The 49,105-nt window shown below is 68.4% G+C and carries 33 protein-coding genes; 18 read left to right on the plus strand and 15 right to left on the minus strand.

What is annotated here, in order from left to right; translation table 11 throughout:
* The 3 genes from ASC93_RS07885 to ASC93_RS07895 all read right to left on the minus strand — a co-directional run.
* Positions 1–1,829, minus strand: a 1,829-nt coding sequence (locus ASC93_RS07885; protein ID WP_056439882.1) for a DUF885 family protein, incomplete at its 3' end; no start/stop codon positions are given.
* Between the two features lie 80 nt (positions 1,830–1,909).
* Positions 1,910–3,043, minus strand: coding sequence for a branched-chain amino acid ABC transporter substrate-binding protein (locus tag ASC93_RS07890; protein WP_056439780.1), 1,134 nt, complete (start codon positions 3,041–3,043; stop codon positions 1,910–1,912).
* A 65-nt stretch (positions 3,044–3,108) separates the two neighbouring features.
* Complete coding sequence (locus tag ASC93_RS07895; protein WP_056439885.1) at positions 3,109–3,594, minus strand: Lrp/AsnC family transcriptional regulator; 486 nt, start codon at positions 3,592–3,594, stop codon at positions 3,109–3,111.
* Between the two features lie 152 nt (positions 3,595–3,746).
* Here ASC93_RS07895 and ASC93_RS07900 point away from each other — a divergent pair, with 152 nt between their 5' ends.
* The 3 genes from ASC93_RS07900 to ASC93_RS07910 all read left to right on the plus strand — a co-directional run bounded on the left by ASC93_RS07900 (position 3,747) and on the right by ASC93_RS07910 (position 16,260).
* A complete protein-coding gene (locus ASC93_RS07900; RefSeq protein WP_056439783.1) occupies positions 3,747–5,675 on the plus strand; it encodes an aminotransferase class V-fold PLP-dependent enzyme in 1,929 nt (642 codons plus the stop codon).
* Positions 5,676–5,837: 162 nt separating this feature from the next.
* Positions 5,838–14,549, plus strand: coding sequence for a glucoamylase family protein (locus ASC93_RS07905; RefSeq protein WP_229412641.1), 8,712 nt, complete (start codon positions 5,838–5,840; stop codon positions 14,547–14,549).
* A gap of 85 nt (positions 14,550–14,634) precedes the next feature.
* Positions 14,635–16,260 carry a CehA/McbA family metallohydrolase gene (locus tag ASC93_RS07910; RefSeq protein ID WP_162251821.1) on the plus strand — a complete coding sequence of 542 codons (1,626 nt, stop codon included), beginning with the start codon at positions 14,635–14,637 and terminating at the stop codon, positions 16,258–16,260.
* On the opposite strand, the gene ASC93_RS07915 is transcribed toward ASC93_RS07910, so the two are convergent.
* A complete protein-coding gene (locus ASC93_RS07915) occupies positions 16,257–16,847 on the minus strand; it encodes a TMEM165/GDT1 family protein (protein WP_056439786.1) in 591 nt (196 codons plus the stop codon). The two genes, ASC93_RS07910 and ASC93_RS07915, sit on opposite strands and share 4 nt — an antisense overlap.
* A 138-nt stretch (positions 16,848–16,985) precedes the next feature.
* On the opposite strand from ASC93_RS07915, the gene ASC93_RS07920 reads away from it, so the two are divergent.
* Positions 16,986–18,635 (plus strand): serine hydrolase, encoded by a 1,650-nt coding sequence (locus tag ASC93_RS07920; RefSeq protein ID WP_056439790.1) that lies wholly within the window; start codon positions 16,986–16,988, stop codon positions 18,633–18,635.
* Between the two features lie 119 nt (positions 18,636–18,754).
* Here ASC93_RS07920 and ASC93_RS07925 read toward each other — a convergent pair whose 3' ends face one another.
* Together ASC93_RS07925 and ASC93_RS07930 are read right to left on the minus strand one after the other, a co-directional pair.
* Complete coding sequence (locus ASC93_RS07925; RefSeq protein WP_056439793.1) at positions 18,755–19,672, minus strand: hypothetical protein; 918 nt, start codon at positions 19,670–19,672, stop codon at positions 18,755–18,757.
* On the minus strand, positions 19,672–21,213 hold the full coding sequence (locus ASC93_RS07930) for a S1C family serine protease (protein ID WP_056439800.1): 1,542 nt from the start codon (positions 21,211–21,213) through the stop codon (positions 19,672–19,674). The genes ASC93_RS07925 and ASC93_RS07930 overlap by 1 nt, the downstream gene beginning before the upstream one ends.
* Positions 21,214–21,573: 360 nt before the next feature.
* On the opposite strand from ASC93_RS07930, the gene ASC93_RS07935 reads away from it, so the two are divergent.
* The 9 genes from ASC93_RS07935 (at position 21,574) to ASC93_RS07975 (ending at position 32,957) form a co-directional block, all read left to right on the plus strand.
* Positions 21,574–23,211 carry a TldD/PmbA family protein gene (locus ASC93_RS07935; RefSeq protein WP_056439801.1) on the plus strand — a complete coding sequence of 546 codons (1,638 nt, stop codon included), beginning with the start codon at positions 21,574–21,576 and terminating at the stop codon, positions 23,209–23,211.
* 18 nt (positions 23,212–23,229) lie between these two features.
* Positions 23,230–24,567 (plus strand): TldD/PmbA family protein, encoded by a 1,338-nt coding sequence (locus ASC93_RS07940; protein WP_056439803.1) that lies wholly within the window; start codon positions 23,230–23,232, stop codon positions 24,565–24,567.
* 126 nt (positions 24,568–24,693) lie between these two features.
* Positions 24,694–25,314, plus strand: a complete 621-nt coding sequence (locus ASC93_RS07945) for a DUF4159 domain-containing protein (RefSeq protein ID WP_056439806.1) — start codon at positions 24,694–24,696, stop codon at positions 25,312–25,314.
* A 3-nt stretch (positions 25,315–25,317) separates the two neighbouring features.
* Entirely contained in the window at positions 25,318–26,313 is a 996-nt protein-coding gene (locus tag ASC93_RS07950; protein ID WP_056439809.1) for a MoxR family ATPase, read from the plus strand.
* A gap of 3 nt (positions 26,314–26,316) precedes the next feature.
* Entirely contained in the window at positions 26,317–27,204 is an 888-nt protein-coding gene (locus ASC93_RS07955) for a DUF58 domain-containing protein (RefSeq protein ID WP_056439812.1), read from the plus strand.
* Entirely contained in the window at positions 27,201–28,193 is a 993-nt protein-coding gene (locus ASC93_RS07960) for a BatA domain-containing protein (RefSeq protein ID WP_056439815.1), read from the plus strand. The genes ASC93_RS07955 and ASC93_RS07960 overlap by 4 nt, the downstream gene beginning before the upstream one ends.
* On the plus strand, positions 28,177–30,162 hold the full coding sequence (locus ASC93_RS07965; RefSeq protein WP_056439820.1) for a DUF4175 family protein: 1,986 nt from the start codon (positions 28,177–28,179) through the stop codon (positions 30,160–30,162). The genes ASC93_RS07960 and ASC93_RS07965 overlap by 17 nt, the downstream gene beginning before the upstream one ends.
* Complete coding sequence (locus ASC93_RS07970; RefSeq protein ID WP_056439824.1) at positions 30,159–31,628, plus strand: hypothetical protein; 1,470 nt, start codon at positions 30,159–30,161, stop codon at positions 31,626–31,628. Before ASC93_RS07965 ends, ASC93_RS07970 begins: the two co-directional genes overlap by 4 nt.
* Before the next feature lie 264 nt (positions 31,629–31,892).
* Entirely contained in the window at positions 31,893–32,957 is a 1,065-nt protein-coding gene (locus ASC93_RS07975) for an MBL fold metallo-hydrolase (protein ID WP_056439828.1), read from the plus strand.
* Here ASC93_RS07975 and ASC93_RS07980 read toward each other — a convergent pair.
* From ASC93_RS07980 to ASC93_RS08015, 8 genes are all read right to left on the minus strand, one after another.
* Complete coding sequence (locus ASC93_RS07980; RefSeq protein ID WP_056439831.1) at positions 32,917–33,687, minus strand: methyltransferase domain-containing protein; 771 nt, start codon at positions 33,685–33,687, stop codon at positions 32,917–32,919. The two genes, ASC93_RS07975 and ASC93_RS07980, sit on opposite strands and share 41 nt — an antisense overlap.
* The gene (locus ASC93_RS07985) at positions 33,687–34,055 is read right to left on the minus strand and encodes an energy transducer TonB (protein ID WP_082547850.1); all 369 of its coding nucleotides are present in this window, start codon (positions 34,053–34,055) and stop codon (positions 33,687–33,689) included. The genes ASC93_RS07980 and ASC93_RS07985 overlap by 1 nt, the downstream gene beginning before the upstream one ends.
* Before the next feature lie 101 nt (positions 34,056–34,156).
* Complete coding sequence (locus ASC93_RS07990) at positions 34,157–35,488, minus strand: PAS domain-containing sensor histidine kinase (RefSeq protein ID WP_056439840.1); 1,332 nt, start codon at positions 35,486–35,488, stop codon at positions 34,157–34,159.
* Complete coding sequence (locus ASC93_RS07995) at positions 35,485–36,819, minus strand: sigma-54 dependent transcriptional regulator (protein WP_056439843.1); 1,335 nt, start codon at positions 36,817–36,819, stop codon at positions 35,485–35,487. The genes ASC93_RS07990 and ASC93_RS07995 overlap by 4 nt, the downstream gene beginning before the upstream one ends.
* Before the next feature lie 24 nt (positions 36,820–36,843).
* Entirely contained in the window at positions 36,844–38,079 is a 1,236-nt protein-coding gene (locus ASC93_RS08000) for an ABC transporter permease (protein ID WP_056439846.1), read from the minus strand.
* Between the two features lie 22 nt (positions 38,080–38,101).
* Positions 38,102–39,412: an ABC transporter permease gene (locus ASC93_RS08005; RefSeq protein WP_056439849.1), complete on the minus strand. Its 1,311-nt coding sequence runs from the start codon at positions 39,410–39,412 to the stop codon at positions 38,102–38,104.
* A gap of 10 nt (positions 39,413–39,422) precedes the next feature.
* The gene (locus ASC93_RS08010; protein ID WP_056439852.1) at positions 39,423–40,139 is read right to left on the minus strand and encodes an ABC transporter ATP-binding protein; all 717 of its coding nucleotides are present in this window, start codon (positions 40,137–40,139) and stop codon (positions 39,423–39,425) included.
* 19 nt (positions 40,140–40,158) lie between these two features.
* Positions 40,159–41,427, minus strand: coding sequence for an efflux RND transporter periplasmic adaptor subunit (locus ASC93_RS08015; protein ID WP_056439857.1), 1,269 nt, complete (start codon positions 41,425–41,427; stop codon positions 40,159–40,161).
* A 209-nt stretch (positions 41,428–41,636) separates the two neighbouring features.
* Between ASC93_RS08015 and ASC93_RS08020 the strand changes: the two genes are divergently transcribed.
* Positions 41,637–43,241, plus strand: coding sequence for a hypothetical protein (locus ASC93_RS08020; RefSeq protein ID WP_229412642.1), 1,605 nt, complete (start codon positions 41,637–41,639; stop codon positions 43,239–43,241).
* A 96-nt stretch (positions 43,242–43,337) separates the two neighbouring features.
* Here ASC93_RS08020 and ASC93_RS08025 read toward each other — a convergent pair whose 3' ends face one another.
* Positions 43,338–45,206, minus strand: coding sequence for a phosphoethanolamine transferase (locus ASC93_RS08025; RefSeq protein WP_056439860.1), 1,869 nt, complete (start codon positions 45,204–45,206; stop codon positions 43,338–43,340).
* A gap of 381 nt (positions 45,207–45,587) precedes the next feature.
* Here ASC93_RS08025 and rpsL point away from each other — a divergent pair, with 381 nt between their 5' ends.
* The 4 genes from rpsL to ASC93_RS31935 all read left to right on the plus strand — a co-directional run.
* Positions 45,588–45,971, plus strand: a complete 384-nt coding sequence (gene rpsL / locus ASC93_RS08030; protein WP_005663517.1) for a 30S ribosomal protein S12 — start codon at positions 45,588–45,590, stop codon at positions 45,969–45,971.
* A gap of 126 nt (positions 45,972–46,097) precedes the next feature.
* Entirely contained in the window at positions 46,098–46,568 is a 471-nt protein-coding gene (gene rpsG, locus ASC93_RS08035) for a 30S ribosomal protein S7 (RefSeq protein ID WP_056439862.1), read from the plus strand.
* Positions 46,569–46,702: 134 nt separating this feature from the next.
* Complete coding sequence (gene fusA, locus ASC93_RS08040) at positions 46,703–48,808, plus strand: elongation factor G (protein ID WP_056439866.1); 2,106 nt, start codon at positions 46,703–46,705, stop codon at positions 48,806–48,808.
* A gap of 96 nt (positions 48,809–48,904) precedes the next feature.
* Positions 48,905–49,105, plus strand: a 201-nt coding sequence (locus ASC93_RS31935) for a GTP-binding protein (RefSeq protein WP_229412643.1), incomplete at its 3' end; no start/stop codon positions are given.

Raw genomic sequence — 49,105 nt, forward strand, 5'->3', positions numbered from 1 at the left:
CGATCCACCTTCTTCTCCAGCAGCGCCAGCGGCAGCGTGCCTTCGCCCAGCACGATCTCGTGGAATTTGGGGAGGCTGAATTTCGGCCCGAGTGCCTTCTCCGCGCGGGCACGCAATTCCTGGATCTTGAGTGCGCCGATCTTGTAGCCCAGCGCCTGCGCCGGCCACGCCATGTAGCGCTCGGTCGCGTTGCGTGCATCCGCTTCCGAATAGCCCAGCGTCTCGCGCATGTACTTGATCGACTGCTCGCGCGTCCAGCCCTTCGCGTGCATGCCGGTGTCGACGACGAGGCGCACGGCGCGCAGCATTTCGTCGTTCAGGTGGCCGAACCAGTCTTCCGGCTTGTCGTACAGGCCCATCTCCGTGCCCAGCGTCTCGGCGTACAGCGCCCAGCCTTCGGTAAAGGCGTTGTTGCCGCCGAACTTGCGGAAGTTCGGCAGGCCCAGCTCCTGCATCAGCGCGATGTGGAAGTGGTGGCCCGGCTGGCCTTCGTGCAGGAACAGCGTGACCATGCCGGTGCTGCCGTACTGCGTCGGATCGTTCACGACGGACCAGAACACGCCCGGACGCGAGCCGTCCGCGGCCGGCGGCGTGTAGTGGTCGGAGGCCGTCGCGCGCGACAGTTCCGGCTCCAGGCGCAGGTCGAGCGGCGTCTTGGGACGCAGCGAGAACAGCGCCGGCAGCTTGGTCTGCAGCTGCGCGTTCAGCTTGCGGTAGACGTCGATGATCTCGCCCTCGGTCTTGAACGGCTTGTACTTCGCCTGTTGCGACACCCACACCGGCAGGCCGGCCGCCGGACCGTTGTAGCCCATCTTCGGACCGATGCGCGCATATTCTCCCTGGATGCGCGCGACTTCCCGCAAGCCGATCTGGTGGATCTGTTCCGGTTGCAGGTCGGTCGTCGTCTGGCTGGCGACGCGCGCGAGATACCAGTCCATCCCCTGCGGCAGCGCGCTCCAGCCGGTGCTCGTGCGGCAGGCCGGCAGGTAATCGTGCTCGATGAAGTCGGCCAGGCGCTTCAGGGCCGGATTGAGCTTGCTATCGATGGTGCTGCGATAGCTCGCCGTCAGCGTCTTCTTGTCGGTGTCGGAGAAGGCCGCCGGGAAGTTCTTCACCGGCGTGTAATAGATGCTGTCCTCGGCCCTGGCGGCCACCAGCTGCTTGAACTGGGGCAGCGCGGCCTCCATGATCGCCTTCGGCTGCACGACGCCGCGCTTCATCCCTTCGCGCATGTTCGCGATGGCCTGGTCGATCCACGGACCGAGCTGGTTCAGGCGGCTCAGGTAGGCCCGGTAATCCTTCACGGTGGCCAGCGACTGCGCCTGCTGGCCGCTGCTGTAGTTCGCGAGCGTGACGGGCAGGGCGTCCATCTGGTTCAGCGGCAGCAGGTGCTCGGGGAACGGCTCGAAGCGCAGCGCGGTCTTCAGCTCATAGTCGAGGATGTCGTAGCTGGTCTGGTCGCGCTGGGCGAGGCCGTCGCGGCGGATCGTGTGCAGGCGTTTCAGGTAGCCCTTGTACAGCGCGAACTGGTGCGCGCGGTTCTTCGGCGCGATCGACATGCCGATCTGGTCGGCGAAGCGGTTGTCGCCGCTCTCGCCGGCGGAGACCGGATCGAAGCGGGCCTGCGCGTCCCAGTATTCGTCGGCCAGCTTGTTCAGCTTTTTCGATTCGGCGGTGGTGGCGGCGGTGGCGGCGTTTGCGGCGGCGTTCGTGGCGCCGGCCGTGGCCGTGGGCTTGGTCGCGTTGTCGGCGGCAGTTGCAACCGCGGCCGGCGCACAGGCGATGAGGCAGGCGGCGGCGATGGTGCCCAGGGTAAGGGTCTGTTTCATGTGTGTGCTCGAGGTGTAAAAAGAGGCGACGCCAAGGATACGCCTGGCGTCGCCGGAGGCCCAGTCTTTACGGGCGTTCTTTAATAATTGGCCAGCGGCGCGAGCTGGCCGCCCTTGAAGGTGTAGACCGTGACGGCCGTCTTCTTCAGGTTGCCGTTCGCATCGTAGCCGTAGGTGCCGGACACGCCGTCGTAGCTCATCGCGTGCAGTTGCTTGCCGACGGCGGCGGCGTCCGTCGTGTTCGCGGCCTGCATGGCGCGGGCGATGAACATCGTCTGGTCGTAGAACGCGGGCGCGTACACGTCCGGGTCGTGCTGGAAGCGCTGCTTGTAGCGGGTCTTGAACGCGGGGCCGCCGGCCTGCTTGTCGAGCATCGCGCCGGCCTGCGCGCACATCACGTTTTCCCCGACCGCGTCGCCGCCCAGCTTGGCCATCTCCGGGCTGCACAGGGTGTCGCCGCCCAGCAGGCGCACGTTCGCCATCCCGAGCTGCTTCATCTGGCGCGCCATCGGGGCGCCCTGCGGCGCATAGCCGCCGAAGAAGATGGCGTCGACCTTCTTCGCGCGGAACGCGGTGAGGATGGCGGAAAAGTCGCTCGCCTTGTCGTTGGTGAATTCGCGGCCGGCGACGGCAACGCCGGCGGCGCGCGCCTGCTTCGCGAATTCGTCGGCGATGCCCTGGCCGAACGCGGTGCGGTCGTCGATCACGCCGACCGTCTTGAGTTTCAGCGCCTTGGCGGCGTACGACGCCATCGACGCGCCCACCTGGGCATCGCTGGCGACGATGCGGAACACGTTCGGGTAGCGCGCCTGGGTGATCTTGGGGCTCGTGCCCACGGTCGACATCAGGATGCCGGCATCGTTGTAGACGCGCGCGGCGGGAATCGCCACGCCCGAGTTGTACGGGCCGAGCACGAACTTGACGCCGGCGTCGGCGAATTTCTGCGCGACGTTCACGCCCGCTTTCGGGTCGCCCTGGTCGTCTTCGGACAGCAGTTCGAATTTCAGGGTCTTGGCGCCCACCTTGAGCTTGTGCGCGTTGAGTTCCTCGACCGCGAGGCGCACGCCGTTCTCGTCATCCTTGCCGGCGAAGGCATTGGCGCCCGACAGCGGGCCGCTCACGCCGATGCGCACGACCTGGTCCTGGGCGAGCGCGGAGGTCCCGGTCGCCAGCAGGATCGCCGCCAGCGCCACGGTTTTCATCGTTGATGCCATTTGTATGTCTCCGTTGTTGTGCAACGGCCGCCATCATCGCACGATCGGCGTGGCGTGCAAACAGGTCAGGCGGGCAGCCCGTGCGAGATCAGTTCCAGCGGCAGCGCGGTGGTGCACTTGATCTGCTCCATCGAGAACGCGGAGGAGACGCCGGACAGCTGGGCCGTCCTGATCAGCTTTTTGTAGAAGCGGTCGTAGCCGTCGATGTCGGTGGTGACGACCTTGAGCAGGTAATCGACGTCGCCGCTCATGCGGTGGAATTCCAGGACCTCGGGCAGCGCGACGACGGCGGAGGCGAAGCGCTCCAGCCATTTTTCGTCGTGCTCGTTGGTGCGCACGCTGACGAACACGGTGACGGGCAGGCCGACCTTGTTCCGGTTGACGATGCTGACCCGGCTTTCGATGTATCCCTCTTCCTCCAGGCGCTTGACCCGTTTCCAGCACGGGGTGCTGGACAGCCCGACCTTCTCGCTCAAGCCGGAGATCGACAGGGTCGCGTCCGCCTGCAGGGCTGCCAAAATCGCGCAGTCGTATTTGTCGAGTGAATTCATCTTGTCCATGTCGCGGTATCTAGAATGTTCGTTCTTCAGCCCAGGAAAAAGAAAAGATTCTTTAGTACGTCATTTTCGGCACTAAACCGTAACATATTACTCAACAATCGCGCTCATGGCGCATTTATTTTTGGACTTTTAGCAATTATTTCATGGCCCCCGACATCTACCTCGACGCAAACGCCACTTCGCCGGTCCTGCCTTCCGCAATCGCCGCCGCCGTCGACGCGATGCAGGCCTCGTTCGGCAATCCGAGCAGCAGCCACGCCACCGGCCTGCGCGCCAAACGCATCCTCGACACGACCCGCGCGCGTGCGCGCCGCGTGCTCGGCGCCGGGCCGGGACGGGTGTTGTTCACCAGCGGCGCCACGGAAGGCATCCAGACCGCCGTGTTGTCCGCGCTCGTCGCCGTGCGCGAACGCCGCGCGGCCGGCGAGGCGTGCGGCGACCTGCTGGTCTACGGCACCACCGAGCACAAGGCCGTGTCGGAAAGCCTCGCGCACTGGAACCGCCTGCTCGGCACCGGCCTGACGCTGCAGCCGCTGCCCGTCGACGCCACGGGACGGCACCGCCTCGACGTCCTGCGCGACCTGGCGCCGCGCGCCGCCATGGTCTGCACGATGGCGGCCAACAACGAGACGGGCGCGATCTCGGACCTCGACGGCATCGCGCGCGTGCTGCGCGAGGGCGGATCGAAGGCCTACTGGATGGTCGATTGCGTGCAGGCGCTGGGCAAGCTGCCGCTCGCCCTGGCGGACACGCGCATCGATTACGCGCCGTTCTCCGGCCACAAGCTGCATGCGCCAAAGGGCATCGGCATCCTGTACGTGCGCGACGGCGCGCCCTACACGCCGCTGATGATCGGCGGCGGCCAGGAAGGCGGGCAGCGGTCCGGCACCGAGAACATGCCCGGCATCGCCGCCCTCGGCGCCGTGCTGGCCGCGCTGGAAGAGGGGACGACGTTCCGCGGCCACGCCGAACTGGCGGCCATGCGCGACCGGCTGGCGGCCGCCCTGCGCGACGCCTTTCCCGCCGTCGCGTTCAACGCGCCGTTCGAACACACCTTGCCGACCACGCTGAATTTCTCCGTGCCCGGCGTGTCCGGCAAGGACCTGCTCGACCTGTTCGACGCGGCCGGCGTGCGCGTCAGCGCGGGTTCGGCCTGTTCCGCCGCCAAATCCACGCCCAGTTATGTGCTGGACGCGATGGGCCTGCCCTTGTCGCGCAGCGGCGCGGCCGTGCGCCTGTCGATCGGGCCGCTCGCGGACGACGCCTTCATCGACGCCGCCTGCGCGCGCATCCGGCGCTGCGGCGAGGCGCTGCGCACGTCACCGCTCAGCGGCGGGAATCCCGGCATCATGCAGGTCAGCGGCGAAGGGCGGCACGGCTGGATCGTGTTCGATGCCGCCACGTGCGTCGTGCTCGATCCGCCGCGCGGGCAGGCGGAGCGCATCGCCGCGCTCGTGCGCGACGCGGGCCTGCGCATGCACACGTTCGACGACGCGGATTGCGCCGCCGTCGCGCTGGACGACGGCAGTCATGCGCCCTGCATTGCCATCGGCAGCGCCGTGCTGGCCCGACTGCCGGACGGCTACCTGCTGGGCGCCGCGGAGGCGGGCCGCCTGCCGCGCACGAACGTGCGCCACGTCTTCGGCACCGTCGACGCCGCGCGCCTGGCGCGCTTCGCGCAGGACGGCGCCGTGCAGTGCCACGACGCCGACGTCGACGGCCTGGCCTGCACCACGCTGGCCGCGCCGCGCGAATGCGCTGCCGGTGCGGCCTGGCAGCTGCATCCGGAAGCGCTGGACGGTTTCCTGCGCCGCCACGAAGACGCGCTGCTCGTCGACGTGCGCGAAGGCTTCGAGGCGGCGGCCGGCGCGATGGCGTTGCACGGCCGCGCGGCGCACAACGTGCCGCTGTCGCGACTGGCGGAACACGTGGCGGCGTGGTTGTCGGAACCGGCGCGTCCCGTCGTTTTCGTGTGCCGCAGCGGCAATCGCAGCGCGAAGGCGGCCCAGTGCCTGCGCCGGGCGGGACATGCGCAGGCGTGGACCCTCGTGGGCGGTCTCGCGCTGGCCTGAACATACCGATTGTCAACCTGTGTACGCTACCGCACAGTTTTCAGGCACATGATCTCTTAGCATGGCAAAAGCCGTGCGCCCTCGAGTCTTTTCGCTCTCACCCGAATGGTCGCGTCCCGCGTCAGCCGGCGGTCGGTTGCGCACGCCACCATGAGGTTCCTGTTGAAAGAAGAAAAAGCGCATCCGCCCGCAGCCCGCGGCCTCGCCAACGACGACGCACCGCTGCGCGCCGAACTGTTTTCCGCCGCCCAGATGGCCGTGCACGGCCGCCGCCTCGCCGCGCGCCATCAGCTGAGCAGCCAGCCGGGCAGCGACCGCCTGCTGGCGCGCCTGGCCGACAACGCCGGCGTCATCGCCGACGCCTGCGCCGGCCTCACCCTCGCCGCCAAGGCCGGCGTGCGCCTGGCGCCGGCGGCCGAATGGCTGCTCGATAATTACTACCTGATCGAGGAGCAGATCCGCCTCGCGCGCAGCCACCTGCCCAAGGACTACAGCCGCGAGCTGCCCTGCCTGCAGGATGCCGATGCGTGCGACAGCCCGCGCGTGTACCAGCTGGCGCTGGAGTTGATCGCGCATGGCGACGGCCGCCTGGAGCCGGAAAGCCTGGCGCGCTTCGTCGCCGCCTACCAGGAGGGGACGCCGCTGGCACTGGGCGAGTTGTGGGCGATCCCGATCATGCTGCGCCTCGCGCTGATCGACAACCTGCGCCGCATCGCCGCGCGCCAGGCCGACAGCCGGCGCCAGCGCGAACAGGCCAACCGCTGGGCCGACCGCATGACGGCCAAGGCCGACGAGCGCCCCGGTGACCTCATTCTCGTCGTGGCCGACATGGCGCGCGACGTGCAGCCGATGGGCTCCGGCTTCGTGGCCGAACTCACGCGCCGGCTGCAGGGCCGCAGCGGCCCGCTCACGCAGGCATTGCAATGGATCGCCACGCGTCTCGCCGACGAAGGCCGCACGATCGACCAGGCCGTGCAGGCCGACGTCACGCAGCAGGCCACCGACCAGGTCTCGGTCTCCAACACGATCGCCAGCCTGCGCCTGCTCGGCAGCACCGACTGGCGCGAATTCGTCGAGACGATGAGCGCCGTCGAGCAGGCGCTGCGCGGCGACCCGGCCGGCGTCTACGGCAGGATGGACTTCGCCACGCGCGACCATTATCGCCACGTGGTCGAACGCCTCGCGCGCGCCAGCGGCCGCAGCGAGACGGAGGTCGCGACCGAGGCCCTCGCGCTGGCGGCGGAACCGCGCACGGTCGGCGAGGGCGGCCTGGACGCGCGCCTGCGCCACGTCGGTTACTACCTGGCCGGCAACGGCTTGCCCCAACTGGAAGCGCGCCTGAACATGCGCCCCGGCCTCAAGGCCGCGCTGCGCCGCGCGGCGCGCGCGCGTCCGCTGCTGTCCTACCTGGGCGCCATCGGCGCGTTCACGGCGCTGTTCGCGGCGGCGGCCGTCGTGCATGCGCTGCAGGAGGGCGCCGGCCCCGGCCTGCTCGTCGCCATCGGGGTGCTGGGTGTGCTCGGCGCGAGCCAGCTGGCGCAGGCCCTCGTCAACCTGATGGCCACGCGGCTGGTGGCGCCGGCGCCGCTGCCGCGCATGGATTTCAGTGCCGGCATCCCGCCCGATGCGCGCGCCATCGTCGTCGTGCCGGCGCTGCTGTACAGCCGCGACAACGTGGCGGCGCTGGTCGACGCGCTCGAGGTGCGCTACCTGGCCAACCGCGATCCGCACTTGCGCTTCTGCCTCCTGACCGACCTGGTCGACGCGCCGCGGCAAGAGGTGTACGGCGACGCCGAACTGATCGAACAGGCGCGCGCCGCCATCGCCGCGTTGAACGCGAAGTACGACGAGGCGGGCCCGTTCCTGCTGCTGCACCGCCAGCGCGTGTGGAGCGAAGGCGAGGGCGCCTGGATCGGCCGCGAGCGCAAGCGCGGCAAGCTGGAAGACCTGAATACGTTCCTGTTGCGCGGCGAGCGCGCGCCGTTCGCCGTCATCGAGGGCCCGGTCGACGGCCTGGACGAGATCCGCTATGTGATCACGCTCGACGCCGACACCCAGCTGCCGCGCGACGCCGCGCGCGCCTTCGTCGCCGCGATGGCGCATCCGCTCAACCATCCCGTGTTCTCGGCCGACGGCCGGCGCGTGGTGGAAGGCTACGGCCTGCTGCAGCCGCGCGTGACGGCGGCGCTGCCGCCGGAGGATGCATCGCGCTACGAACGGCTGTGCGGCGGCGAGCCGGGCATCGATCCGTACACGCGCACCGTGTCCGACGTCTACCAGGACCTGTTCGGCGAAGGCTCGTTCACGGGCAAGGGCATCTACGACCTGGAAGCGTTCGAGCGCGTGCTGCGCGGACGCTTTCCGGACGACCGCGTGCTGTCGCACGACCTGCTGGAAGGCTGCTATGCGCGTTCCGGCCTGCTCAGCGACGCCGCGCTCGTGGAAGCCTGCCCGGCGCGCTACAGCGACGACGTCAGCCGGCGGCACCGCTGGATCCGCGGCGACTGGCAGCTGGCCGGCTGGCTGCGCGCGCGCGTGCCGCTGGCCGACGGCCGCACGGAACCCAATCCGCTGCCGCCGCTGGCGCGCTGGAAGCTGTTCGACAACCTGCGCCGCAGCCTCGTCGCGCCCACGCTGACCGTCGCGCTGCTGTTGTGCTGGACCCTGCTGGCGGCACCCGCGTTCTGGAGCGCGGCCGTGCTGGCCGTGTTCTTCCTGCCGTTCGCGCTGGGCGCCTTGATCGGCCTCGCCGACAAGCCGCACGACCTCCCGCTGGGCCAGCACCTGCTGAACTGGGCGCAGTCCACGCGCATCGGCCTGGGCCACGCGCTGCTGAACACGGCCTTCCTGCCGCACGAAGCCAGCTACGGCCTGGACGCGATCGCGCGCGCCGCGTGGCGCATGCGCGTGTCGAAACGGCGCCGGCTCGAGTGGCGGGCGTCGAGCCTGTCGCGCTCCAGCACCGACATGGAATCGAACTGGCAGAACATGTGGTTCGCGCCCGCATTCGCGGTCGGCGCCGCCGTCCTGCTCAGCTTTGCGAATCCGTTCGCACTGTTCGCCGCCGCGCCGCTGCTGTTGCTGTGGTTCCTGTCGCCGGTCGTGGCGTGGTGGGTCAGCCTGCCGGCCGCGCGTCCCGTGCCGCACCTCTCGGGCAGCCAGCGCCGCTTCCTGCGCGTGCTGGCGCGCCGCACCTGGGCGTTCTTCGAGGACCACGTCACGGCGCAGGACAACTGGCTCCCGCCGGACAATATGCAGGAACATCCGGCGCCGGTCGTCGCGCACCGCACGTCGCCGACGAATCTGGGGCTGGCGCTGCTGGCCAACGTCACGGCCTGGGACTTCGGCCACGCAGCGACGAGCGAACTGCTGGCGCGCACGCGCGCGACCCTGGGCACGATGGCCCGGCTGGAACGCCACCGCGGCCATTTCTACAACTGGTACGACACGCGGACGCTGGCGCCGCTGCCGCCGCAATACGTGTCGGCCGTCGACAGCGGCAACCTGGCCGGGCACCTGTTCACGCTCGCCGCCGGCCTGGAAGGCCTGGCCGACGAGCCCATCGCGTCCAGCCGCGCGCTGGACGGCATCCGCGACACGCTCGACGTCGTCGAGGAACATGCGACACCCGCGATGCCCGCCGTACGCGAGGCGATCGCCGCGCTGCGCCAGCAGCTGACGCCCGAGCGCTGCCGCAACGCGGGCACGCTGCCGGGTCTCGCCGAGTGCCTGCAGGCGCTGGCGCGCCAGGCCGAGGCGCTGTGCACCGTCGTGCCGCTCGACGCCGACCCGCAGTTGCGCGACTGGGCCGGCAAGCTGGCGGCGCAAACGGCCGCCGCCCGGGACGACCTGCTCCTGATGGCGCCGTGGATGCGCGTCGTGCAGGAATACGTGATCGATTCGACCCTCACGCGCATCCCGACCTTGCGCGAGCTGGCCAGCTTCGGCATGAAGGCGCCCGGCGACGACCTGGCGCCGGAAGAGCGCACGCGCCAGCTGCTGCTCGCGCGCCTCGTGGCGGAAGGCTGCGTCAACGCGCGGGCGCGCCTGCAGGAGATCGCGCAGCTGGTCCGCGACGCGCGCGCGTGCGCCGACATGGATTTCCGCTTCCTGTACAACGAAGACACGGGCCTGCTGGCGATCGGCTACCACGTCGCCGAGCGCCGGCTGGACGCCGGCAGCTACGACCTGCTCGCGTCGGAAGCGCGCCTGGCCAGCTTCGTCGGCATCGCGCAAGGCCAGTTCCCGCAGGAGCACTGGTTCGCGCTGGGCCGCCAGCTGTGCCTCGTGCACGGCCAGCAGTTGCTGCTGTCGTGGAGCGGATCGATGTTCGAATACCTGATGCCGCTCCTGGTGATGCCGACGTACCGCGATACGCTGCTCGACCAGACCTGTCGCGGCATCGTGCGCGCCCAGGCCGAGTATGGCCGCCGGCGCAACGTCCCGTGGGGCATCTCCGAGTCCGGCTACAACGCGGTGGACGCCGCGCTGAATTACCAGTACCGCGCGTTCGGCGTGCCCGGCACGGGTGCGAAACGCGGCCTCGGCGAAGACCTCGTCGTCGCGCCGTACGCCACGATGATGGCGCTGATGGTCGAGCCGGAACGTGCGTGCGCCAACCTGGAACGCATGGCGAAGCTGGGCTTCACGGGCCGCTACGGCTTCTACGAGGCCGTCGACTATACGCCGGCGCGCCTGCCGCACGGGCAGGCCTGCGCCATCGTGCGCTCGTTCATGGTGCACCACCAGGGCATGGGATTCCTCGCGCTGTCGTACCTGCTGCACGACCGGCCCATGCAGCGCCGCTTCGAGAGCGACCCGCAATTCCGGGCCACGCTGCTGCTGTTGCAGGAGCGCGTGCCGGCCGCGGGCGCGCATGCGTCCGCGCGCGCCGACGCCGAGGAACTGCGCCTGCCGACGCCGGACGCAGGCATGACGGCGCGCACCGTGGCGCGGCCCGATGCGGCGCCGCAGGAAGTGCAGTTGCTGTCCAACGGCCGCTACCACGTGATGGTGACGGCCGGCGGCGGCGGCTACAGCGTCTGGCGCGACCTGGCCGTCACGCGCTGGCGCGAAGACCCGACCGTCGACGACCGCGGCCACTTCTGCTACGTGCGCGACCTGGACGACGGCGCCGTGTGGTCGAACACGTGGCAGCCCACCCTGGCGCGGCCCGAACACTACGAGGCCGTGTTCTCCGAGGCCCGCGCGGAGTTCCGCCGGCGCGACCGCGGCATCGAGCTGCACACGGAGATCGTCGTCTCGCCCGAGGACGACATCGAGCTGCGCCGCCTGCGCATCGCCAACAAGACGGGGACGACCCGCACGATCGAGCTGACGAGCTATGCGGAGGTGGTGCTGGCGCCGGCCGCCGCCGACGCCGCGCATCCGGCGTTTTCCAAACTGTTCGTGCAGACGGAGATCCTGGCCGAGCGCGGCGCGATCCTGTGCGCGCGCCGCCCGCGCCACAAGGAAGAAGCCGTGCCGTGGCTGCTGAACCTGATGACGGTGCATGGCGAGAACGTGGACGCGTCGCTGCCCGAATTCGAAACGAGCCGCGCGGCGTTCATCGGCCGCGGCCGCGGCAATGCGCGTCCGGCCGCGCTGGAAGGACGCGCGCCGCTCGGCGGGTCGGCCGGCGCCGTGCTCGATCCGGCGGTGGCGATCCGCCGCGTCGTGCGCCTCGCCCCGCACCAGGAAGTGAGCGTCGATATCGTGCTGGGCGCGGCCGATACGCGCGAACAGGCGCTGCGCCTGATCGACAAATACCAGGACCGCCACCTGGCCGACCGCGTGTCCGAACTGGCGTGGACGCACGGCCAGGTGGTGCTGCGCCAGCTGAACGCGAGCGAGGCGGACGCCCAGCTGTATGCGCGCCTGGCCGGCAACGTGCTCCATCCGCAGGCCGCGTTGCGCGCCGACCCGGCCATCATCGCGCGCAACCAGCGCGGCCAGTCGGGCTTGTGGCCCTACGCGATCTCGGGCGACTACCCGATCGTGCTGCTGCACATGCGCGCCGCCGCCAACATCGAACTGGCGCGCCAGCTGGTCCAGGCGCACGCGTGGTGGCGGCTGAAAGGGCTCGTCGTCGACCTCGTGATCTGGTGCGAGGACGGCGAGTCGAAGACGGGCGGCTACCGCCAGGCGCTGCACGACCAGATCATGAGCCTGATCGCGTCCGGCCTCGACGCGCAGTCGATCGACCGGCCGGGCGGCGTGTTCGTGCGCATGCCCGACCAGATCCCGAACGAGGACCGCGTGCTGATGCAGGCCGTGGCGCGCGTGATCCTGTCCGACGAGCATGGCGGCCTGGCCGAACAGCTGCGCCGCGCGGCCGCGCGCAAGGTCGAGCTGCCGCCGGCGTTCGTGCCGGCCTTGCCCGCGCGGCAGCACGCGCCGGCCAGGCCGGCGGCGCCCGCGCTGGTGCTGGACAACGGCATCGGCGGCTTCAGCGAGGACGGGCGCGAATACGTCATCCGCACGGGTCCGGGCCGGCCCACGCCGGCGCCGTGGGCCAACGTGCTGGCCAGCCCCATGTTCGGCAGCGTCGTGTCGGAAAGCGGCCAGGCCTACAGCTGGAACCAGAACGCCCATGAATTCCGGTTGACGCCGTGGGACAACGATCCGGTGGCCGACCGCGGCGGCGAAGTGTTTTATGTGCGCGACGAACAGACCGGCGTGTTCTGGTCGCCGACCGCGCTGCCGGCGCCGTCGGGCGGCGAGTACGTCACGCGCCACGGCTTCGGCTACAGCGTGTTCGAGCACGCGGCGCACGGCATCCACAGCGAGCTGCTGACGTATGTGGCGCTGGACGCGCCGCTCAAGCATGTCGTCGTCAAGCTGCGCAACGACGATGCCGTCGCGCGCCGGCTGTCCGTGACCGGTTACGTGGAATGGGTGCTGGGCGACCTGCGTGCGAAATCGGCGCTGCACGTGGTGACGGAGCAGGACCCCGTCAGCGGCGCGCTGTTCGCCCGCAATGCCTACAACGCCGACTTCTCCGGCCGCGTCGCTTTCTTCCACCTCGATGCCGAGCACGTGGCCTTCACGTGCGACCGCGCCGAATTCATCGGCCGCGACCGCAGCCTGGCCGATCCGGCCGCGCTCGGACGCGCGACCCTGTCCGGCCGCGCGGGCGCCGCGCTCGATCCTTGCGCGGCGCTGCAGACCGTCGTCGAGCTGCAGCCGGGCGAGGAGCAGGAACTGGTGTTCATGCTCGGCGTCGGCGGCCGCCGCAACCTGGACGCTTCCGGCATGGTCCAGCGCCACAGCGGCGCGGCGACGGCCGCCGCCGACCTGGCGCGCGTGCGCGACTTCTGGGACGAGACGCTGGGTGCCGTGCGCATCGAGACGCCGGAACCGGAATTCGACGCGCTCGCCAATGGCTGGCTGATGTACCAGACGATCGCCTGCCGCATGTGGGCGCGCAGCGGCTATTACCAGTCGGGCGGCGCCTACGGCTTCCGCGACCAGCTGCAGGATGCGATGGCCACCGTGCACGCGCGCCCGGAACTGCTGCGCGACCACATCCTGCTGTTCGCCGGCCACCAGTTCGTCGAAGGCGATGTGCAGCACTGGTGGCATCCGCCGACCGGGCGCGGCGTACGCACGCGCTGCTCGGACGACTATCTGTGGCTGCCGCTCGCCGTGCATCGCTACGTCGGCGTCACCGGCGACGATTCGCTGCTGGACGAGGTCGCGCCGTTCATCGAAGGCCGCGCGCTCAAGCAGGACGAGGAATCGTGGTTCGACGTACCCGGCCAGTCGCGCGAGCAGGCCAGCATCTACGAACATTGCGTGCGCGCGCTGCGGCGCGCCCTCGCGTTCGGCCCGCACGGCCTGCCGCTGATCGGCACCTGCGACTGGAACGACGGCATGGACCGCGTCGGCAACGGCGGCCGCGGCGAGAGCGTCTGGCTCGGCTTCTTCCTGTACGACGTGCTGTGCCGCTTCGCCGACCTGGCCGACCGCCGCGGCGACTACGGTTTCTGCACCACCTGCCGCAGCGCGGCCCAGGTCCTCGCGCACAACATCGAGGACAACGCGTGGGATGGCGAATGGTATCGGCGCGCCTATTTCGACGACGGCACCCCGCTCGGCTCGCGCGACAACGACGAGTGCCGCATCGATTCGATCGCGCAGAGCTGGGCCGTGCTGTCCGGCGCCGCCGACCGCGGACGGGCGCGCATCGCGATGGATGCCGTCGATGCGCATCTCGTGCGGCGCGACGCGGCGCTGGTCCAGCTGCTCGATCCGCCGTTCGACCAGGGCCGGCTCGACCCGGGCTATATCCGCGGCTACGTGCCGGGCGTGCGCGAGAACGGCGGCCAGTACACGCACGCCGCGATCTGGACGGCGATGGCGTTCGCGCAGCTGGGCGACACGGAACGGGCGTGGGAACTGGCACGCATGATCAACCCGCTCAACCACGCGCGCACGGAGGCAGCCTGCGACGTGTATAAAGCCGAACCGTATGTGATGACGGCCGACGTGTATGCGGCCGCGCCGCACGTGGGACGGGGCGGCTGGAGCTGGTACACGGGGTCGGCCGGCTGGATGTACCGGCTGATCGTCGAATCCCTGCTGGGCGTGACGCGCGCGGGCGACACGCTGACGCTCGTGCCGCGCCTGCCCGCCGGCTGGGAGGGCTTCTGCCTGCACTATCGCTACCGCGGCAGCCACTACACGATCGCCGTGCGCCGCGCGGACGCGCCGCTGCTCCGGGTGGACGGCGTGGCGCAGCAGGGCAGCACGATCGCGCTGGCGGACGACGGCCGCACGCACGAGGTGGAACTGCACGTGACTTCCCGCCACGACGCGGCCGCCAGCGCGCCGCATGCGGGCAGGACGGCGTTCGAACAGATGCGGCCTTAAAATTTGTCAATAAATTAATATCTATCTGACAATTTTATGAGCCTTGGATCAAGGTGGAAATGCATGCAATTGCAAAAATTGCATCATGAAAACCTTAATCCCCACTCTTTCCCTGGTGCTGGCTGCGGCCGGCGTGTTCAACCCCGCGGCGGCCGCCACGCGCGAACACCGCGAATTCGAAGCGACCTTGCTGGCGCCGTACCGCGGCGACGCCGGCGCGCGCCCGGATGCGCGCGCGTTCGCGCTGTCGTTCGACTATCCCGGCCTGCGCGGGCGCGTCCCCGTGACGTGGCGTGTGGACCTCGTCGCGCCGTCCGGCCGCCGCGTCGCGCAGTGGCACGGGCACCTGGCGCTGACCGGCAGGCCGGTCGATGTGGTCGTGCGCTGGACCGGCAGCCTGGCCGGCCGCCGGCCCGCGCCCGGCATCTATCACGTGCGCCTGCATGCCGCCGCCGGGGGCGAGACGGCCGACCAGTCCTGGGACATCGCCGTGGGCACGCTGCCGGCACCGGCGCTGCCGGCCTTTGCGCCGCTGGCGACGGGACATGCGCGCATGATGGCCGCGCCGGCGCCGGGCGCGCTGCCGTACACGGTCTATTACGGCAACCTGCACAGCCAGACGCGCGACAGCGACGGCGGCGGCCCCGTCGCCACCTGCCACGGCGCGCAGGACCCGCAGACGGCGCCCTACGGCCCCGACGCCGCCTACCCGTACGCCCGCAACCACGGCCTGGACATCCTGATGGTCTCGGAGCACAACCACATGTACGACGGTTCGGACGGCACGAACCCGGACGCCGATCCCGTGAAAGCGAAGGCCATGTACCAGGCGGGCCTGAAAACGGCGCGCGACTACACCGGTGCGAATCCGGGCTTCCTGGCCTTGTACGGCATGGAGTGGGGCGTGATCGGCAACGGCGGCCACCTGAACATCTTCGACAGCGACGAGCTGCTCGGCTGGGAGAAGAACGCGAAGGGCGAGCTGATCGCCGACACGGAAACGGCCAAGAGCGACTACGCCGCGCTGTATGCGCTGATGCGCCAGCGCGGCCTGACGGGCCAGTTCAATCATCCGGCGTTGACGGGCCAGTTCGCCGTGAACGGCACGCCGCTTGCGTACACGGCGGACGGCGACGCCGTCATGGCCTTGTGCGAAGTGGTCAACAGCTCCGCATTCTCGGCCAGCGAGAACGAGGGAGAAACCCGGCGCAGCAATTTCGAACAGGCCTGCAACAAGCTGCTGGAAGCGGGCTACCACGTCGCGTTCAGCAGCAACCAGGACAACCACTGCGCCAACTGGGGCGCGTCGTACAGCAACCGCAGCGCCGTCCTGATCCCGAACGGCGTGCCGCTTGATCGCGCCAGCTTTCTCGACGCCGTGCGCGCGCGCCGCGTGTTCGCCACGATGGACAAGGATGCGCAGGTGGTCTTCACCGCGAACGGACACCTGATGGGCGAGCGCTTCGACAACACGGGAGCGCTGCGCCTGCAGGTGGCGTACGCCAGCGCGTCCGGCCGGCGGGCCGCGACGGTGGCGATCGTGGAAGGCGTCCCGGGCCGCAACGGCGACGTGAGCCAGCTGTCCGACAAGGCCGACGTCACGACCGTGCCGGCGCCCGGCGCGCATTTTTATTACGCGAAGGTCACGCAGGACGACGGCCGTGTGCTGTGGTCGGCGCCCGTGTGGATCACGCAGGCGGCGCAGCCTTAGAACCCGAGGTTGCGCCCCGCGCCGAGCAAGGTCGCGATGCCGAGTACCGCGAAGATGAGCGCGGCCAGGCCGTGCACGAGTTTCAGCGATCCCGGGTTGGCGTTGAGACGCGCGGCGATGCGGTCGCCGAAGTACACTGCCGGCACGTTCGCGATCATCATGCCGAGCGTCGTGCCGGCGACCACGGACACGGCGGCGCTGTAGCGCGCCGCCAGCGCGACGGTCGCGATCTGCGTCTTGTCGCCCATCTCGGCGACGAAGAACGCGATCGCGGTGGCGAGGAAGACGCCGAAGCGCGCCAGCGGGGGCTCGTCGTCATCGACTTCGTCCGGCACCATGATCCAGGCGGCCATGCCGAGGAAGGCGATGCCCAGCACCCAGCGCATGACGTCGGGGCCCAGCAGCCTGCCGACGAGGGCGCCGACGGCGGCCGCGAAGGCGTGGTTGGCGATCGTCGCGACGAGGATGCCGCCGACGATCGGCAACGGACGGCGGAAGCGCGCGGCGAGCAAAAAGGCCAGCAACTGCGTCTTGTCGCCGATTTCGGCGAGGGCGACGATACCGGTGGATACGAGGAAGGCGTCCATCTGGGAACCGCGGCGCAGCGCGGAAGGTCGAGCGGTGAAAGGCGGATCATAGCAGAGCCCCGGGCGAAAATGCTATCCTGCTCGGCGCTCCCGTCATCCGGGGTCAATCACCATTCGAGGAACCCAAGAGTGCAATCCATGAACCGCATCGCAGCAGCGATCCTGCTCGCTTTCTCCGGCGCCGCACTGGCGCAGGCGCCCGCCGTCCCCGCCGCCCCCGCCGCACCTCCCGCTTCCACCGCTTCCGCCGCCGCGTTCGACGCCGCCGCCGCCCTGAATGCGCACCTGGCGGACGACGTCGAACGCACCATGAAATCGTTCGACGTGCCCGGCATCGCGATCGCCGTCGTCAAGGACGGCAAGGTCGTGGCCACGCAAGGCTTCGGCGTGCGCAAGCTGGGCGCCCCCGGCAAGGTCGACGGCAAGACGCTGTTCGAGATCGCGTCGAACTCCAAGGCGTTCACGGCGGCCGCGCTGGCGATGCTCGTCGACGAAGGCAAGCTGGCGTGGGACGATCCGGTCACGAAGCACCTGCCGGACTTCCAGATGTACGACGCGTACGTCACGCACGAGATGACGGTGCGCGACCTGCTCACGCACCGCAGCGGCCTGGGTCTCGGCGCGGGCGACCTGCTGTGGTGGCCGACGACGAATTTCTCGACCGACGAAATCATCCACAAGCTGCGCTACATCCGCCCGGCCACGAGCTTCCGCAGCAGCTATGCGTACGACAACCTGCTGTACATCGTGGCCGGCAAGATCGTCGCGAGCAAGTCGGGCAAGACGTGGGGCGAGACGATCCACGAACGCATCCTCGCGCCGGTGGGCATGGCGTCGACGACGACGAGCCTTCTCGAGAACGCGGGCAATCCGGACGTGGCGAATGCCCACAGCAAGATCAACGACAGGATAGCGGCCGTGAAGGCGATGCCCGTGCCGAACGCGGTGGGCGCCGTCGGCATCAACACGAATGCCGAGGACATCGCGCGCTGGATGAACGTGCTGCTGGCCGGAGGCCGCGTCGGGATGGGCGCCGACGGCAAGGAAGTGCGGCTGTTCAGCGCGAAGCAGGCGCGCGAGATGTGGACGGCGCAGACGCCGATGCGCATCAGCGAACCCGATCCGAGGCTGGCCGGCACGCGCCCGAACTTCCTGGCCTACGGCCTCGGCTTCCAGCTGCGCGACTGGCAGGGCCGGCTCCTGGCCATGCACAGCGGTGCGCTGCAGGGCTTTTATTCGAAGGTGCTGCTGGTGCCGGAAGCGAAGATCGGCATCGCGATCCTGACCAATGCCGAAAGCGGCGGCGCGCTGAATGCGCTGCAGTACCAGCTGCTCGACCGCATGCTGAACCCGGCCGCCGGCACCGACTGGATCGGCGCGGTCAAGGCCGTCGAGGACGAGAAGCACGCGAAGGAACTGGCGCGCCTCGGCACGGCCGGCGCGGCGCGCGCGGCGAAGTCGCAACCGTCGCTGGCGCGCACGGCGTACGACGGCGACTACCAGGACCCGTGGTACGGCATCGCGACGATCAGGCACGTCGGCGGCAAACAGGTGTTGACGCTGTCGCGCACGCCCGACCTCACGGGCGAGCTGGAACACTACCAGCACGACACGTTCATCGTGCGCTGGAAGGAGCGCAACTTCAACGCGGACGCCTACGTGACGTTCGCGCTCAACCCGGACGGCAGCATCGAGCGCATGAAGATGCAGCCGATTTCCACCGAGACGGATTTCAGCTACGACTTCCAGGATTTGAACTTCACGCCGGTGAAGAAAAAATCCCCTTGATCCGTCGTTCCCGCGCAGGCGGGAACCTGATTTCGCGTGCGTGGCCGCGCAAAAACTTGGGCCCCTGCCTTCGCAGGGGCGACGGTATTGAAGCCGCGGGTCAGATTGAAAGCCGCACGTCAGATCGCCGGCACCGGCGAGAAGCCGGAAATCGCCCGGTACTTGCCGTTGCCGTAGCGGAGCACCTGGCGCTGGTCGATCGCGGCCGGCGGCCCAGCGAACGCCTCGGCGCGGCTGATCGCGCCCTGGTAGTGGACGGTCAGGTCGCCGGGCTGGTCGTGCGTGGCGTCGATCGTCCAGCTGCCCTCGATCGCGTAGCAGTCGTGCGGCTCCGGCCCGCCGCCATCGTCGTGCGCGGCCGGATCCTGCGCGTGCGGCTTGATGAGCGGCGCCAGGCGGCGCTGGCAATCCGCCGCGCTGTCGACGTTGATGCCGGACAGCGCCAGCTCCACGGCCGGTTCGCGCCGGATCATGTCGCGGCCCACTTCGTACACGGCGAGCCAGGTGCCGCAATAGCCTTGCCAGCAGCTGCCGTATTCGACGGCCAAGGCCGGGTGCCGCGCGGCCAGCGCGACTTCGCGCACCGCGGCGGCGCCGGAAAAACCGCGCAGCGCGAAGATGCCCTGGCGTGCGCTCACGCCCCAGGTGCCGCGGCGCTGCTCGAACTGGTAGGCCGCCAGCGCCATCGGCGTCGCATGGACGGCGGTGGAGTGCCCGTCGTCGCCGGCCGGCACGAGGCCCGCGACGAGCGTCACGTGCGTCGCGTCCGTGCGCAGCACCAGTTTCGGTTCGACGAGCACCCGGTTCGTGCCCGTGTTCCAGCCGGCGTAGATGCCATGCGCCATGCCGGGAAGGGGCGGCAGCGTGGCGCTGTGCACGCGCCCGGCCGCGCTGTCGCTCCAGCCGGGGAAGGCCAGCGCGGCCAGCTGGGCCGGCGTGGGCAGGGGCGACGCGCCCGCACCGAGACACAGGGCCGGCACGCAGGCCGCCACCACGACCGCGCGGACCGCGCTGCGCCAGGAAGTCGCGCGCCCCATCAGATCTTCTTGCCGTTCCAGACGGCCATCATGTCGGGCGAGCCCTGCGAACGGATGCCGTTGTCCTGCAGGATGCCTTCGGTCGCGTCGACCATCGCCTTGCGCGGCAAGACCATCGTCTCGCCGATGCGCTGGTCGAAGCGCAGCACGACCAGGTCGTCCTTGAGGTCGCGCAGCAGGGCGACCAGGTGGCGCAGGCTGTGCACGGGCACGCCGTTGACGGATTCCACGACGGAGCCGAAGCGGTTGCTGTAGCCGGCGACGACCTTGTGCGGGAAGAACGGCGAGCTGACGACGACGAGTTCCTCGTGCTGCGCGTCCGGCTCGTCGCCGCGGCGCGTGACGAGCGGGCTGGCGTTGAAGCCGTAGGCGTTCTGCAGATGGGCGTTGGCGGTGATGAAGGAGAGGTATTCGGCCGTGGCGCGCGAGAACACGATCGGGCCGTACACGAAGTACGACGGGTAGGTGCCTTCCAGCGGCGGGATCAGGAGGGGACGCGGGCCGCCGACGGGCACCTGCACCTGCATGGTCTTGCCGTCGCGGACGATGGTCAGCGGCACCTTGCCGTCCTTCGCGACCTGCTGCACGCGATACTGGAAGCGCACGCGCAGGTTCGGGCCCAGCTTGACCATGCCCTGGTCGTCGATCGGGTACTCGCCGATGCGCGTGATGACGTCCCATTCCTTCAGCGGATACGCGGCATCGCTGCGGTAGGGGCGGTGCACGACGACGCCGTCGACCGACTTGTCGAGCTTGAGGTATTGGCGCAGGACCGGATTTTCCAGGGTCTGGACGTCGTCCAGCAGCAGCGGCTTGCCGTCGTAGCGGCCGTCGGCCACGTCGCGCAGGAACAGTTCCACTTCCTCGTTGGGGATCACGTAGCCGATGTTCTGGGCGTTCGCCGCCACCGAGAACGCGAGGCCGACCATCTTGTCGCCGTCGATCACGGGGCCGCCGCTGTTGCCGGGGTTGATCGGCGCGTCGATCTGCACGCGCAGGCCCGCGCTGCCGTACCCGTAGTGGACGAATTCGACACGCGAGACGATGCCCTTGGTGACGGACAGCGACGTGCCGCCGAGCGGGTAGCCGTACGCCATCACGGCCTCGCGCACGTCCGGCAGCACGCTCGCGCGCTTGACCGGATGGTGCTTGTCGAAGAACGATTCGTCATCCAGCTTCAGCAGGGCCAGGTCCATGCCGCGCGCGATCGCAACGACGGTGGCGCCGACCTTGTCGCCGTCCTGGCTCGCCTGCACCTGCACCTGGCTCGCGTAGCCGACCACGTGGGCGTTGGTCAGGATGCGCTTGCCCTCGATGACGACGCCCGATCCGGTGATGTCCTGCGGCGTGGCCTTGGTCCAGGGCTTGAACGGGTCCGGACGACGCAGCGTGCTGAAGATCTTGACCACCGAGTTCTCGACGGTAGGGGAAACGGACGGCGCGGCGGTCGGCGGGGCGGTGGCCTGGCTGATTTCCTGGGCGTGGAGCGTGCAGCCGGCCAGCGCGAGCGCGGCGGCCGCGGCGAGGCGGACGATCTTCATGGATTCCCTATTCCGGTATGCGAAATGTGACATGCAAGCGTTGCCGTCGCAATATACACGGTGAGTAACTGTAAAAATGCACGAAATGTCACGCGTAACCATTCCGTAATGTTGGCCATGCATATATGCGGTGTCCGGTCGCCGCTCGCGGACACCGGCCGGACAGCCGCGGACACCGCGAACGGCCGCAACGCCGCCAAATCCGCGGCCTCGTCCATGGCATGAAGATTGCCTGTATAAAACGTCAACTTGCTGCTAAGGTGGCTGCGCTTTTCCTCGCACCGCAGCAGTCAAAAAGAACGAGCGGGCCGCCATCCGGTCCGCAGTCAAAAAAAATGTTGTGTGATTTCAGGAGACCCCATGGAACGCCGTACCTTCCTTAAAATCGGTGCCGGCACCGCCGGCGCCATGCTGGTGCCCGTGTTCGGCAACGCCATCGCGGCCGAGGAGATGTCGACCTCGATGTCCGTCGCGGCCAAGAAGGCGCTGGCCGACACCGCGCTGAATGCCGCCACCAAGGCAGGCGCGAGTTATTGCGACGTGCGCATCGGCCGCTATTTGAACCAGTACGTCGTCACCCGCGACCTGAACGTCGAGAACGTGACGAACACGGAATCGGCCGGCGTCGGCGTGCGCGTGGTGTGCAATGGCGCGTACGGCTTCGCCGCCACCAACGACATGACGCCGGACGGCATCGCGGGCGCCGCGCGCCAGGCGGTGGCGATCGCGAAGGCGAACGCCAGGCTGCAGTCGGAACCGGTACGGCTGGCACCCGTGAAGGGCGTGGGCGAGGTGGCGTGGGCGACCCCGGTCGTCCGGGACTGGCGCACGGTGCCCATCAAGGACAAGGCCGAACTGCTGATCGCGGCGAACAAGGCGGGCATGGACGCCGGCGCGAGCTTCATGCAGTCGATGCTGTTCCAGGTACACCAGCAGAAGTACTTCGCGTCCACCGACGGTTCGTATATCGACCAGGACATCCAGCGCCTGTGGGCGCCGTTCTCCGCGACGGCGGTCGACAAGGCCAGCGGCAAGTTCCGCTCGCGGAATGGCCTGTCGGCGCCGGTCGGCATGGGTTACGAATACCTGGACGCCAGGCCCGAACACAAGCTCAAGGCGGCCGGCGGCGTCGCCACGCTGTACACGAAGTCCTATGACATCATCGAGGACGCGCGCGCCGCGGGCCGCGACGCCAGGCGCAAGCTGGCGGCAAAGTCGGTCACGCCGGGCAAGTACGACCTGATGCTGTCGCCCGAACACCTGTACCTGACGATCCACGAATCCGTCGGCCACCCGACCGAACTCGATCGCGTGCTGGGCTACGAGGCCAATTACGCCGGCACGAGCTTCGCCACGCTCGATAAATGGGAATCGAAGAAGTTCAACTACGGTTCGCCGCACGTGAACATCGTCGCCGACAAGACGACCCCGGGCTCGCTGGGCAACGTCGGATACGACGACGAAGGCGTCCGGACCAAGCGCTGGGACCTCATCAGGGACGGCATCCTCGTCAGCTACCAGGCCACGCGCGACCAGGCGCACATCATCGGCAAGACGGAATCGGACGGCTGCTCGTACGCGGACAGCTGGAGCAACGTGCAGTTCCAGCGCATGCCGAACGTCTCGCTGCAGGCCGGCAGCAAGAAGCTCACGCCGGACGAGATGGTCAAGGACATCAAGAAGGGCATCTATATCGTGGGCGACGGCTCGTTCTCGATCGACCAGCAGCGCTACAACTTCCAGTTCGGCGGCCAGCTGTTCTACGAGATCAACAACGGCAAGATCGGCCACATGCTGGAAGACGTGGCGTACCAGTCGAACACGCAGGACTTCTGGAATGCCTGCACGGCGGTCTGCGATGAGCGCGACTGGCGCATGGGCGGCTCCTTCTTCGACGGCAAGGGCCAGCCTCCGCAGATCAGCATCGTGTCGCACGGTTCATCGACCGCGCGCTTCAACGGCATCAACGTCATCAACACCGCCCGCAAGATCGGCTAAGGCAGGAGACCCCATACCATGACCATCCTGACCCAGGAACAAACCAAGCACATTTGCGACCGCGTCCTGTCCTTCTCGAAGGCGGACGAATGCATCGTTACCGTCGACGGCAGCCGCAACGGCAACATCCGCTTCGCGCGCAACCAGGTCTCCACGGCCGGCCTGGCGGACGACACGAACATCGCCGTGACGGTCGCCTTCGGCAAACGCCAGGGCACCGCCACCATCAACGAGTTCGACGACAAGTCGCTGGAAAAAGTCGTGCGCCGCGCCGAGGACCTGGCGCGCCTGGCGCCGGAAAATCCGGAATTCATGCCGGCCGTCGGCAAGCAGGACTACAAGGCGTCGCAGACCTTCAACGCCAGGACGGCCGCCATCGATCCGGAATTCCGCGCCCAGACGGCCGCGTATGCGATCGAAGCCTGCAAGAAGAACAAGCTCGTCGCCGCCGGCTTTTTCTCGGACGTCACGTCGTTCTCCAGCGTGGCCAACTCGAACGGCGTGTTCGGCCACCAGGAACAGACGGGCCTCGATTTCACCTGCACCGTGCGCACCGAAGACGGCCGCGGCTCCGGCTGGGTCAAGCGCTCGGCCACGGACGCCAACAAGTTCGACGCGCGCGAAGCGGCCGACGTCGCGATCGAAAAGGCGCTGCGTTCGGTCGACGCCAAAGCGCTGGAACCGGGCCGCTACACCGTGATCCTGGAACCGGCCGCCACGTCCGAGCTGCTCGGCTACATGCTGTCCGCCTTCGACGCGCGCGAGACGGACGAAGGCCGCAGCTTCCTGTCGAAGAAGGGCGGCGCCTCGCGCCTGGGCGACAAGCTGTTCGACCAGCAGGTGAACATCTGGGCCGACCCGTGGAACCCGGACGTGCCCGTGCTGCCGTGGGACACCGGGAACCTGATCGCGCGCCGGCGCATGGACCTGATCAAGGACGGCAAGGTCAACGCCCTGAACTACTCGCAGTACTGGGCGAAGAAGAAGGGCGTGCAGCCGACGGCCGCACCGGGCAACATCATCATGGCCGGTACCGGCAAGTCGACGGCGGAGCTGATCGCGAATACCAAGAAGGGCGTGCTCGTGACGCGCACGTGGTACATCCGCTCCGTCGACCCGCAGACCGTGCTGCTGACGGGCCTCACGCGCGACGGCACGTTCTACATCGAGAACGGCAAGATCAAGTATCCGATCAAGAACTTCCGCTTCAACGAGAGCCCCGTCACGATGCTCAACAACATCGACGAGATCGGCAAGCCGGTCGTCATCGCGGGCGACGAGGTGCCGTTCCAGATGCTGATTCCGCCGATGAAGGTACGCGATTTCAACTTCACGTCGCTGTCGGACGCCGTTTGATCAGAACGGTACGTGTCGACGCAGGGTGGGCTCCCCGAGCCCACGTAACGCAAGACCACGTGTAATCGGAGCATCGAATGGAACGCCGTACCTTCTTCAACACGGGCCGCAGGATCGGCTGAGCGCATGGCGACGTACGATTTCTACTTCACGCGGCTGACCTACGAATCCGGCGATTGGGACGTGGACCAGCGCATGCCCAGCAACGTCCTGAACTCGCTCGTCGAGTACACGACCTTGCGGGTGGACACGGCCGAGCGCATCGTCGCGCTGTCGGACCCGAAGATGCTGGAAGCGCCGTTCTGCTACCTGGCCGGGCACAAGCTCGTGCAGTTCACGCCGGGCGAGCGGCGCAACTTCGAACGCTACGTGAAGGGCGGCGGCTTCGTGTTCGTGGACGACTGCAACCACGACATCGACGGCCTGTTCGCCAAATCGTTCGAGGCCGAGATGGCGCGCATCTTCGGCCCGAAGGCGCTGCATAAAGTCCCCAACGACCACCGCCTGTATTCCGCCTTTTTCCACTTCGACGGCCCGCCCAACACGGCCGTGGAGCTGAACGGCTGGGGCGACGATCTCGTGCACGAATACCTGCGCGCGATCGAGGTGAACGGCCGCATCGGGATGCTGTACTCGAACAAGGATTACGGCTGCGAGTGGGACTACGACTTCCGCAACAAGCGCTGGCTCGCGGTCGACAACACCCGTTTTGCAGTGAACATCATTCAATACGCATTGGGAGCATGAGCTGTGGCAGAAGCGGCATGGACTGAGAACGAGATCGCCGACCTGGTGGCGAAAGTGAACGCGCTCAAGGAGAGCATGGGCCGCGTGATCGTCGGCCAGCGCGACGTGATCGACCTGCTCGTGACGTGCCTGCTGGGCGGCGGCCATGCGCTCGTCGAGGGCGTGCCTGGCCTCGGCAAGACGCTGCTCGTGAAGTCGCTGGCGCAGGCGACGGACATGCAGTTCCGGCGCGTGCAGTTCACGCCCGACCTGATGCCGTCCGATATCGTCGGCACCGAGATCCTGGAAGAAGACCCGGCCACGCGCCAGCGCGTGTTCCGCTTCCAGCGCGGCCCCGTGTTCACGCAGGTGCTGCTCGCCGACGAGATCAACCGCGCGCCGCCCAAGACCCAGTCCGCGCTGCTGGAAGCGATGCAGGAGCGCAGCGTGACGTTCGCCGGCCAGACGCATCGCCTGCCGCAGCCGTTCTTCGTGCTGGCCACGCAGAACCCGATCGAGCAGGCCGGCACGTACCCGCTGCCGGAAGCGCAGCTCGACCGCTTCCTGCTGCGCATCGACGTCGGCTACCCGACCGAGGACGAAGAGATGATGATGGTCGGCGCGACGACGCACGCGGGCCTGGCCGACGCCGTCCCGGCGCTCGACGTGGACACCCTGCTGCGCCTGCAGCAGCTGGTGCGCGACATCGGGATCTCGGACGCCATGCTGCGCTACGCCACGCGCCTCGTACGCGCGACGCGGCCGGGCGACTCGCCCGTGGCGGCGATCCGCAAGCATATCGGCTGGGGCGCCGGCCCGCGCGCCGGCCAGGCCCTCGTGCTGGCGGCCAAGGCGCGCGCGCTGATGCGCGGCCGCCTCGCCGTCACGCGCGACGACGTCAAAGCCATGTTGCTGCCCGTGCTGGCGCACCGCGTGCTGCGTAATTTCGAGGCCGAGGCGGACGGCGTCGCCATCGCCGACATCCTCGCCGCCTTGTGCGCCGATGTCCAGGCAGGGTAAAACGTGCTGGCCGGTTCCGCGCTGATCGCGCACACGACGAACCTCGACCTCGTGGTACGCCATGTGCTGGCGGGGCTCGGGCACGGTATCCACGCGGGACGGGAGCGCGGCGCCGGCGTCGAGTTCTCGGAGTATCGTGCCTACGTGCCCGGCGACGAGTGGCGCCGCGTCGACTGGAAACTGCTGGCGCGTGCCGACCGGTACTTTGTGCGCGAGGCCGAGCGCGACAGCCACGTGGCCGTCTGGCTCGTGCTGGATGCGACGGCGTCGATGGCGGAGCCCAGCCGCGCCATCGACGGGCTGACGAAGCTGCAGTACGCGCGCGTGCTGCTGGCCTGCGTGGCCGCCGTCGCCCAGCGCCAGGGCGACGCGTTCGGCCTCGTCGTGTGCCACGGCGAGCGCGCCGACTTCCTGCCGGCCGCGCGCGGACCGCGCCAGCTGCAGCGCGTGCTGGCGCGCCTGAACGGCGTCGAGGCGGGCGGCGTGCTGCCCGGCGCCGACACCTTGCGCGCCAGCCTGCGCTTCGGCCGCGCGCCCGGCGTCGTGTGCGCCGCGAGCGATTTCCTCGACTGGCCGTCGGCGCTGTCGGACGCGCTGCTGCGCCTGCGCCGCATGCGCCACGACGTGCGCGCCCTGTGCCTGCACACGCAGGCCGAAGCGGATGCCGCGTTCGATCCGGCGCCGTCGTACCGCGACCCCGAGCACGGCGGCGCCGTCCACCGTTTCGACCGCGACGTCTACGCGCGCAATCGCGCCGGCCACTTCGACGCCGTGACGCGGGAGTGCCGCCGGCACGACGTGCCGCTGATCCAGGCGCGCATCGAGCAGGCGCCGGGTGAAGTCCTGCGTGCCTGGCTGCGCGCGCACGTGGCGGGAGTGCGGGCGGCATGATCCAGACGAGTTGGTGGTGGACGCTGCCGGTCGTGCTGCTGCCCATCCTGTGGCACCGCCGGAAGCGTGCGCAGACGAAAACGGCGCCGCTCGCCTCCGCGCGCTTCCTGCCGGACGCAAGGCCGCAACAGCAGCGCGTGTGGCGCTGGCACGACGTGGTCCTGTTGCTGCTGCGCTGCCTGCTGCTCGTGACCCTGATCGCGCTGCTGGCCGACCTCGTGCTGGCGTGGCGCGGCGACACGGTGCTCGTGGTGCCGGGCACGCCGTCCGCCGTCGTCGCGCGCGAGGCCGCCGCCTTCAAGGATGCGCCGCGTATCGACCTGCCCGACCGCGACTTCGCCGCGTGGCTGCATGCGCACGAGCGCGAATTCGCACCGCGCGCGCGGCTGCTCGTCGTGGGCGACGCCGTCATGCCGGCCGTGCTGCCGCGCTTCCGCCACGCCGTCCTGCTGCGCACTTCCTCGATGCAGGCACCGCCGGCCGAGCGGCACGTCGCGGTATTCAGCGAGCGTCCGGATGCGTGGCGCCGGCTGTTCGCGGCGGCGGAAGGATCGTGGCATGTCGTCGTCGATGCCGTGCCGGGGCCGCGCACGGACGTCATCGTCTGGGATCGTCCGGACGCGCCGCCCGCCGGCCTGCGTGCGCCGCTGTGGTGGGTAGCGGATGCGGACGCGTTTCCCGAACTGGCCGGGGCCGCGAACATCGACGGCATGCGCTGGGCCGACAGCCCGCGCGGCCGCCTGTGGCACGCGGACGGCTGGCCGCCGCGCGATCCGGACGGCGCGCGCGCCCTGTTCGCCGCGTGGCAGCGGCTGCACGTGGGGCCGCTGCCGTACACGGCGCCGGCGCAGGTGCTCGTTGCGGATGCCGCCGCGCCGGACGCAGGTTCGGCCAACGCGGCATCCGGCGCGCTGCGCCGCTGGCTGGGCCTCGCGCTCGTCGTGCTGTTTGCCCTGGAAAGGAGCGTGACCCATGCCCGGCGACCTTGACCTCGCGCGACGCCTGGCGCGTGCCGCCATGCTGCGCCGGGCCGCCTTGTGGACAGTGGGCGCCGTGCCGTGGCTGCTGCTGCGCGGCGGTCCCGGCCTGCTGGCCTGGTCCGCGTTCTGCGCCTGGGACGGACTGCACCTGCAGCGCCGTGTGGCGCACGGCTGGGCGAACTGGATCGACGGCGCGGTGCCGGAGATGGAAGACAGCGCCGCGCTGCTGGCGCAGGAACCGGCAGGGGCCGTCGCGCAACTGCAGCGGCGGCGCCTCATCGCCCGCATCGATGCCGCGCTGACGCCGCGCCGGCTGCGTGCCATCGCCGCGGAACGCATTTCCCTCGGCCTGCCGTGGCTGGGCGCGAACCTGTTACTGGCCGGGCTGGCGTGGAGCGCCGCGGTGCTGCCGCATGCGGCCGGCACGCAAGCCGCCGCGGTCCGCGCCGCCGGCAAGCACGCATCCGCGCCCGCGCCGCACGCGGGGCTGGTCGTCAAACTGGCGCCGCCGGCGTACACGGGCATGGCGCCGTCGTCGTCCGCCCCGCAGGATGTACAGGTGCCGGAACAGACGGCCGTCGAATGGTGCCTCGACGATCCGCGGGCGGCGGGCGAAACGATCGAACTCAGTGACGGCCAGACGCTGCACGCGGCCGGAGCATGCGCGCGCTGGACGGCGACGGAATCCATCTTCTGGCGCTGGCGCGGCACGCGCTATACGCTCAAGGTGATCCCGGACCAGCCACCGGAAATCGCCGTCACGCAGCCGAACGGGATGACGAAGGATCTGCCGCGCGATGCGCAGAACGCGGCCGTCGCGGTGACCGTCACCGACGACTACCGCGTCCGCCAGGCGACCCTGCACCTGACCCTGGCGCGCGGCAGCGGCGAGAACATCCGCTTCAGCGACCGCGAACTGCCGCTGCCCGCGTCGAGCGATCCGCGCCGGCGCAGCTGGAGCAGGAACTGGCTGCTGACGGAGCTCGGCATGGAGCCGGGCGACGAGCTGTATTTCTTTGTGCGCGCCGGCGACAACGCGGCCAAGCCGCACATGGTGCAGTCGCCCACGTACACGCTGCGCCTGCCCGCGCCGCCGTCGGCGCAGGACGACGAGACGACGGCGCTGCCCACGCTCGTCAAGCCGGAAAGCCTGCGCAGCCAGCGCCAGGTGATCATCGACACCGAGCAACTGGTGGCGGACCTGCGCGGCAAAAAGATGCGAGCGGACGAGGTGCGCGAGCGCAGCGAAGGCATCGCGTCCGACCAGGCCGCGCTGCGCCGTCGCTACGGCCAGTTCCTCGGCGAGGAGTCCACGCTGTTCGGCAAGGACGACGACCATGACGGGCACGGGGCACACGGCGGCAAGGTCGACGTGCTGCGCGAATTCGGCCATGCGCACGACCAGGCCGAGAACGCAACCCTGTTCGACGACGCGACGAAAAAGCTGCTGCGCCGCGCGCTGTCCGCGATGTGGGATGCGGAAAAGGCGCTGCGCGCCATCACGCCGAAGACGGCGCTGCCGCCCGAGTACAAGGCGCTGGACGCGATCAAGGAATTGCAGCAGGCGGAACGCATCTACCTGCATAAAACCGCGTTCGCCCCGCCGGCGATCAAGGAGGACAAGCGCATGAGCGGCGACATGGCGGGCAGCGCCAGCTACCAACGCGCCCAGTCCGAGGCCGGCGAAATCGTGCCGGAGAATGTGCGCGGCCTCGTGCAAGCGCTCGGCGGGGACGGTCCGCTGCCCGCGCTGTGGACGCGCACCGCGCACGACTGGGTACGCGCGCACATCGGCGGCGACGAGCAGCGGCTCGCGGCGCAGCGCGCGATCCAGGACGTGGCCGACGGCAAGCCGGCCGCGCGCGCCCCGTTGGCGGCGTGGCTGCGCGGCGGGGTGGCGGATGCGCCCGTGCTGCTGCAGGCGCGGCCCGTCGTCGAGACGCCGTTCGTGCAGGCGTTGAAGGGAGACGGTCGATGACGACTGCCGTTGCCGCTGCCGTCATCGGCCTGCTGGCCGCGCTGGCGTATGCCGCGCGCCGGCGCTGGATCGACGCCGCGCTGGCGCTGGCCGCCGGCGTGGCGCTGGCGGGCACCGTCGGCGAATTCACCGTGCCCGTCGATGCCGGCGTGCGCACGTTGCGCCTGTCCGGCGACGGCCTGCGCGCGGCCGAATGGGACGATCTGCCGGCCAGGCCGCTCGATTGGCAACGACCGGACACGCCGGCCATCGGCCTCGACTTCCCATCCACGCTCGCGCTGGGCCGCGTGTTCACGCTGACCGTGCACCGCTCGTGGGCGGCGCCCGGGCGCCTGCAACTGTCGATGGCGAACGGCCAGGTGCTCGCGGAAGCGAAGGACGCCGGCGACCTTTCCGTGCAATGGCTGCCGCCCGTGGCCGAACGGCTGGTGCTGAAGGCGCGCCTGCTGGACGCGGCCGGCAAGGTCGTCGACGAAGGTCCGGTGCCGTTCACGGTGACGGCGCCGGCGCCGCTGCGGGTGCGCGGCCGGTTCGGCGCGCCGTCGTTCGACCTGCGCGTGCTGGACGACCTGCTCGCGCACAGCCAGGCCGTCATCGACTGGCAGGTCGCGCTGGGCAAGGGTGTCGAACGTGCCGAGACGGCCCGTGCGGACATGGCGGCGCCGGACCTGGAAATCGTGGACGCGGCCTGGTTCGAACAGGCCGGCGCCGCCGCCCGCGGCGCGCTGCTGGCGCGCGTTGCGGATGGCACGCCGCTGCTCGTGCTGGGCGCGAACGCCCGTGACGCCGGGGTGTGGACGAACAGCCTGCACCTGCCGCTGGCGCCGCAGCCGGCCAACCGGACGCTCGGGACGGCGCTGCCGATGGCATCGGCCGGGCTGAATCCGGACGCGGAGCGCGCCGGCGACTGGTCCGGTGCGGACGGCCTGTGGACGCGCGACTGGAAGCACGGCCGCATCGCCTGGCTGGGCGTGGGCGACTGGCACCGCTACGCGATCGCGCAGCCGCGCCAGCTGGCGCTGTGGTGGCAGGGGATATTCGACCGCCTGCGCGTGCAGCGCCGCGCGGACGTCGCCTGGCTGGCGCCGGACGAGATGCCGTTGCCGCATCAGCGCCTGGCCGTGTGCGCGCGCGGTGTGAGCGGGGAGGTGACCGTGGCGGCGCTGAAGCAGACGCTGTCCTGGCAGCGCCGCCCGGAGCGGGTGGACGCGTCCTGCGTGGCCGTGTGGCCGGCGGCCAGCGGCTGGCTGCACCTGCGGGCGCATGCGAGCGAGGGGCAAATCTATGTGTACGCGCCGGGCGACTGGCCGCTGTGGCAGCGCAGCGAGCGCCGCACCGCGACCGCGCACTACGCGGCGCGCACGCCGGTGGCGCGCAAGGCGGGCGCGCGGCCGCTGCCCGTGTGGCCGTTCGGCGTCGCGTTCGCGCTGGCGATGCTCGGGCTGTGGTGGCGGGAGCGGCGCTAGGGCGATGTGACTGACGGCGCAGCGCCCCGCAATAAAGTCCTCCGTTCCGGCGACAAAGTCCGTCGTTTCCGCATTAACGCCCGTCGTTCCCGCGCAGGCGGGAACCCAATTTCAGCCAGCGCCGCCGTAACGCACATTAAACTTGGGCGCCCGCCTGCGCGGGGGCGACGTTCCGGTTGCGGGGAATCGATAAGTCCGGCCACCCCGGCACGTTTGTCCGGAACGTGCGATGATCGATCGTCGATCCAATGAACCGCCACCGCCATGTCCGAACTTCCTGCCGCCACCGCCGCGCCCCGTCTTCCCGATGGCCGTTTCCGCAACGTCGTGCCGCGCCGCCGGCAAGGCATCGGCGAGATGCTGTCCCTGATCTGGAAGCTCGCGACCGCGAAGCCGAAGACGGCGGTGCCGGACCAGGCGCTGCCCGTACGCACGCTGACGACGGCCGACATCGAGTCCGCGCCCGACGCGAGCCTGTGGCGCCTGGGCCATTCGACCATGCTGTTCAAGCTGGATGGCCGCTACTGGCTCACGGACCCCGTGTTTTCCGAGCGCGCGGCGCCGGTGCAATGGGCGGGGCCGAAGCGCTTCCACGCGCCGCCGATCGGCATCGAGGCGCTGCCGCGGCTCGCCGGCGTGATCCTGTCGCACGACCATTACGACCACCTGGACCACGACAGCATCGTGCGCTTGATACCCAGGACCGATCTGTTCGTCGCGCCGCTCGGCGTGGGCGACCGCATCGTCGGCTGGGGCGCCGACCGCGCGCAGGTGCGCCAGCTCGACTGGTGGCAGACGACGGAAGTCGACGGCATGCGCCTGACGGCCGCGCCGTCGCGGCATTTCTCGGGCCGGGGCCTGCGCGACGGCGACCGCACGTTGTGGGTGTCGTGGGTGATCGAGGCGGGCGGCCTGCGCCTGTTCTTCAGCGGCGACACGGGCTATCACGACGATTTCAGGACCATCGGCGAGCGCTTTGGCCCGTTCGACGTGACGTTCCTCGAGAACGGCGCGTACAACACGATGTGGCCGGAAGTGCACATGCTGCCGGAACAGACGCTGCAGGCCCACCTCGACCTGCGCGGGCGCTGGATGGTGCCGGTCCATAACGGCACCTTCGACCTGGCGCTGCATCCGTGGTACGAACCGTTCGAGCGTATCCGCGGCCTCGCGCGCGCGGCCGGCGTGCAGGTGGCGACGCCGATGATGGGCGAACGCCTGTCGCTGCTGCAGCCGCAGGAGGGCGGCGCGTGGTGGCACGAGGCGATGCCGGCGCCGGCGCCGGCGCTCAGCCCTGGTGATCGCGCATCCACTCCTTCAACCCGTTGACCCAGTTCTTGGCCGGCAGGTTGTAGCGCCGCTTGATGTCGCCGGCGCGCTCGTACAGCACGGCGAAATCGATCTGCGGCGCGTCCTTGAAGGCGATGACGACGATGTTGGCGTCGTGGACCTCGGGCAGCCAGACGACGGCGTCGAACGCGTCCTCCATCGCCTCCAGGTTCTTGTCGTAGTTGGAAAAATCGCCGAACACGTTGGCGGTCATGATGCCCCCGATCTTGAGGCAGGCGGCGCAGGCCGCGTAGAACTCGGGGGTGTCGAGCACGGGACCGCGCGCTTCCTCGTCGTACAGGTCGACCTGCAGCACGTCGACCGTGCCGTGGTTGGCCGGGTCCAGCACGAAGTCGAGGGCGTCCATCTCGCGCACGTCCAGGCGGTCGCCGTCGGGCGGCAGGCCGAAATGCTCGCGGCAGATGGCGATCACGTTCGGATTCAGTTCGACGGCCGTCACGCGCGCCTGCGCAAAGCGCTGGTGGCAGAACTTGGTCAGCGCGGCGCTGCCGAGGCCCAGCTGCACGATGCGGCGCGGGTCCGGCAGGAACAGCATCCACATCATCATCATCTGCACGTATTCGAGCTCGATCGCATCCGGCCGCGCCAGGCGCATCGCGCCCTGCACCCACGAGGTGCCGAGGTGCAGCGAGCGCACGCCCTCGAATTCGGTGATGGTGGCCGGCGGGTGGCCGGGCCGGGAAAAGCGGGGATCCCTGGCGTTCGACATTACGGCAGCGACCAGGCGTATTGGACGGGTTGCCACGCCGCGACCGTGTGGCCGTTCTTCAGCGCCGGCTTGAAGCGGCACAGCCGGAGCGCGGCTTCGGCGGCCTGGTCGAGGATGGCGTAACCGCTCGACTTGAGCAGGCGCGATTCGCGCACGGTGCCGTCGCTGCCGACGAGGAAGGCCATCATCGACACGCCGCTCATGCGCGCCTGCAGCGCCGCGGGCGGATAGACGGGAGGCGCGCAGTCCTGGCCCGGCTGCTGCTGTTGCGGCGGCTGCGGCTGCGCGGCGGCCGTGCGCGTGGCCGGGGACTGGACGCAGCCGGCCAGCGCCAGCGCGGTCATGCAAAACAAGGGAAGTCGCATCATCCTTCGAATACTCCAAAGTCGACGAAACCCGGAGTATCGCACGATCGTGCGCTTCGGCGGGAAATTGCCCAAAACCGGGCTCTGACCCCGAAGTGTCGACTTCAGGCGGGGAGGATCAGGGTGACGGCCAGGCCGCCGCCGTCGCGGTTGCCGAGCGTGATGCGGCCGCCGTGGGCTTCGGCGATTTCGCGCGCCAGCGCCAGGCCCAGGCCCGTGCCGCTGCGCTTGGTGGAGTAGAACGGGACCAGGGCGTTGGTCAGCACGGCGTCGTTCATGCCGCTGCCGCGATCGAGCACGTCGACGCGCACGACATCCTGCACCCGCCGCACATGCAGTTCGACGTCTTCCGGGCGCGAGCCGGATTCGTGGGCATTCTTGAGGAGGTTGAGCAGGGCCTGTTCCATCTGCGCGCGATCGATGCGGGCCGGTGATTCGGGCAGGTCGCCCTTGATCCGGAACTCGACCTGCTCCGCCAGCCCGGCGACGACGTCGGCCCAGGGAATGGTGTCGAGGCGGGGCGCCGGCAGCTTGGCGAAACGGGCATAGCCGAGAATGAAACTCTCCAGGTGGCGCGTGCGCTCGCCGATGGTTTGCAGGATCTGCGGCAGGCGCTCGGTCTGGCCGCGCCGCACGAGCTCCGTGCCGGAATGGGCGAGCGACGCGAGCGGGGCCAGCGAATTGTTCAATTCGTGGCTGATGACGCGGATGACTTTTTTCCAGGTCTGCACTTCCTGGCGCCGCAGTTCGGCCGTCAGCTGGCGCAGCAGCAGCAGTTCGTGGCGGCGGCCGTTCAGGCTGAAGTTGCGGCGCGCCAGGTGATACACCTCTTCCTCTTCGCCGTCGCCGGCCGTGAACAGGCCGTCGCCGCCGCGCGCCAGCGCTTCGACGAGCGCCGGCGTTTGCGCCAGCACCTCGTGCAGCGCGTGGCCTTCCAGCTTGTGGCCCGCGAACAGCAGCTGGCGCGCGGCCACGTTGGCGTAGACGATCACGCGCGCGTTGCGCTCGGACGCGCCGGGCGGTTCCGTCACGAGCAGCATGGCGACGGGCGTGTTCTGCACCATCGTGTCGAGCAGCAGTTCGCGCTGCACGAGGTCCAGGCGCTGTTCGCGCAGGACTTCGCCGAGCGCGTTGTGGGCGGCGATGAGGTCCGACAGTTCGTCGTTCTGCGGCCAGTGCAGGCTGAACGAAAAATCGCCGTCGCGGTAGCTGGCCACGGTCCCTTCGAGGGCGCGGAACAGCGACAGGATCGGTTGAATCTGCGAGCGCAGGGTGATGATCGAGATGGGGACGACGCACAGCAGGCAGATGCCCAGCACGGCCAGCGGCCGGCCCGGCAGCAGGTGGTCGAGCGCCAGCGCGATCAGGATCCCGACCGCCAGCAAGGTGGCGACGAGGGCCGACCAGCGCGTGACGAGGGACAGCCGGAATTTCATGCCGCGCGTGCGATACCCAGCCGTTCCATGCGCCGGTACAGCGCCTGGCGCGACAGCCCGAGTTCGGCGGCCGCCTGCGCGATCACGCCGCCGGCGCGCGCCAGCGCCTGGATGATGGCGTCGCGGTCCGGCTCCGCATCGGGCATGCCGCCCGCCGGCAGCGGCAGGCCGAGGTCGGCCGCCTTGATCGTGTCGCCCTGGGCCAGCAGGTTCGCGCGCGCCATCACGTTTTTCAGCTCGCGCACATTGCCCGGCCAGGCGTGGGCCAGCAGCGCGGCTTCCGCACCCGGGTGCAGGTTCTTGCCGCGCGCGAGAAAGCCGTGCGCCAGCGGCAGGATGTCGCCGGGGCGCGCGGCCAGCGCCGGCAGCTTCAGTTCGATGACGTTCAGGCGGTAGTACAGATCTTCGCGAAACGTGCCGGCGCGGATCATGGCACCCAGGTCGGCGTTCGTCGCGCTGATCACGCGCACCTGCACCTGGCGCTCGCGGTTGGAACCGAGGCGCTCGAAGCGGCCCGTCTCCAGCACGCGCAGGAGTTTCATCTGCCCGGCCAGCGGCAGGTTGCCGATTTCGTCGAGGAACAGCGTGCCGCCGTCGGCCGCCTCGAACTTGCCCTCGCGCGCCTTCGACGCGCCCGTGTACGCGCCCGCGTCGGCGCCGAACAGTTCCGCTTCGATCAGTTCGGAGGGCAGGGCGCCGCAGTTCAGCACGACGAACGGGCCGTCGCGGACCATCGAGTTGGCCTGGATGATCTCGGCGATGCGTTCCTTGCCGGTGCCGTTCGGCCCCGTGATCAGGATCGGCACGTCGGCGCGCGCCACCTGGCAGGCGAGGCTCAGCACGCGTTCCGTGGCCGGGTCGGCCCACACCAGGCCGCGCAGGTCGAAGTTCTGTTCCAGTTCGCGCCGCGCGCGGCGTTCGCGCTGCAGGCGCTGGCCCAGGGCGCGGTTGGCCTGTCCCAGCTCGATCAGGTTCGTCACGGTCGCCAGCAGGCGGTCGTCGTTCCACGGCTTGGACAGATAGTCGGCGGCGCCCGCCTTGATCAGGTCGACGGCCGCGTCCAGGTGCGTCCACGCCGTCAGCAGGATCACGGGCAGGTCCGGATGCCGCGCGCGGATCTCCCGGAACAGCGCCACGCCTTCCTCGCCCGACGTGGTGTCGGCCGTGAAGTTCATGTCCTGGATGACCAGGTCGACCGGCTCGCGCGCGAGAAGGGCGAGGCCCTCCTCGGGCGAGGCGGCACGCAGCGCGGCGATGTCGTGCAGCGAGAACAGGACGTCGAGCGCGATGCCGACGGCGGCGTTGTCATCGATGATCAATACGGTAGGCATGCCCGCTAGCATATCACTGCCGGGTCAGACGCTGCGGGTGGCCGTCGCCGGCGAAATGCCGGCCGCGCGCCACGCCGGGCCGTAGGCCGCCAGCACGCCCAGCAGCCAGAAGCCGAGGGCGCCGAACACGAGGTAGCCGGCCGGCAGGCGCGCCATCTCCAGCTTGCTCACGAGGAGCTGGTTCAACGCGAGACCCAGCGCGACGCCGCCGAACACACCGGCGCTCGTGATCATGAAGTTCTCCATGATGAAGTAGCGCAGGATGTCGGTCTTCTTCGCGCCCAGCGCGCGGCGCACGCCGATCTGCTTGCGGCGCTGCGTGACCCACAGGCTGGCCATGCCGACGATGCCGCTGGCCGTGATCAGGAGGAGCAGCACGCCCACCGTGATCAGCATCCACTGCAGCGCGACGTCGGCACGGTAGCGCTCCTTGCGGTCTTCGTCGGACGTCTTCATTTTCGTGATCATCGGCGTGGCCGACGACTTGCGCAGGGCTTCCTCGACTTCCTTCATCACGCGGTCGCGCTGGCCCGGCTCGGCGCGGATCGCGTACAGCTCGACCGGCCCACCGCCGTACAGGCGCGCCGGGCTGATGACGGAATACATGCCGGATTCGCCGACCTCGGCCTGGGTGCTCATCAGCGTCTCGACGACGCCGACCACCTGCGCCGGCTGGGCATCGGTGCCGGTGCCGAAGAACATCGTCTTGCCGACCGCGGACTGGCCCGGCCACATCTTCTCGGCCAGCGCCTTGGTGACGATGACCTGCGGCGGCGCCTCGGTGCTCGTGTCCTGGTTGACGTCAACGAGTTCCGCGGGCAGGAAGTCGCGGCCTTCGACCAGCTTCAGGCCATACGTCTTGACGAGCGAATCGCCCGAAAAATAGGTCGATGCGATGGCGCTGGCGCGGGTCTGGCGGCGGTCGACGGCCACGCTCGTGTTGCTGCCGCTGCGGCCCATCGGCATCTGGGTCGTGTGCGCGACCGAGGCCACGCCGGGCACGGCGCGCAGCAGCGCGGTCTCGCGCTTGATGGTGGCCAGCTGCTGCTCGGGCGTGTCGTTCGACAGGGTGCGCACCGAGATGTAGAACGTCGAATGTTCGTCGGCCAGGCCGGACGGACGCGCGGCGACGGCGCGGCGTTCGTTGACGATGTGGGCGGCGTTGGACAGGATCGCCAGGCTCAGTGCGACCTGCAGCGCGACGAGGATCGGGCCGGTCTTGTTGCGCAACAGCGCGGACACGATGGGACGGATTTCCATGGCGGTTCTCCTTATTGCGATCTTATTGCGACTTCAACTGGATGGCCGGCGTGACCTGGCAGGCGCGCCAGGTCGGCAGCAGGCCGGCGAGGATGGCGGCGCCGACCGACATCAGGAACGTGAGGATCAGCATCTGCCAATCCATGTGCGCCACCGCGGCCGTCTGCTTGCCCTGCATGGCGATGAGGGCCAGCGCGCCGAAGGCCAGCACGAGCCCGAGCAGGCCGCCGACGAGGCCCACGACGCCCGTCTCGATGAGGAACTGGCGGAAGATCTCGGCGCGCGAGGCGCCCAGCGCGCGCCGCACGCCGATCTCGGAGGCGCGCACGGAGAACTTCGCCAGCAGCAGGCCGACCGTGTTCACGAGGCACAGCACGAGGAAACCGAAGGCGAGCCAGGTCTGCAGCTTGCTGTCCTTGCCGACGACCTTCGTGTACTCCAGCCATTCCGGCACGTTGAACAGACGGTTCGGCGCATTGCGTTTCAGGCGCCCCAGCTTGCGCTGCTCGGCCGCGTAGTTGTCGAGCCACGTCTGCAGGTCGGCGCGGTCGCTTGCCGCCGCGGTCTCGAACCACGCCGTGATCCACGTGCATTCGGAGGTGAGGCGGGCGGCGAAACCCGCGCCCGAATTGCTCGAGCAGCTCATGTTGCCGTTGTGCGTGACCTCGTGGCGGATGGCGGTGGCGAGCGGGATGAAGAATTCCTCGCCGTCGCCGTAGCGCACCCCGCCGGCCAGGCGGTAGAAGCGCGGCAGCGCCATCCACTTGTCGGTCACGCCCACCACGGTGAACGGGGCGCCCAGCAAGGTGAGGCGCTTGCCCACCGGATCGGCGCTGCCATACAGTTTTTCGGCGATGTCGCGGCTGAGCACGACGACGTCGGCGCCGCGCGCATCGTCCTGTTCCGTCCAGGCCTGGCCGTGGATGAACGGCACGTCGAGCATGGCGAAGAAGTCGCGCGTGGGCGCGAGGCCCGTCATGTTGAACGGCGCGATGTCGGTACGCGGCGGCTGCACCGGCGCCTGCAGCCCGTACAGCGCCGTGCGGCGCACGCCCTGGCCGCTTTTCAGCATGTTCTGCGCGTCCTGGTACGTGATCTGGATGTCGATCGGTTCGTCGCCCGGCGTGTAGTCGTCGGCCTGGCCCGGGTCGAGCAGCGGCACGAACAGGCGGCTGCTCTTTTGCGGGATCGGGTCGCTCGACATCATGTGCAGGATCGTCAGCGTCGACACGCTGGCCGCGACGCCGACGGCCAGCGTGAGGATCATCAGCGCCGTGAGGGCGGGGTTGCGGCGCAGGCTGCGCACGCCAAGCCTGAAGTAATAGCCGAACATGGCGCGCTCCTTATGCGGTGACCGTCGTGGCCTGGCTGTCGACGAGCGTCGGGCCGCGGCGCACGAGGTCCGACACCTGGCCGTCGATGATGTGCACGTTGCGCGTGGTGCGCACGGCCAGTTCCGGATCGTGCGTGACCATCAGGATCGTCGTGCCGGCCGCGTTGATTTCTTCCAGCAGTTCCATCACGCCGCGCGCCATCTGGGTATCGAGGTTGCCGGTCGGTTCGTCCGCCAGCAGCAGCTTGGGCGAACCGGCCAGCGCGCGCGCGATCGCCACGCGCTGCTGCTGGCCGCCGGACAGCTCGGCCGGATAATGCTTCATGCGCGAAGCCAGGCCGACCTTGGCCAGCGCGTCCTCGATGCGTCTCTTGCGCTCGCTCGCGTTGAAGCCGCGGTAGCGCAGCGGGACGTCGACGTTGTCGAACAGGTTCAGGTCGGGGATCAGGTTAAAGCCCTGGAAGATGAAGCCCAGTTTTTCGTTGCGCAGGCGCGAGCGGGCGTTGTCGTCCAGGCCCTTCACGTTGACGCCGTCGAGGATGTATTCGCCCGCCGTGAATTCCTCGAGCAGGCCGGCGATGTTGAGGAAGCTCGTCTTGCCCGAGCCGGACGGGCCGGTGACGGTGACGAATTCGCCTTCCTTGACTTCGATCTCGAAGCCGCGCAGCGCGTGCGTCTCGATCATGTGGGTGCGATATACCTTGGAGAGATTGGTCATGCGCAGCATGGCGGGTCCTTTGGATTCGTTATTGATTGATCGAGATGCGTTGTGCGTTGTTGAACGTGTCGGTGCCGGCGACGACGACCTTGTCGCCCTGCTTCAGGCCGGAGAGGATTTCGACGGCCGAGATGCTCGTGGCGCCCATGCGGATCGGCGTGCGCGTGGCGATCCCGTCGCGCACGACGTAGGCATAGCGTCCGCCCTCGCTTTCGACGAACGGGCCGCGCGGCAGCGTCAAGACGTTCGGCTTTTCCTCGATGAGCAGGCGCGCCGTCACGCGCTGGCTCTGGCGCAGGCCCTTGGGCTGCGCGCCGTCGAAGCGCACGCGCGCCAGCACCATGCTCTTGACGACTTCCGGCGACAGCGCCGACAGCTTGCCCGTCGCGGTGCCGGAGGGCAGGGTGACCTCGGCGTTCATGCCCAGGCCCAGGTCGGCCGCATACGTCTCCGGCACCTCGACCTCGACTTCGAGTTTCGACAGGTCGACGAGCGTCATCAGCGGCGCGTTCGCCGCGACGACCATGCGGTCCTGCACGTTCAAGGTGCCGATGAAGCCGTCGACCGGCGCGCGCACCGTCAGTTCGTCGACGCGGCGCTGCGCCTCTTCCATCGACAGGCGCGCCCGTTCCAGGTCGTTCATCTTGGTCTTGAGCGCGAGCGCGACGTCCTCGCCTTCCAGCACGGACGCCTCCGCCGCGTGCCTGGCGCGGATCTGGGCCGACTGCAGCGCGTCCTTCGCCTTCTGGTAATCGATCTTGGCGATGACGCCCAACTGGCCCACGCTGTCGTAGCGTTCCAGCGTGCGCTGGGCGGACAGGCGGTCGATCTCGGCGGTGTCCGCGTCCTTCTGCGCCAGCAGCTTCTGCTTGCGCGACAGGATGCCCTGGCGCGCCACCTCGGCCTTCAGGCCCTCGTAGGCGGACGTCTCGCGTTTCAGCACGTCCGTGAGGTCGGGCGATTCCAGCACGGCCAGCACTTGCCCCTTTTTCACCGTGTCGCCGGCGGCGACCTTCAGGTTGACGGTGGACGGCGCCTTGGCGTACAGCGTCGGGCTGACGGCGGCGACGACGCGGCCGTTGACGGATGCGTCGCGCACGAGCGTGCCGCGCGTGACCTCGGCGATGCGCAGGCGCGATGCGCTGACGGACGCCTCGCTGCCGCGCCAGGTGGACACGAGGCCGGCGCACAGGGCGGCCACGATGACGGCGCTGCCGACCCAGAGCGCGCGGCGCTTCAGTTTGTAACCTGGCGGCGGGGCGATGGCGGCGTCTTGTTGTGATGTATCGCGGATCATGATGTGGACACGGGTTGTGGACAGTGTCGTATTTGCACGATCCGTGCCAGACACTAACCCGTTGATTTCATTGGGTGCGCGCCGGATACGGTGGCGTCCGCAGTTGTCCGCGCGCGGCCTGGCCGGACAGTGCGGACGGTCTTGATATTCTGGAAAGCGGCCACAGTTTCTTGCTAACAATGATACGGCGACGCCGTGGAAAGTCCTGCATGCCTCCTTTTTTGTCTCGTCTGTGTGACGCATTGCGTCCGCTGGTGTCGCGCGGCGCGCGGCTCATGGCGCCGCCCGAGCCCGACCCGGGCGACCAGCCGTTCACGCCGGACGAGGTGGCGGCGTTGCGCGCGGCCGTGCCGCCCGACGCCGCGGATACCATCGACGACGCGACCTGGCGCGACCTGCTGCTGCCGCGCTACATGGAGATGCTCGCGCCGGGCACGAGCATCTTCGGCCGCCAGGTGCTCGAGCGCGATCTGCGCGGCGGCGCGGACGACGCGGCGGTGGCGGCGCGGCGCGCACGCATCGAGGCGCTGCTGGACGATCCTGCGCAGCTGGACACCCTGCGGCACACACTGGCCTGCCTGCGCCATGCGGACATCGACGTGGCCATGCTGCTGTTCGCGGACGCGCAGCCGGCGCGTCCGCGCTGGGTCGGCGCGCTGCTCTGGTTGCCGGTGCTGCTGATGGCGTCGATCGCGGCCGCGCTGCTCGTGTCGCCGTGGGGCTGGGTCGGCGTCGGCGTCGCGATGTACGTCCTCGTCATGGTGCACATGCGCCACCAGGACCGCATCGGCCGCTGGACGCGCACGCTGCGCGCGCTGCAGGTGCTGTTGCGCGCCTGCTCGCTGCTGGACGGCAGCGGCAATGCGCTGGCCGCCCCGTTCACGGGCCGCGGCGCGCCCGCCGGGCGCCTGAGCCGATCGCTCGACCGCTCGCTGCTGGCCGCGTCCGGCGTGCCGGGCGCGCGCGACTACGCGGACTGGTTCGCGGCGGCCGACGTGCGCCATTACTACAGCACGCTTGGTCTCGTGTTCGGCCAACGCGATTTTCTGCGCGAATGCTACTTGCTGTGCGCCGGACTGGAAGCCGACGTCGCGCTGGCGCGCCACCTGCGCGAGCGCTGCACGTGGTGCTGGGCCACGCGGACGGGCGCACGCACGCTGGCGCTGGACGGCGGGGCGCATCCGCTGCTCGACGAGGCGCGGGGATTGTCGGTGGCATTGGAAGGCAAGGGCGCGTTCCTGTCGGGCCAGAACGGCGTCGGCAAGAGCACGTTCCTGCGCATGCTCGGCTTGAACCTCGTGGTCGCGCGCGCGTTCGGCTTTTGTTATGCGCGCAGCGCCGGCCTGCCGCCGCTGCCGGTAGTCGCCAGCATGCAGAACGAGGATTCGCTGCTCGGCGGCCGGAGTTTATATGTCGCCGAGCTGGCGCGTGCGCGGGCGCTGCTCGTGCGCGCGCGCGGCGAGCGATCCGTCCTCTGCCTCGTCGACGAAATCTTCCGCGGCACGAATCACGAGGAATCCGTATCGGCCGCGGCGGCCGTCGTCGACGAACTGGCCCGGCACGCGCTGGTGGTCGTCTCGTCGCACAACCTCGTGCTGGCCGCCGTGCTGGCGCATGCGCTGGCGCCGTGGCGCATCGTGCGCGGCGCCGACGGGTTGACGATGGAACCCGGCGTGCTGGATCGCACGAACGGCGTCGCGCTGCTGGCCGAGCATGGCTTCGACGCCGCCGTCCAGCGCAAGGCCGAACAGGTGGCGGCCTGGCTGGCGCGGCAGCGCCGCAGCGACGCGGGGGCCGAGTTGCTCGCCCCGTAGTCTGGGAGCATGGCCGGGGTCAGCACGGCCGGGGTCAGAGCCCGATTTTTGGAAATTGCTCAAAATCGGGCTCTGACCCCGGTTTGAGGGGGCGCATCAGTCGCGCGGAAGCGGCTTGCCCTTCGCGATCACTTCGTGGCAATCGCCCTTGATGGTGGCGTTGTCGTAGTCGGTCCAGCCATAGCTGTCGACGTAGCGCTTGTGCTGCTTGAACGCGGCGTTCACGAAGCTCCAGTCCAGATGTTCGTCCGGGTAGCGCACGTCGCCCAGGTCGAGCAGGGTGTGGAACATGTTTTCCGTCGCGAGCTTCGCCTTGCGGTGGCGGCGCAGTTGCGTGACCTTGTCCGGGAAGCGTTCCGCGTACGCGTCCGAATACCAGGCGAACGCGGGGACGTGGAATTCGTATTGCGTGTTGTGGCCGTGGAAGGCGAGGCGGCAGCTGCCGTCGTACAGGGTCTGGCCGTGGTCGGCCACGTACACCATGGCGGCCGGCTGGTTGGCGTCCTTCAGCGTGCCGATCACGTGGTCGAGGAACCAGTCCGTGTACAGGATCGAGCTGTCGTAGCTGTTGTTCAGCTGCTGCTTGATCCGGATGTCCGTGTACGCCGGCTTGTCGACGCCGTACAGCGACGGCAGCCATTTGTCGAACTGCTTGGGATAGCGGTGGCTGTAGTTCCAGTGGCTGCCCAGCGTGTGCAGCACGATCAGTTTTTTCGGCGCCGGGTCGGCCACGGCGTGTTTCAGCGGGCCGAACAGCACCTCGTCGTAATTCGAATTGTCCGTGAAGCCGCCCAGGTTCAGGAAGTCGATGACGTCCGCTTCCTTGGCGAACACGGACACGGGCGTGTCGAACTTGCCGAACGAGATCTGGTTCGACAGCCAGAACGTTTTATAGCCCGCTTCCTTGAAGGCGGTCAGGAAGGATTTTTCCGAGAACCCATCCTTGAGGCTTTGCGTGGCCGGCTTGCGCGAGATGATGACGGGCACCGACAGCCGCGTGGCGGACACCGACGTGATCACGTCGCGCAGCGGGACGAGGTTGGCTTCCTGCGACAGCAGCGGATTCGTGTCGCGGTCGTAGCCGTTGATGCTCCAGCGGTCGTAGCGCGACGACTCGCCGATCACCATCACGACGATCTGCGGCGCGTCGTTCGGCTCGGCCAGGTGGGCGTGGAAGTGGAAATTGGCGCTTCTCCGGTTGAGGTCCGCCAGATAGACCCGTTCCTTGTAAAAATCGACGCCGCGCGCGGCCAGCCCGAACGGCCAGGAATGGGAAAACGTGTCCAGGTCGAACGGCAACTGCATCCAGTGCGCCAGCGGCGGCAGTGAGGCGGGGCGGGGAATGCTGGATGGGTGCGGCGGGGCGGTCTCTTCGCTGGCGGCCTCGACGCTGTCGGACGGCACCGGCTGCGCCTTGACCAGCCGCACGCCGGCTGCGGCCGGGGCCGCGGCGCCCGCCAGCGGCGGGGCGACGCCGTATTTGAGGCCGTAGCCGAACACGGCGGCCACGAGCGCCAGCACGGCCAGCACGACGGGACGGGAGACGTCGGCCCAGTCGAGGTCGCGCGTGCGCCAGGCCGCGATCCAGCTCGTGACGAACCACGCGAGCACGCCGATGAACACGCCGATCAGCAGCCAGACCTTGTTGCCGAGGAATTCCATTGCCTCGGCCGGGCTCGTCTCTGTGATGATGCCGAGGTGGTGCGTGGAAATGCCCTGGCCGTAGAACGCATATAAATAAAGCTCGATGGGCAGGCCCAGGAAGGCGGGCAGCAGCAGCCAGTGGAAATAAGCGGGACGCTTGAATACGGACCACACCCCGAGCCAGGCCAGCAGTTCGAGGCCGGCCACCTGGCCCGGATGCGCGAGCGGCGTACCGTACAGTGGCGCCACGTAGGGCACGCAGGAGAGCAGCAGATAAGTGAGCGCGACGTACAGGTTGCGCGGGCGTAGCAGAAATGACATCGAAGCGTGCCTGGGCGGCAAGGGCAGGGGCGAAGTCCGCTATTATCCGTTTTTTGCTACAGGTAACGCTATTCCCTCTGCACAATGGATGAAATCCGGCGTACACTGGTTGTGTCGTTATCACGACAATCACTTCGGGTTTACACATTCTTCCGCCGCTGTCGCGGTGCCCGGTCAGCAAGTTTGTTGACCCGGCCCGGCTTCAGGTCTATACTCGCGAGTTCTCGAATTATTCTGCGCATGGTTTACGCATAACAGCCGCTCCCGCTGGTGAGTGGCTGTCGTCGCCTGTGCAGGCTGTGTCGGGACTCGGTTTCAGTCCCCGGGAAGCAAGAGCTCCCGGGTCATCAACGTAGCAGTAATTTTGTTGGATTTAGAACGATGCCAACCATCAATCAACTGATTCGCAAGCCGCGTGAAGCCGCGGTTGTGAAGAGCAAGTCGCCGGCACTGGAAAACTGCCCGCAAAAGCGCGGTGTCTGCACCCGTGTCTACACGACGACCCCGAAGAAGCCGAACTCGGCACTGCGTAAGGTCGCCAAAGTTCGCCTGACCAACGGTTTCGAAGTCATTTCGTACATCGGCGGTGAAGGCCACAACCTGCAGGAACACTCGGTCGTTCTGCTGCGCGGCGGTCGTGTGAAAGACTTGCCGGGTGTGCGTTACCACATGGTCCGCGGTGCACTGGATACCCAGGGCGTGAAAGACCGTAAGCAGGCCCGTTCGAAGTACGGTGCCAAGCGTGCCAAGGCTGCCAAGAAGTAATCTTCTTGCAATCCGGGTAAATTAATATTGAGTTAGTTGAGGCGGCCGGAAGGCCGAGTAAGTGAAGGGTCATGATGACCTTTCGCGAGTGCGCAAGCACTCAACTGAAGACAGGAAGGAATTGAAATGCCACGTCGTCGTGAAGTACCCAAGCGCGAAATTCTGCCGGATCCGAAATTCGGCAACATCGATCTCGCCAAGTTCGTCAACGTTCTGATGTTGTCCGGCAAGAAGTCGGTCGCAGAAAACATCATCTACGGTGCATTCGACTACATCCAGACCAAATCGGGCAAGGACCCGCTGGAAGTGTTCGCAACCGCGATCAACAACTGCAAGCCGATGGTCGAGGTGAAGTCCCGCCGCGTCGGTGGCGCCAACTACCAGGTGCCGGTTGAAGTGCGTCCGGTCCGCCGTATGGCCCTGTCTATGCGTTGGTTGCGCGAAGCCGCAAACAAGCGTAGCGAGAAATCCATGCAGCAGCGCTTGGGTGGCGAGCTGATGGAAGCAGCAGAAGGCCGCGGCGGCGCGATGAAGCGTCGTGACGAGGTGCACCGTATGGCTGAAGCGAACAAGGCGTTCTCGCACTTCCGCTTCTAAGCGAATGGCCTACTTCCTTGGGGGCAGAACGCCTCCGGGGTCGTGCGGCCATGCAGTATCAGTTGTTCAGGCCGAGCTCATTTTGATCACCAGAATGCTGCTCGGTTTTGTCCATTCAAAAGTTAGGAAAATTTATGGCACGCACTACCCCTATTGAGCGCTACCGTAACATCGGTATCTCCGCTCACATCGACGCCGGTAAGACCACGACCACCGAGCGCATCCTGTTCTACACCGGTGTGAACCACAAGATCGGTGAAGTGCACGACGGTGCAGCTACCATGGACTGGATGGAGCAAGAGCAAGAGCGCGGCATCACCATTACCTCGGCAGCGACGACCTGCTTCTGGAAGGGTATGGCCAACAACTTCGAGCCGCACCGCTTCAACATCATCGACACCCCGGGCCACGTCGACTTCACCATCGAGGTGGAGCGTTCGATGCGCGTCCTGGACGGCGCCTGCATGGTCTACTGCGCAGTCGGCGGCGTGCAGCCGCAGTCGGAAACCGTGTGGCGTCAGGCTAACAAATACAAGGTTCCGCGTCTGGCGTTCGTCAACAAGATGGACCGTACCGGTGCGAACTTCTTCAAGGTGTACGAGCAGATGCGCGCCCGCCTGAAGGCCAACCCGATCCCGCTGCAGATCCCGATCGGCGCCGAAGACAACTTCCTCGGCGTGGTCGACCTGGTCAAGATGCAGGCGATCTACTGGGACGACGCGTCGCAGGGCATGAAGTTCGACTACCGCGAAATCCCGGCCGAGCTGCTGGAAACGGCCAAGGAATGGCGCGAGAAGCTGGTCGAGACCGCTGCTGAAGCGAACGAAGACCTGATGAACAAGTACCTCGAAGAAGGCGAGCTGTCGGAAGCCGAGATCAAGGCCGCACTGCGCCAGCGCACCATCGCTTCGGAAATCGTTCCGATGATGTGCGGCACCGCCTTCAAGAACAAGGGCGTGCAGGCCATGCTCGACGCGGTCATCGAGTACCTGCCGTCGCCGGTCGACATCCCGCCGGTCGGCGGTACCGACGAGGACGACCAGCCGGTCACCCGTCAGGCATCGGACGATGAGAAATTCGCCGCGCTGGCATTCAAGATCATGACCGACCCGTTCGTCGGCCAGCTGATCTTCTTCCGCGTGTACTCGGGCGTCATCAAGTCGGGCGACACCGTGTTCAACCCGATCAAGAGCAAGAAGGAACGCGTCGGCCGTATTCTGCAGATGCACGCGAACCAGCGCGAAGAGATCAAGGAAGTCCGCGCCGGCGACATCGCCGCTGCTGTCGGCCTGAAAGAAGCGACGACCGGCGAAACGCTGTGCGACCCGGCGGCACCGATCATCCTGGAAAAGATGGTGTTCCCGGAGCCGGTGATCCAGCAGGCCGTCGAGCCGAAGACCAAGGCCGACCAGGAAAAGATGGGCCTGGCACTGAATCGTCTGGCTCAGGAAGACCCGTCGTTCCGCGTGCGTACCGATGAAGAATCGGGCCAGACCATCATCGGTGGTATGGGCGAGCTGCACCTGGAGATCATCGTCGACCGCATGAAGCGTGAATTCGGCGTGGAAGCGACCGTCGGCAAGCCGCAGGTTGCCTACCGCGAAACGATCCGCAAGTCGGTCAGCGACGTCGAAGGCAAGTTCGTCAAGCAGTCGGGTGGTCGCGGCCAGTACGGCCACGCCGTGCTGTCGATCGAGCCGCAGGAACCGGGCAAGGGCTTCGAGTTCATCGACGCCATCAAGGGTGGTGTGATTCCGCGTGAATTCATCCCGGCGGTCGAGAAGGGTGTGCGCGAGACGCTGTCGAGCGGCGTGATGGCCGGCTACCCGGTGGTCGACGTCAAAGTGACGCTGACCTTCGGTTCGTACCACGACGTGGACTCGAACGAAAACGCGTTCCGCATGGCCGGTTCGATGGCATTCAAGGAAGGCTGCCGTCGCGCCAACCCGGTCATCCTCGAGCCGATGATGGCCGTGGAAGTCGAGACGCCGGAAGACTACGCCGGTACCGTGATGGGCGACCTGTCGTCCCGCCGCGGTATGGTGCAGGGCATGGACGAGATCCCGGGCGGTGGCGGCAAGATCATCAAGGCCGAAGTCCCGCTGTCGGAAATGTTCGGTTACTCGACCGTGCTGCGTTCGGCAACCCAGGGTCGTGCGACCTACACGATGGAATTCAAGCACTATGCTGAAGCACCGAAGCATGTGATGGACGCCATCGTGACGGCAAAATCCAAGTAATTAGTCAGTCATAATCAGTTGAGGACAGAGCAGAAAGCGATGAGCCCTGCTCTGTCCCGCAAATAAAATAAATTGCTCTTTTAAAGGAAGATCGAAATGGCAAAAGGTAAATTCGAACGGACCAAGCCGCACGTGAACGTCGGTACCATTGGTCACGTTGACCACGGCAAAACCACCCTGACGGCTGCAATCGCAACCGTTCTGTCGAAGAAATTCGGCGGCGAAGCCAAGGCGTACGATCAGATCGACGCGGCGCCGGAAGAAAAAGCGCGCGGCATCACGATCAACACCGCACAC

It is taken from the genome of Massilia sp. Root335, from assembly GCF_001425685.1.
GTDB lineage: Bacteria > Pseudomonadota > Gammaproteobacteria > Burkholderiales > Burkholderiaceae_D > Telluria > Telluria luteola.

Excerpts from the sequence above, each read along its gene's own strand:
- ASC93_RS07925 (WP_056439793.1), bottom strand. The coding sequence starts at position 19,672 with ATGGGGCGCGCGACTTCCTGGCGCAGCGCGGTCCGCGCGGTCGTGGTG.
- ASC93_RS07985 (WP_082547850.1), bottom strand. The coding sequence starts at position 34,055 with ATGATGCGACTTCCCTTGTTTTGCATGACCGCGCTGGCGCTGGCCGGC.
- ASC93_RS07910 (WP_162251821.1), top strand. The coding sequence starts at position 14,635 with ATGAAAACCTTAATCCCCACTCTTTCCCTGGTGCTGGCTGCGGCCGGC.
- ASC93_RS08010 (WP_056439852.1), bottom strand. The coding sequence starts at position 40,139 with ATGCTGCGCATGACCAATCTCTCCAAGGTATATCGCACCCACATGATC.
- ASC93_RS07970 (WP_056439824.1), top strand. The coding sequence starts at position 30,159 with ATGACGACTGCCGTTGCCGCTGCCGTCATCGGCCTGCTGGCCGCGCTG.
- rpsG (WP_056439862.1), top strand. The coding sequence starts at position 46,098 with ATGCCACGTCGTCGTGAAGTACCCAAGCGCGAAATTCTGCCGGATCCG.
- ASC93_RS07965 (WP_056439820.1), top strand. The coding sequence starts at position 28,177 with ATGCCCGGCGACCTTGACCTCGCGCGACGCCTGGCGCGTGCCGCCATG.
- ASC93_RS07980 (WP_056439831.1), bottom strand. The coding sequence starts at position 33,687 with ATGTCGAACGCCAGGGATCCCCGCTTTTCCCGGCCCGGCCACCCGCCG.
- fusA (WP_056439866.1), top strand. The coding sequence starts at position 46,703 with ATGGCACGCACTACCCCTATTGAGCGCTACCGTAACATCGGTATCTCC.
- ASC93_RS07995 (WP_056439843.1), bottom strand. The coding sequence starts at position 36,819 with ATGCCTACCGTATTGATCATCGATGACAACGCCGCCGTCGGCATCGCG.
- ASC93_RS07975 (WP_056439828.1), top strand. The coding sequence starts at position 31,893 with ATGTCCGAACTTCCTGCCGCCACCGCCGCGCCCCGTCTTCCCGATGGC.
- ASC93_RS08005 (WP_056439849.1), bottom strand. The coding sequence starts at position 39,412 with ATGTTCGGCTATTACTTCAGGCTTGGCGTGCGCAGCCTGCGCCGCAAC.
- ASC93_RS08000 (WP_056439846.1), bottom strand. The coding sequence starts at position 38,079 with ATGGAAATCCGTCCCATCGTGTCCGCGCTGTTGCGCAACAAGACCGGC.
- ASC93_RS08015 (WP_056439857.1), bottom strand. The coding sequence starts at position 41,427 with ATGATCCGCGATACATCACAACAAGACGCCGCCATCGCCCCGCCGCCA.
- ASC93_RS07920 (WP_056439790.1), top strand. The coding sequence starts at position 16,986 with ATGAACCGCATCGCAGCAGCGATCCTGCTCGCTTTCTCCGGCGCCGCA.
- ASC93_RS07945 (WP_056439806.1), top strand. The coding sequence starts at position 24,694 with ATGGCGACGTACGATTTCTACTTCACGCGGCTGACCTACGAATCCGGC.
- ASC93_RS07895 (WP_056439885.1), bottom strand. The coding sequence starts at position 3,594 with ATGAATTCACTCGACAAATACGACTGCGCGATTTTGGCAGCCCTGCAG.
- ASC93_RS08020 (WP_229412642.1), top strand. The coding sequence starts at position 41,637 with ATGCCTCCTTTTTTGTCTCGTCTGTGTGACGCATTGCGTCCGCTGGTG.
- rpsL (WP_005663517.1), top strand. The coding sequence starts at position 45,588 with ATGCCAACCATCAATCAACTGATTCGCAAGCCGCGTGAAGCCGCGGTT.
- ASC93_RS08025 (WP_056439860.1), bottom strand. The coding sequence starts at position 45,206 with ATGTCATTTCTGCTACGCCCGCGCAACCTGTACGTCGCGCTCACTTAT.
- ASC93_RS07900 (WP_056439783.1), top strand. The coding sequence starts at position 3,747 with ATGGCCCCCGACATCTACCTCGACGCAAACGCCACTTCGCCGGTCCTG.
- ASC93_RS07940 (WP_056439803.1), top strand. The coding sequence starts at position 23,230 with ATGACCATCCTGACCCAGGAACAAACCAAGCACATTTGCGACCGCGTC.
- ASC93_RS07960 (WP_056439815.1), top strand. The coding sequence starts at position 27,201 with ATGATCCAGACGAGTTGGTGGTGGACGCTGCCGGTCGTGCTGCTGCCC.
- ASC93_RS07990 (WP_056439840.1), bottom strand. The coding sequence starts at position 35,488 with ATGAAATTCCGGCTGTCCCTCGTCACGCGCTGGTCGGCCCTCGTCGCC.
- ASC93_RS07915 (WP_056439786.1), bottom strand. The coding sequence starts at position 16,847 with ATGGACGCCTTCCTCGTATCCACCGGTATCGTCGCCCTCGCCGAAATC.
- ASC93_RS07890 (WP_056439780.1), bottom strand. The coding sequence starts at position 3,043 with ATGGCATCAACGATGAAAACCGTGGCGCTGGCGGCGATCCTGCTGGCG.
- ASC93_RS07930 (WP_056439800.1), bottom strand. The coding sequence starts at position 21,213 with ATGAAGATCGTCCGCCTCGCCGCGGCCGCCGCGCTCGCGCTGGCCGGC.
- ASC93_RS07935 (WP_056439801.1), top strand. The coding sequence starts at position 21,574 with ATGGAACGCCGTACCTTCCTTAAAATCGGTGCCGGCACCGCCGGCGCC.